The 57671-nt window shown below is 36.3% G+C and carries 44 protein-coding genes (1 of these 44 running past the window's edge); 5 read left to right on the plus strand and 39 right to left on the minus strand.

The window, feature by feature from the left end; all coding sequences use genetic code 11:
- Positions 1–468 precede the first annotated feature (468 nt).
- Positions 469–651, minus strand: coding sequence for a cold-shock protein (locus BM121_RS03570; RefSeq protein ID WP_091481279.1), 183 nt, complete (start codon positions 649–651; stop codon positions 469–471).
- Positions 652–712: 61 nt separating this feature from the next.
- On the minus strand, positions 713–3817 hold the full coding sequence (gene lacZ / locus BM121_RS03575; RefSeq protein ID WP_091481282.1) for a beta-galactosidase, LacZ type: 3105 nt from the start codon (positions 3815–3817) through the stop codon (positions 713–715).
- A gap of 135 nt (positions 3818–3952) precedes the next feature.
- On the opposite strand from lacZ, the gene BM121_RS03580 reads away from it, so the two are divergent.
- Entirely contained in the window at positions 3953–4936 is a 984-nt protein-coding gene (locus BM121_RS03580) for a LacI family DNA-binding transcriptional regulator (protein ID WP_091481285.1), read from the plus strand.
- Between the two features lie 9 nt (positions 4937–4945).
- On the opposite strand, the gene BM121_RS03585 is transcribed toward BM121_RS03580, so the two are convergent.
- The 7 genes from BM121_RS03585 to BM121_RS03605 all read right to left on the minus strand — a co-directional run bounded on the left by BM121_RS03585 (position 4946) and on the right by BM121_RS03605 (position 9867).
- On the minus strand, positions 4946–5722 hold the full coding sequence (locus tag BM121_RS03585) for a sugar phosphate isomerase/epimerase family protein (protein WP_091481288.1): 777 nt from the start codon (positions 5720–5722) through the stop codon (positions 4946–4948).
- A 15-nt stretch (positions 5723–5737) separates the two neighbouring features.
- Positions 5738–6733: a hydroxyacid dehydrogenase gene (locus tag BM121_RS03590; RefSeq protein WP_091481290.1), complete on the minus strand. Its 996-nt coding sequence runs from the start codon at positions 6731–6733 to the stop codon at positions 5738–5740.
- A gap of 445 nt (positions 6734–7178) precedes the next feature.
- Complete coding sequence (locus BM121_RS03595) at positions 7179–7796, minus strand: hypothetical protein (RefSeq protein ID WP_091481293.1); 618 nt, start codon at positions 7794–7796, stop codon at positions 7179–7181.
- A 293-nt stretch (positions 7797–8089) separates the two neighbouring features.
- On the minus strand, positions 8090–9106 hold the full coding sequence (locus BM121_RS03600) for a dienelactone hydrolase family protein (RefSeq protein ID WP_091481295.1): 1017 nt from the start codon (positions 9104–9106) through the stop codon (positions 8090–8092).
- A gap of 167 nt (positions 9107–9273) precedes the next feature.
- A complete protein-coding gene (locus tag BM121_RS21960) occupies positions 9274–9417 on the minus strand; it encodes a hypothetical protein (RefSeq protein ID WP_175495311.1) in 144 nt (47 codons plus the stop codon).
- A complete protein-coding gene (locus BM121_RS21965) occupies positions 9407–9568 on the minus strand; it encodes a hypothetical protein (protein WP_175495312.1) in 162 nt (53 codons plus the stop codon). The genes BM121_RS21960 and BM121_RS21965 overlap by 11 nt, the downstream gene beginning before the upstream one ends.
- An 89-nt stretch (positions 9569–9657) precedes the next feature.
- Positions 9658–9867: a hypothetical protein gene (locus BM121_RS03605; protein ID WP_091481297.1), complete on the minus strand. Its 210-nt coding sequence runs from the start codon at positions 9865–9867 to the stop codon at positions 9658–9660.
- Between the two features lie 162 nt (positions 9868–10029).
- Here BM121_RS03605 and BM121_RS03610 point away from each other — a divergent pair, with 162 nt between their 5' ends.
- Complete coding sequence (locus BM121_RS03610; protein ID WP_091481299.1) at positions 10030–10281, plus strand: YkuS family protein; 252 nt, start codon at positions 10030–10032, stop codon at positions 10279–10281.
- A 159-nt stretch (positions 10282–10440) separates the two neighbouring features.
- Here the strand turns inward: BM121_RS03610 and BM121_RS03615 are convergent, their stop codons facing one another.
- On the minus strand, positions 10441–11325 hold the full coding sequence (locus BM121_RS03615; RefSeq protein ID WP_091481302.1) for an RluA family pseudouridine synthase: 885 nt from the start codon (positions 11323–11325) through the stop codon (positions 10441–10443).
- Positions 11326–11468: 143 nt separating this feature from the next.
- Here BM121_RS03615 and BM121_RS03620 point away from each other — a divergent pair, with 143 nt between their 5' ends.
- Both BM121_RS03620 and BM121_RS03625 read left to right on the plus strand, forming a co-directional pair.
- Entirely contained in the window at positions 11469–12863 is a 1395-nt protein-coding gene (locus BM121_RS03620) for a Na+/H+ antiporter NhaC family protein (RefSeq protein ID WP_091481304.1), read from the plus strand.
- A gap of 68 nt (positions 12864–12931) precedes the next feature.
- Complete coding sequence (locus BM121_RS03625; protein ID WP_091481307.1) at positions 12932–13777, plus strand: alpha/beta hydrolase; 846 nt, start codon at positions 12932–12934, stop codon at positions 13775–13777.
- 199 nt (positions 13778–13976) lie between these two features.
- On the opposite strand, the gene BM121_RS03630 is transcribed toward BM121_RS03625, so the two are convergent.
- The 29 genes from BM121_RS03630 to BM121_RS03770 all read right to left on the minus strand — a co-directional run bounded on the left by BM121_RS03630 (position 13977) and on the right by BM121_RS03770 (position 56564).
- The gene (locus BM121_RS03630; protein ID WP_091481310.1) at positions 13977–14630 is read right to left on the minus strand and encodes an SGNH/GDSL hydrolase family protein; all 654 of its coding nucleotides are present in this window, start codon (positions 14628–14630) and stop codon (positions 13977–13979) included.
- A gap of 368 nt (positions 14631–14998) precedes the next feature.
- Positions 14999–16153, minus strand: coding sequence for a Gfo/Idh/MocA family protein (locus BM121_RS03635; RefSeq protein WP_091481314.1), 1155 nt, complete (start codon positions 16151–16153; stop codon positions 14999–15001).
- Between the two features lie 16 nt (positions 16154–16169).
- Positions 16170–19583 carry a glycoside hydrolase family 2 TIM barrel-domain containing protein gene (locus BM121_RS03640; RefSeq protein ID WP_175495313.1) on the minus strand — a complete coding sequence of 1138 codons (3414 nt, stop codon included), beginning with the start codon at positions 19581–19583 and terminating at the stop codon, positions 16170–16172.
- A 27-nt stretch (positions 19584–19610) separates the two neighbouring features.
- Complete coding sequence (locus BM121_RS03645) at positions 19611–20315, minus strand: YesL family protein (RefSeq protein ID WP_091481317.1); 705 nt, start codon at positions 20313–20315, stop codon at positions 19611–19613.
- A gap of 252 nt (positions 20316–20567) precedes the next feature.
- Positions 20568–22202, minus strand: coding sequence for an ABC transporter substrate-binding protein (locus tag BM121_RS03650; RefSeq protein ID WP_091481319.1), 1635 nt, complete (start codon positions 22200–22202; stop codon positions 20568–20570).
- 100 nt (positions 22203–22302) lie between these two features.
- Positions 22303–23175, minus strand: a complete 873-nt coding sequence (locus BM121_RS03655; RefSeq protein ID WP_091481322.1) for a carbohydrate ABC transporter permease — start codon at positions 23173–23175, stop codon at positions 22303–22305.
- A 13-nt stretch (positions 23176–23188) separates the two neighbouring features.
- Positions 23189–24130: an ABC transporter permease gene (locus tag BM121_RS03660; protein ID WP_091481325.1), complete on the minus strand. Its 942-nt coding sequence runs from the start codon at positions 24128–24130 to the stop codon at positions 23189–23191.
- Positions 24131–24527: 397 nt separating this feature from the next.
- Complete coding sequence (locus tag BM121_RS03665; protein WP_091481327.1) at positions 24528–25547, minus strand: Gfo/Idh/MocA family protein; 1020 nt, start codon at positions 25545–25547, stop codon at positions 24528–24530.
- A gap of 199 nt (positions 25548–25746) precedes the next feature.
- The gene (locus tag BM121_RS03670; protein WP_091481330.1) at positions 25747–27774 is read right to left on the minus strand and encodes a beta-galactosidase; all 2028 of its coding nucleotides are present in this window, start codon (positions 27772–27774) and stop codon (positions 25747–25749) included.
- Positions 27775–27867: 93 nt separating this feature from the next.
- Positions 27868–28698, minus strand: coding sequence for a carbohydrate ABC transporter permease (locus BM121_RS03675; protein ID WP_091481333.1), 831 nt, complete (start codon positions 28696–28698; stop codon positions 27868–27870).
- A 21-nt stretch (positions 28699–28719) separates the two neighbouring features.
- Positions 28720–29664 carry a carbohydrate ABC transporter permease gene (locus BM121_RS03680; protein WP_091481335.1) on the minus strand — a complete coding sequence of 315 codons (945 nt, stop codon included), beginning with the start codon at positions 29662–29664 and terminating at the stop codon, positions 28720–28722.
- Positions 29665–29750: 86 nt separating this feature from the next.
- Positions 29751–31181, minus strand: a complete 1431-nt coding sequence (locus BM121_RS03685; RefSeq protein ID WP_091481338.1) for an ABC transporter substrate-binding protein — start codon at positions 31179–31181, stop codon at positions 29751–29753.
- A 361-nt stretch (positions 31182–31542) separates the two neighbouring features.
- Positions 31543–33231 (minus strand): ABC transporter substrate-binding protein, encoded by a 1689-nt coding sequence (locus BM121_RS03690; protein WP_091481341.1) that lies wholly within the window; start codon positions 33229–33231, stop codon positions 31543–31545.
- Between the two features lie 50 nt (positions 33232–33281).
- A complete protein-coding gene (locus tag BM121_RS03695; protein WP_091481343.1) occupies positions 33282–34166 on the minus strand; it encodes a carbohydrate ABC transporter permease in 885 nt (294 codons plus the stop codon).
- Between the two features lie 21 nt (positions 34167–34187).
- Positions 34188–35222 carry an ABC transporter permease gene (locus BM121_RS03700; RefSeq protein WP_091481346.1) on the minus strand — a complete coding sequence of 345 codons (1035 nt, stop codon included), beginning with the start codon at positions 35220–35222 and terminating at the stop codon, positions 34188–34190.
- Positions 35223–35817: 595 nt separating this feature from the next.
- Positions 35818–37167: a DUF4340 domain-containing protein gene (locus BM121_RS03705; protein ID WP_091481347.1), complete on the minus strand. Its 1350-nt coding sequence runs from the start codon at positions 37165–37167 to the stop codon at positions 35818–35820.
- Positions 37168–37179: 12 nt separating this feature from the next.
- Positions 37180–37845 carry a YesL family protein gene (locus BM121_RS03710; protein WP_091481350.1) on the minus strand — a complete coding sequence of 222 codons (666 nt, stop codon included), beginning with the start codon at positions 37843–37845 and terminating at the stop codon, positions 37180–37182.
- Between the two features lie 12 nt (positions 37846–37857).
- Complete coding sequence (locus BM121_RS03715) at positions 37858–39342, minus strand: response regulator transcription factor (RefSeq protein ID WP_091481353.1); 1485 nt, start codon at positions 39340–39342, stop codon at positions 37858–37860.
- A 4-nt stretch (positions 39343–39346) separates the two neighbouring features.
- Positions 39347–41149, minus strand: coding sequence for a cache domain-containing sensor histidine kinase (locus BM121_RS03720; protein ID WP_091481355.1), 1803 nt, complete (start codon positions 41147–41149; stop codon positions 39347–39349).
- 73 nt (positions 41150–41222) lie between these two features.
- Positions 41223–43472, minus strand: a complete 2250-nt coding sequence (locus tag BM121_RS03725; protein WP_091481358.1) for a glycosyl hydrolase family 95 catalytic domain-containing protein — start codon at positions 43470–43472, stop codon at positions 41223–41225.
- Positions 43473–43478: 6 nt separating this feature from the next.
- Entirely contained in the window at positions 43479–46274 is a 2796-nt protein-coding gene (locus tag BM121_RS03730) for a glycoside hydrolase family 3 protein (protein ID WP_175495314.1), read from the minus strand.
- A gap of 221 nt (positions 46275–46495) precedes the next feature.
- The gene (locus tag BM121_RS03735; RefSeq protein ID WP_245780726.1) at positions 46496–47281 is read right to left on the minus strand and encodes a Nif3-like dinuclear metal center hexameric protein; all 786 of its coding nucleotides are present in this window, start codon (positions 47279–47281) and stop codon (positions 46496–46498) included.
- 197 nt (positions 47282–47478) lie between these two features.
- Positions 47479–48495: an endo-1,4-beta-xylanase gene (locus BM121_RS03740; protein ID WP_091481366.1), complete on the minus strand. Its 1017-nt coding sequence runs from the start codon at positions 48493–48495 to the stop codon at positions 47479–47481.
- 20 nt (positions 48496–48515) lie between these two features.
- Positions 48516–49433, minus strand: coding sequence for a carbohydrate ABC transporter permease (locus BM121_RS03745; protein ID WP_091481368.1), 918 nt, complete (start codon positions 49431–49433; stop codon positions 48516–48518).
- Positions 49434–49445: 12 nt separating this feature from the next.
- Complete coding sequence (locus BM121_RS03750) at positions 49446–50423, minus strand: ABC transporter permease (protein ID WP_245780727.1); 978 nt, start codon at positions 50421–50423, stop codon at positions 49446–49448.
- 187 nt (positions 50424–50610) lie between these two features.
- A complete protein-coding gene (locus tag BM121_RS03755; protein WP_091481371.1) occupies positions 50611–52320 on the minus strand; it encodes an extracellular solute-binding protein in 1710 nt (569 codons plus the stop codon).
- 276 nt (positions 52321–52596) lie between these two features.
- A complete protein-coding gene (locus BM121_RS03760) occupies positions 52597–54357 on the minus strand; it encodes a sensor histidine kinase (RefSeq protein WP_091481373.1) in 1761 nt (586 codons plus the stop codon).
- A gap of 10 nt (positions 54358–54367) precedes the next feature.
- Complete coding sequence (locus BM121_RS03765; protein WP_091481376.1) at positions 54368–55906, minus strand: response regulator transcription factor; 1539 nt, start codon at positions 55904–55906, stop codon at positions 54368–54370.
- Complete coding sequence (locus BM121_RS03770; protein WP_091481378.1) at positions 55899–56564, minus strand: YesL family protein; 666 nt, start codon at positions 56562–56564, stop codon at positions 55899–55901. The genes BM121_RS03765 and BM121_RS03770 overlap by 8 nt, the downstream gene beginning before the upstream one ends.
- Positions 56565–56768: 204 nt before the next feature.
- On the opposite strand from BM121_RS03770, the gene BM121_RS03775 reads away from it, so the two are divergent.
- A protein-coding gene (locus tag BM121_RS03775; protein WP_091481381.1) for a family 8 glycosyl hydrolase crosses the window boundary here: on the plus strand, positions 56769–57671 show its 5' portion. It continues 237 nt past the right edge of the window; 903 of the gene's 1140 nt are visible here — the first part of the coding sequence; the start codon lies at positions 56769–56771; its stop codon lies beyond the right edge, outside the window.

The following is a 57671-nucleotide window of genomic DNA, read 5'->3' on the forward strand; positions in this document are numbered from 1 at the left end:
GCTGTCACCATAGGTGTAGAGCCTATCTTAAAGCGTAGGAAAAATGCGAAGACTCACGGCGCGAGAATGCATGAGCTGAAGATTCATTTTATTTAACAAAATTAGCTGAAGCCATGCCCGCGGAAAGCGAAGCATTTTTCCGGAGCTGTTCCCAGCACTCTATACATTTCAAAACACTCTTTATTTATGTCGCTTCTATAAGACAAAACGCTGTTATACCAAGAATTTTATACTTTCTTTAATTATAAGAAAAGCTCAGGAGCGCCCGATTAAAACAAGAGCGACTTCAGAATCAACTGAGATAAAGGAATCACGGTGAGTTTACGAACCGATGATGACTTTCACCTAAAGACATAAGGACGATTGGTGAAGTCGCCTAGTTTTTGGCGCTTGGAGCTAGACATCTCCGTTTATACTTTCTTACATATAAAAAAAAGCAACTGCTTCTGAAGTAGCAGTTGCTTTTTTTTATTTCATTTCTGGAATTACTCTTACCTCTTGCTTCATTTCTGATTTGCATATTGGACATGCTGGTTCTTTATCAAATGAATAATTCTCACGCATCCAGCCTTGACAATCATCACTTACACAAGACCATACATTAGTCTCGACACTTTGTACTGGTTCTTTCTGGTTATTAAAATAAGCCATACGGCACTCCCTTTCATGGGTTATACCTCTATTATACGCCTATTTGTCCGTAAATACAAAGTTATCCGAAAAAACCTTTCAATGTGAAACGATAACTGTAAGAACGGTTGGCATGCAGACGATATTCTGGATGAACCTGTTGTCCCCAGCTATCATCGCCCCCTACACCCATTTGCCATCCATTCACTCGGACAGAAACTTTGTCTGACTCTGGTAACTTATAGTGATGACTAGCTTCTTCTAATTCAAATGGTGTATGGCTAAGTGCGTTTACTTCTACCGTTGGATCGCCTGTTATCTTCAAACCATTTCCTTGTTCATCGAAAAGCTCTAACCAGCGGACACCACATTTATTTCCACTTTCCTGTGGCTTTAAATAAGGCTCGAGCTGATCTTTTACTTTTCCGTTATGAATAGCTACCTTGCCACTTTTTTGTCGATCCCAATATGTTTCATGAGGGCCCTTCCCATACCATGAGATATTTTCAAAAGTGTCTGTAAGTTCAAAACGCATTCCGACTTCCGGTATATCAGCCAAAGCTTCACCACCTGGCAATAATTGTTGTTCTACTTCAATTGTACCGGTTGGATCAATAGAGTAAGTTAATTTCACCATCGAAATAGTGGAAGTAGGCAACTGATAGCTCGCTTCAACCGCTACTTTCTTTTCAACCTTATTGACCTTGAAATGTATTAATTGTCTTTCAAGACTTGCTTTGCGCCACGCTTGGCTCTTATGATCAACGTTCGCACCACGATCATTATCTGTCATTGCTCGCCAGTAATTAGGAACAAGTGGCTCTTTGATAAACTCGATATTATTTACTTGATAGGAGGATAATAATCCTGATTCCTTTTCAAACGTAACAGAGAATTGCTCACCAGTCATTCGATAGACATTAGCATCTTCTTCCAGATTTACTTCGCCTGGGAATGTTTCTGTATTCGAAGCTGCTGGGACAATAAATTGTTCGAACGCTACTTCATGATCTGCTTCTGCCCAAAATGGTGTCTGATCATAAATTACTTGTAATGTAACAATTTGTTCTTTGGTTGATTGAAATTGCCCGCTTTGATAGGATAATTGTACAATTTGCTCACTGCCAGCATCAGCATCTAGTGGATGAACACCAGACTCTAATACTTCTCCATTCTCTTCGACCGTCCATACTAGTTTAAAATCTTGTAAACTTTGAAAAAGGTTTTTATTAATAACTTTAAATTCACCTGTCTTCATATCGACTGTTTCAAAGTCTATATTACGGTAGCATGCTTTTGTTTCTATCAACTTGGGAGAAACGGTGCCATCGGCAAAGATTAGACCATCTCCGGCAAAGTTACCATCGTGAGGAGATTCACCAAAATCACCGCCATACGCGAGAAATTCCGTACCATCCTTTGTTTTATGTCTTAGTGCTTGATCCTTCCAATCCCAGATAAATCCACCTTGTAAAGAAGGATAATTATCAAATAGCTCTGTATATTTGTGCAGATTACCTGTTGAGTTCCCCATAGAATGACTGTATTCACACAAAATGTACGGCTTTTTATCGCCTGGCTGATTCGCATAAAATTCTAGTTGCTGTGGACTGCGGTACATGGTCGATTCCATATCAGACGCATCATCTGATGGACGGTAATGAAAGACCCCTTCATAATGGACAAGACGAGTCGGATCTGCCTTCTTGAAATAGTCATGCATTTTCAAGAAATTATCGCCACCAAAGGATTCATTTCCAAGTGACCAAATAATGATAGAGGCATGATTTTTATCACGTTCATACATCGATTTACAACGGTCTAAGACATTGGCAGTCCATTCTGGTTTACTTCCTGGCAATGCATCCTCCAATGTTTCCTGACCATAACTCCACGTACCATGTGTTTCAAGGTTTGTTTCATCAATTACATACAAACCATATTGATCACATAAATCATACCACTTCGGATGGTTGGGATAATGCGACGTTCGAACCGCATTAATATTGTATTGCTTCATAAGGACAATATCATCAATCATATCTTGTTCTGTTACAGAACGTCCTCTGTCTGCTGTGAATTCGTGACGATTGACCCCTTTAAAGATAATCCGTTTTCCATTAATATGCATAATATTGTCGATTAGTTCGAATTGACGGAAACCTACTTTGGTTGCAAAAACCTCAAGCACCTCATCATTGTCACCTGTTAATGTAAAAACAAGCGTGTATAAATACGGTTCCTCAGCACTCCATTTTCTAGGATTTGGTATTGTTGTTTTCGTTGTTACTTCCGCTTTTTCTTTATTAGTAATATCAAGATCAACCGACTGTTTTGTAACGACTTCGTTATTATCCGTTAATAATTCTACTTCCAATCTGCTGGCAGAGAATGATTTTTCAGCATAGTTGATTAATTGTGCTTGTACTTCCAATTCTGCATTTTCATACGCTTCATCAAAAGTAGTTCGAACACGATGATCATAAAGGTGAATGTCTGGAAAAGCATATAAGTAAACATCACGAAAAATCCCGCTCATACGCCAAAAATCTTGGTCCTCTAACCAACTTGCATCTGCCCAGCGATATACTTCCACCGCTAATTTATTTTCTCCACTTTGCAAATAGGGAGTCAAATTGAATTCAGCAGGCGTAAACGTGTCTTCACTATAGCCAACAAGTTCTCCATTTAACCAAACATAAAAAGCTGCCTCGACCCCAGCAAAGTGTAGCACAACAGGTTTTTCGTCCCAATTATCAGGTAACATAAAGGTTGTCGCGTATTGTCCAACCGGATTATAATTGGTTGGAGCAAATGGTGCTTCAATGTTCTCGTGTTCAATCCATGGGTACCTTGTATTGGTATATTGAGGATAATCATATCCTTCTAACTGCCAATGAGCCGGCACCTGAATCTTATCCCAAGTTGACACATCATACTCTGTTTCGTAAAAATTCTTCACTTTTTGATCTGGATTTTCCGAAAAGCGAAAATGCCATTTACCATTAAGTTTTTTGTAATAGGTTGACTTCTCTTCCTGTTGTGACAAAGCTTGCTCACGATTTTGATAGGCAATCGCTAAGGCATGCTGCGGCATTCTGTTTACTTGAAATATCTCCGGATTGTTGTTCCACTCCGGGTACCCATTTTGCGGTGGTATGTAGTTTAATTTAAATTTATTTAACATAATAACGCCTCCTCTGTTTTGAAATCGGATACATTCTAGCAAAAATATTGTGTTTTCTTACGTAGTATAATAAAATAATAAGTAAAACTAGTCAAGTTAAATTTTACTTATTTTACTTAAAAGGTAGTGAATGTTATGGCAACCATTAAAGAAATTGCAGAAAAAGCAGATGTTTCCATTGCTACTGTCTCCCGAGTATTAAATTACGATCCGAAGTTATCAGTAGGTGATGAAACGAAAAAAAGAATCTTTGAAATCGCCGAATCCCTGTCTTATCAAAAAAAGACTCCCCGGAAAAAATTAACGAGAAGAATAGCTTTTGTACACTGGGTAACGGAAACAGAGGAACTTACCGATTTATACTATATGGGCATAAGACATGGCATTGAAGAACAAGCAAATCAACATCATTTGCACTTATTAAAATATACGGTTCATGAACTGAATGATATACCGAAAGATATAGATGGAATTCTGGCTGTCGGACGTTTTAGTAAAAAACAAATAGCCCAATTCAAACAGCTAACACAGCATGTAGTTTTGGTCGATTCCGACATTGAACATGACGATTGTGATGCAGTGCTAACAGATTTTAAAACCGTCATCAGGCAAGCAGTAGATCATTTATTAGCTCGTAATATCTCGAAGATTGGATTTATTGGTGGAAAAGAAAGGCTGCAAGGATCAACGGAGCCCACTAATGATATTCGTGAATACTATTTCCGAGAATATGTGAAAGAGAAGGGTTTATTAGATGAACGTCTTATTTTATTAGATCATTTTAACGTTGACAGTGGATATGATTTAATGGATCAGTTTCTGGACAGAACAGGAGCAGATCAGATAGGTTTTATCACTGCCAATGATCCACTGGCTATTGGCGCTCTAAAAGCAGTAAATGAGGCAAAAATTGAAATACCTGAACAGATTAGTTTAATCGGTATTAATGATATCAGTGTTTCGAAATATGTCTTCCCTGCCTTAACCACCATTCGTATTGAAAAAGAACTAATGGGGAAAACAGCAGTAGATTTAATGATGGAACGTTTACGAGATGATCGACAAATTTGCAAGAAAGTCTACATTGATACCACTTTAATAAAACGAGAAACAACCTGATATTCATTATCAGGTTGTTTTATTTGTTACATTATCTTTTAAAATATGCAATGTTTGCGCATCTTTTAGAAATTGTCTTTCGTCATCATCTTTGACAAATTCCATTAATACATATCGGTCACGACCATCTTTCTGGATAGCTTCTAAGTACTGTTGCCATTCCCCTTCACCACTTATTAGCTCCAAGCGATCGGCAAACGAATGCCAATGAAAAATATGAACATTGGTAATCCATTCATTCACTAAATCGATACTCGCTAACCGTTCCTCTACCGACACACCGTTAGAAGGCTGCCAATATAAGAAAAGATTATCGTGATTGATCCTTTCCATCAGCTGTCTGGCACTTTCTTTCGTATCCGTCATCGTATTATCATGATATTCTAAATGGACACTAATTCCTTCATCTGACGCTAAATCTGCTATCCGTTGCGCATCCTCGACAACCTTTTTTAGATAGCACTCATCCGCTTCTTTACTTCCTTTCATCCCTGCCCAGACACGAATTGCTGGTGCTTGTAATTTCTTTGCCGTTTCAAGGATTGTTGTGAAATCATATTCATTTCCGATATGATCTGCTAATCGATAGTAAGACCCGTAGGAACTTACCTCTAACCCACGCGATCTGGTTACTTCCCCAACTTCTTCAGCATGGTCATAATCACCTGGGGGAACATGGACATCTCCTCCCCATTCAATGCCGTCTAACGAAACTTCCATCGCTAAATCTACAATTTGTTCCGGATTTTTATCACGAAATGTTACCGAGCATAATCCTAGTTTCATGTATATTCCCCTTTCTTAGGCCATTGTTTGAAATTGTTCTTTGGATACAGACCATTGAAGTGGCTTTTCATTGATATATCGCTTTAATTCTTCTAACATATAAGCACCCATTCTTCCACACTCTTCTCCTTCGCTTCCTGCTAAGTGTGGTGTTAAAACAACATTAGCCATTTGATATAACTCTGATCCTTGCTCTGGTGGTTCAGGATCTGTTACATCCAATACAGCTGTGATATCCGTTCTGTCTCGTAAAACTGCTATCATTTCTTTTTCCCGCACAATCGCTCCTCTGGCGGTATTGATAAAACTGGCACCTTTTTTCATTAAAGAAAAATGATCAGCCGTAATCATGCCAATTGTTTCCTTCAACAATGGCGTGTGTAGTGAAATAACGTCTGCAGATCGGAATATATCTTCCAATGAACAGATTGTAACACCTAATTGATTTGCTTCTTCCTCTGAAACAAATGGATCGTATGCTAGAATGTCTATATCAAAAGGCTTTAACAATTCTAACGTATGTCTTCCGATGGTACTTAAAGAGAGTAAACCGACAACACTTCGGTAAGCGCCTTTTACTTCAAATGGTTTGGATGGATATTGTTGTGAAGCCTGGATATCGCGAACAAATGACCAGCCATTTTTTAAACAAAATAAGATTTGTGATAAGGTGAATTCCGCCACTGGTCGTCCATTTGCTGTAACCGCTGTAGTAAAAAGGATGCCTCTCTCCCAAGCTGCATCTGTTGCGATTGATTTAATCGAGCCTGCTGCATACAACACAGCTTTCAGATTTGGTGCATGCTCTAGCAATCTCTCATCCAACGTTGGGCAACCCCAGCCAGTTAGTAAAATTTCGACATCTTCAAGGATCGATAGATCGTCCCATAATTGTTCTTTGCTCATAGGTTCAGCTACTATATCTACTGATTCCCCGATCTCTTCTCTGACAAACTGCGGATATACTAAATTAAATGTACTTTGCTCCATTACATAAATCGCTTTTTTCATTGGTTAACACCTTTCTATCTAATAAATTTTTATTTATCTATTTAACTAGAAACGATCAAAACCCATCCATAGAAATCATTCCATAAGTTTTCTTCTTTCGATAATCAGAACACTGTACTTAGCGTAGGCAAGATACTTAGACTCCTACGGGAACAGCGCGAGCCGAAGATCCCGCAAGAAAACGTTCTATGTTTTCTGAGGAAGCTAAGGCCGTGCCCAGTGGCATAGAAGACACTGTGAAAGCTTGGTTGAACAGATGTCGCACTTGTGCCCTCGGGTGAAAGCGCAGTATCTTGCCGGAGCGTTTCCTAGCACTCATCAAAATACAGAATGAAAGAAAGTAAATCACAAAAGAGTTACTTCACTTTTTATGTTTTTTTGTGCATATTATTAATTTTCTTGCTTTCAAATGAGAAATCGACAAGTTTTTCTTGTCGATTCTTAGTTAGGATTCTATTAATGTTTCTAAAAATTGGGTGGTTCTCTCATGATTTTCTGAATTAACTGGTACAATTAAAACCTTGTCCTGGAAAAGTTCGACATCATCAAAAACATCCAACTGATTGCTATCCATCCCATATGAATTTTCCGTTCCAAAATCATATATTTCTACTCCATTTTCTTCTATCAATGACATGTCGACAACCTCTTCTACTTGTAATATGCCTTCCTGTTCCACCATTTGTTCGGCTATTGCTTCATTAGTTACAATGATATCAACCATGTTAGCACCAATATTTGCCCAAAACTTTTGTATATCTGCATATGACATGTCTGAAATAGAACCGCCACCAGACGTAATATTATTTACTGTAACTTTGAAATCATCAAAATATTTCTCATTCATTTGATTGGAGAATTGTTCGGTAATTTCATACGGTATTTCACTGACAACCATGACTTCATAGCTTTCCTCTTTATCCTTAAAAACTGTCGATAAAATAGATATCAGAAATGCTACTCCTAACACAGTCCCAATAATGTGTAATTTATAATATTCCCAAATATAATCTACTGCCTCTTTAAAAGACATCGTTTTCAAAGTTTCCCATAATTTTTTCATCGTGTACTTACTCCCCCTGCTACAAATCTGTCTTTAAGTGCGTGTTCAAAAAGGTGCCAAATTAGAAGCAAGAAGATCGAGACGACGAAGTTTTGAGTAGCGGAACGTATGCTTTTAGATACGTGAGCAACGGAAAAACAAGCCAACAAAGTGATTCGCCGCTTATCATTTGGTGCCTTTTTGAACATCCTCTTTATTCACGAGTATATCACATTCATGAGAAACTGAAATTGCAAACATCGAATTTACACAAAGTTTCCATTAATATACCTACTTTCAACTCCATCATAAAGTTAAGAGATTAGCAACTGATCTTTCAACCAATCATATGATTTTCTTCCACTTATTTCGTGAACTCCCGGGAAAATATCATAAGCAAATTTTTCCGGACGGTTATGATAGTACCTTTCTAATTGTGCAATTGCTTCTTTGACATATTGATTCGGAAATATAGGATCTTTTTCACCTGACTCAATAAACAAGCTTCTCGGTGAGATTAATGATATCCATTCCGGTAATTCTGCGTAATTTAATATACCCGGTATATAATTATCAATACAGTGATGCATCGCCATAATGCTTCCCTTAAAAGTATTCGTAAACCCTGTTAGCACCGTTGCACTTACGCGAAGATCTAATGCTGCAGTATAGGTAGTAATTACTGCTCCTCCGGAAAAGCCCATCATACCAATCCGTGCCTTATTTACATCTGTACATGCTTCCATATAATCTAATAAACGTCGCGCTTCCCAAATTCGTAATCCTGCTAATGTTTTCCCTTCCATTAAAAGGCTCGTTGCCATCGCTTCACAAGAATTAAGGTTTCCTGCTTCCTTATCGCGTGTCAGACGACGCTCCCCAAATCCGATCACTTCTGGCGCAAACACTTTTAAACCACGTTTGACCAGCTCTACGGCAAATTGGTTGTGAATGCCTGGCTCTCCTTGCTCTTCTTCTCCACTTTTGGTCAGTCCAACTGCTTCTTTGACACCATAGCCATGACCGTGAAGTGCTAATACAGAAGGATATGTTTGAAGTTCATTTTTAGGTGTCAGGACATAGATGGGTATGTAGATTAAATCTGTAACTGGTAAAGAAATCAATTCTCTTGTATAGTCATCAAATTCTTTAGTTTCGATTACCTTTGGTTCCATCTCCACTCTTGTTTCATCTAAATAAGAGAAGTCACCTAATAACTCTAATAAACTACTTTTTAAAGTTAGTTTTCGTTCGACTGGGCCTACCGCTTTAAAAGTTTCTTCTAATGCATTGTCATAAAATTGATTAAACAATTGATCTAACTGATTCATTAGTCCAACTCCTCTTAGCTAAATTATGAAAACGTTTTAAAACGTAATTCTATTATATACGATTTTTGTTCTTTTAAAAAATAAAAGATGTCAAAGAAATTATAAATTATTTTAAAAATGGCTAACCTTCCAAAATTGAAAAGTTAACCACTAAAGAATAGTCACGCTTATAATCCACCACAAGTTCTTCCAGTTTGTCTTTTTATAAATGTATCTCTTTCTCCGCCATCAGAAAGTTCTTCTGAGAATTCATGGTCTTTCTTGTTTTTTATCTTGTCGTTTGTATTTTTGGTTTGTCTTTTATCTTTCATCTTGAGTACCTGTATCCATATTTAGATAATCATTCCCTGGTTGTTGAAGCTTCGTTTCATCCCTGTCAGGATGGTGTGTTTCATGATTAATTTCACGTATTTCCTCTTGTTCAATCTCGACTCTTTTTGGTGTTCTTTCCTTCTCTTTCATTTTTATCCCCCTCACACTTCTAGTTTATTTAATTAAGGTGAAATTTTGCTTTGCAATTGCCCCATACCTCTGCTAAGCACAGTCTTTTATTATGAATTATTCCTCACTTGTTCCATTTCTTTATTAGCAAAATACTCGTTTGCTTCTTCTAATTCTTTGTGCGCGTCAACCGAGTCCCCTGCATAGCGCTCAACTGTATCTTCAAGATGTGCCGGATCTATGTCTTTTCTGATCCCCAATTCACCATCTTGATTCGCTGGGATGGGCATTTGAAAACTTTTTTTTCGTTCTCTTTTCATGATGATCACCTCGCTTTTATCTTTTACTTTCCTACTGTTTTCATACAACAGGTATAAAAAAAGATTTGCATTTTGAGGAATAGAACAGGAATTGCAGTTAAAAATATGACTGTATTGGAAGTAAGAATAAAGCAGATGATGATAATTCAAGGAGGTCAAACAATGGCTCGCATTGGAGTAGAAGAGTCCTTAACAGATGTTCAACAACAATTACAAGCAGATGGACATGAAGTCATTACCTTAAGACAAGAAGAAGATGCCAATGGCTGTGATTGCTGTATCATTTCCGGTCAAGATCAGAATGTGATGGGAATGCAAAACACAGCTATTCAAGGTTCTGTTATTAGCGCACAAGGACATAGCGCAAATGATATTAGTCAGGAAGTACAACAAAAATTGCAACAACAGCAGTAATTCTGAACATAAAAATTCAAAAATTACCAAATATTAAAAACTGAATTTGACAACAGAAATCAATTTCGATCAAGCATATTTATCGAGACATCAAAAAACCAGCAGTTCTCTTACACTAAACTGCTGGTTTCTTTTATGGATTCTATAGAATAATTCAAACTACCTCTTCTTCAAAAACACTTTTGGAATATTTGATTTAAAACGCAATAACTCTCCTGTAACTGGATGTTTAAACGCTAATACGATAGCGTGCAAGCCAAGTCTGCCAATTGGATTTATTTTCGATCCATATTTTTTATCACCAACGACTGGATGACCTATGTCAGCCATATGAACTCGAATCTGATTTTTTCTACCGGTTTCTAAGTAAACAGAAAGCAGCGACAGATTGTTGTTGGATTTAATTACCTTATAATGCGTTATTGCCTCTTTTCCATCATTCGGTTTCTCACTTGAAAACATTTTAAACGTTTTGTTTTCTTTAAGCCAAGAAGTGATCGTGTCTTCGTTTTTGGTTAAAACGCCTTCAACTAGAGCTACATAGGAACGCTCTTTCACCATATCCTTCCATCCATGTTGTAAGGTTTGCTTTACTTTTTCACTTTTAGCAAACAACATTACTCCAGATGTATCTCGATCAAGTCGATGTACAACATAAACACGATTCTTTGGATTGATTTTACGAACATAGCTCATCAATTGTTTATAAGCAGTATGTGAGTTTTCCTTTTCGTTAGACACCGATAACAAGCCTGTATCCTTTTCAATAACAATGATCGAATCATCTTCATAAAGAATATTCATTTTTTCAAAAGTGGCTGCTTTTGCTGCTTTGTTTTTTTGAATCGTGACCGTATATCCGGATTCGAGCTTAAAATCATGTTTGGTCACTTCCTCATTATTTACAAAAACCTGACCACGTGTAAGGATTGACTTAACGGAATTACGACTTCGTTGTGGCATGATAGCGAGTAAGAAAGTAAGGAGTTCTGCTGGTTCATCCACCTCATATTTCTCCATGTTGGGGTTCTGACTAAGATTCATTATTTATTATTACCTCCGTTCTATATTTCATTATACCCTTTTTGTCATTGATATGATATATTATGGCTAAAAATCTTGAAGTATACTTTTTCTTCTTTAAAGCAAGCTAATGGCAATAATGTTTCGATAAAGGAGATATCTATATGGAAGGTAGTTGGCTTGCGATTATCCCTTTTGTTGTTGTCATTGTAACTGCAATGGCAACGAAGCAAGTATTTCCAGGATTGACCCTTGGATTAGTCGTTGGAGCTTATATTGTCGAACCATCCTTAATTGGAGGTATTGAACAAGCCACACAATATATAGTTGGTAGCTTAACGGATATCAACAACTTAAAAATCATCATTTTCTTATATATGTTTTCAGGTTTAGTTGGAATTATGAAAGCTTCTGGAGGTATTAAGGGTTTTGTCGAATTAACTTCCAAAAAAATTAACTCAAAAAGGGAAGCACTATTATTAACTTGGACATCGACACTTGGTACATTCAGTGCACCTAGCTTTCGAATTGTAACAGTAGCACCAATTATGAAGGCATTATTACAAAAAATTAACATGACTCGTAAGGAGCTTGCCTTTATGATTGAGACAAGTACTCAACCTGTCATTGTCTTAATTCCCATTGCTACTGCTTTTGTTGGTTATATGGTTTCCGTTATAGAAATGGGATTACAAAATCAAGGAATTGAAGCAGATCCTTATTCATTGTTTATCCGTAGCATTCCATTTAACTTTTTTGCGATATCAATGATTATTATTGGTACGTTATTCGTTATATTTCGCCATTCGAAAGAAGTTGATCAAGATGAACGGGATCCTGAACAAATAAAAGAGGAAGACAACACTGCTGTATCCGATGAAATATCTGCAAAACCGTGGAATCTAATCATCCCTGTCTCGTTAGTCATTATATTGACTTTGTTCCTTACCTGGTGGGACGGAAATCAACAAGGACATGGGTTTTTCCAAGCTTTTATCGAAGCCGATGTCTTACAGGCGATGGTGATGGCGTTATTTATTACTTTAATCATAACGATTTTCATGCAAATCATCCAAAAAAATTCATTAAAAACCACTATTCACGAATTCATTGAAGCTGGAAATAATCTAATGTCCGTTATTCTGTTATTAGCCGTAGTCTGGGCACTATCCTCTGTTACAGAAGACCTTGGTTTTTCAACGTTTGTTACGAATAACGTAGATTGGGTACCAACTATGTTGATTCCTCCTGTTATGTTTTTAATTGGTTCATTTGTGTCCTATTTTATTGGATCCTCCTGGGGAACATGGGGAATCTTGATGCCACTTGGTATTTCTCTAGCACAAGTTGCAGATGCATCTTTACCCTTAGTCATTGGAGCGGTATTTGCCAGCGGATCCTTTGGCTCTATTGCTTCACCGTTAAGTGATAATAATAATACGATTGCTGGATTGTTGAATATTAATGCAGTGCAATACGCACGGTATAAATTAGTTCCCGCCTTAATCGCACTAGGTATTTCCGCTGTTTTATATGGTGTGATGACATATGTTTTATAAAGTGAGACTTTCATCAGTGGAGGCTTACAGACAAATAGCGCCGTGATAATCTAAAGTGGAGGTATATCATGAATTCGAGCAATTTTATCAAATCACAAGATGGTATCAACCTTTTTTATCAAACATGGATTCCTTCCAAACCGAAAGCGGTAATTATTATTGTTCATGGTGCCGGTGAGCATTCCGGTAAATATCAACCTATTAGTGAACAATGTATACAACAAGATATTGCTGTAGTTGCACCTGATTTACGAGGATTTGGCCAATCAGAAGGAGCGCGAGGGCACGTTAATTCATTCCAGGATTATGTAGATGATCTACATCATTTAGTGGCGTTGGTATCTGCCAGATTTGAACACTTCCCCATCTTTTTATTTGGCCACAGCTTAGGCGGTTTAATCGTGATCCGCTACAGCCAAATTTACGCATATGAAACTAAAGGAGTAATTTTATCAGCACCTGCACTGGCATTACGTTTAAAAATCCCTATGATCGGTAAAAAAGTATTAGAACTTTCTTCAAGGTTCTTACCCACATTATCGATTAATCCTATGAAATGGCAGCCAATCATCAGACGAATGCGCCATTTAGCACCATACTTACCGCAGAAAAAAACGTTGAGTTATGATCCTCATATGACTGCTGAGATTACACCTAAATGGCTGGTAGAATTGCTACAAAACGGAATAAATGCTATTACGGATGCTGCTTTATTTCGCTTTCCAGTACTCTGTGTCTATGACAAAAAAGATCCCATTGTACAACCTATTATCATTCAGGATTTTCTGGACAAGTTAGATGTGATGGATAAAAAAAAGTTATCCTATAATGACGGTTTTCATCACCTTTTAAATCCCGATTATCATGAATCAACGATATCAGATATTGTTAAATGGATCGATCATCGTTTGTAAAGAAGTTGAAGTGGAATTGCTTTCTCCCTTTCTGAATTTTGATGAGCGCCGGAATACCACTTCGGCAGAATACTACGCTTTCCGTGGGCACGGCTTCAGCTTCCTCGGAAAGCAAAATCTGAATTTTCATTAGTTCGTAGCTAGCTTTTGTCTGCTTTTTAATCAGCTATCGGAGCAGTCCATATATGGTCGGTTTTTCTTATTTTCTCCAGTCAAATCCAATTTCGTTTAAGAATGTTTTCGCTAACAACGTATGTCCGGTATGATTGGGATGAACACGATCCCACGCAATTGCTGCTGGATAGAGATCCTTTGTAACTGTGTTAAATGCTTCTTGCGTATCAATAAATAAGGTATGATGTTCATCAGCAATTTGCTTGACGACTTTTCCGTATTGATCCATCTTATGACGCATGGCATCGTTCGGATTAGGTTCGATATAATATGGTGTCATTAGCACTAATTGCTTTGCTTTTGATTGAGTTTGCTCGACTAATTCTCGGAAAGTCTTCTCATATTCATCGATATAAACATGACGATCCGGAATAAAAGGGGAATCGAATTGGCGCCAGACATCATTAATGCCAATCATGATGACTAACCAGTCCGGCTTTTGGTCAAAGACATCTTCTTGCCAACGTGCTTTTAAGTCTGTTACATTATTTCCTGATATACCTTTGTTGACCACACGTATTCCTAGCTCAGGATATGTCGATTGTAAGAATGCATCGATGATTGCTACATATCCGGTTCCTAATGCTTGAAATAAGCCTTCTCCCTCTGGTTTCGCTCGATCACAATCCGTTACGGAATCTCCTATGAACAATAATTTTTGGTTTTTTTCTAGCTTCATTTTTTGGTCCTCCTAATAAAATATCCTTGAATTGGTAAAGATATCATACTTATCACGACTTGTTGTAGAAAATTGGGCTTGCTACATGCTAACGAGCAAGGATTATCGAATAACTCTAACACCCCTCGTAAAAGCGCTTTCTAAAATAGCATATTCATATATTAGCATATTAAAGCAGTCAAGCCAATAAAGTCGTTGATTCAAATGATATTGCGTAAGGTTGGAGTAGTGGGCTTATCGACGATTACTCATATAAAAAGCCCTCAGAAAAATTCTCCGAGGGACATCTTTTACTTTAGTAAATTCCATTTCTTACTTGCTCTGATTAATAAAGGGAGGCTTATCCGAAAAATCCTCAAATGATTAATTTATTCGTATTTTCCACCGGTTGTAATTTCAGTATTTGAGAAATTCTCTACGGATGTACCTTTTTCATAGAAATGCTTCGCATTTGCCAAGATTCCTTCTCTTGTGTAAAAAGGACTCTTTTTCGTTAATGGTAATGTCACTGTCCGCTGGTAATTGGCAGATTCATAGATTGCTGTAATCAGTTCTAATGTTTGACGTCCCTGTACTCCATCTACTAAGACTGGTTTGTTTTCAATAATTGCATCGAGTACATTTTCGATTTGTCCGGGATGTCCTTCATGTTCAAGCTCAGGCTGGCTGTCAAAAGTTTCTGTCAATTGCTGTGCTAGGTCAGGATCATCATTTGGAAAACCGTTTTCTTTTGATACGGATGCTTTTACCTTCCATGGCACGGAGACACGGGCTTTCTTACCTTGGAAAATTAATTGTTGCTCTTCCCCGTGGTGAACGACTGAACTTGTGATCTGTGCTAAACTACCGTCCTGATAACGACCAATTGCAACCGATATATCTTCCACTTCGGCATTATCATGGGCCATATTACTTGTTACCGCAGTAATCTCTGATGGCATCCCACGCATCCATTGGAAAATATCAATGTGGTGAACCGCATGGTTTAAAGTACATCCACCACCTTCTTTTTCCCAGGTACCTCGCCACCATAAGTCATAATAACTGTGTCCCCTCCACCAAAAGGAATCGACTTGCGTGTGCAGGATCGGTCCCATTAATTCTGTCTCCAGTACATGCTTCAACTTCATCATTGGGGTAGTAAAACGATTTTGGGCCACAACAGAGAGAATTTTGTTATTCCGTTTTGCGGCATCTACCATCGCATCACACTCTTCCAAAGCAGACGCCATTGGTTTCTCTACTAGTACATGTTTCCCTGCATCCAAACCTTCAATGGCGATATCTGCATGGGTATATGGCGGTGTACAAATGGATATGAGATCAACTTCTTCCTGAGCTATTAAATCCTGATAATGGTTATACACATTTGCATCAAGATTGAAATCCTCTTTCATTTTTTCTGCTTTTTCCGGATAAATATCACATAATGCAACGATCTTACACTTACTTGAAAATTGTAAATAACCTTTGACGTGGGAAGGGCATATTGCTCCTGCACCTATTATCGCTACTTTTTGCATCATAATCCTTCCTTTCTTATTTAAATTGAAACCAGCTAAAGTTAAAATGAGAACCTGGTAAAAAAATGAGCGCTACTTTTTGCACACCTTTGATCTGTTCTAGTTCAAAGCTTTTTTCTTTATAACCATCGGTATGATTGAACTCCAGAATTTCAGCTCTCTCCTCATCTCCATCAAAGAAACGAACATGAATCGAATTTTTATCAATCGGTGAATGACCGTTAATTTCTAACTGAGTAGCACCTTGGTCTCCAAAGTCAAAATTATCGAACTCAAAAGAAACATTATTTCCAATTTCTTCGACTCGGTCTGGTAACTTATTGAATGTGTCACCATAAATTTGATCAGCATCTACCACATAATTTTTTGAAAAGGCACGGTTACGTTTTTTAAAAGAGAATCCTTTTATATGCATCTTTTTATTTGTAACGAAAGAGATCGATGTAACGCCTTTTAGTTTTTGGGAAAGCTTAAATGTTTCCGGTTGGTAAACATTCCATCTTGATTCTTTCTGATAAATGGTATCCGCTAATCGTTTACTGTTCGGATCATCTGGCATTCCTTCCCAAATCTGGAGGTCGTATACTTCACTTGAAAGTGCAAAAATAGGAACGGTAATAACATCTGATCCTTCTTTACCGAAATCAATATTACGGAATCCTACTTGTGTTTCACCATCTCGGCTGGTCGCTATCCCTCGCTCGTTACCGTTTGTCACTTCCCCTTTGCTATCATCATACAAACCCGCAGAAACAAAGGAGAAAGGGTCTTTATATGCAGTGCCTAATCCTTCTGCTTTACATTCTAATTCGGAAATTAAGTTGATGGTGTCTTTTCCATTTTTACTTGTACAACGAACTCTGAAATCACCGTCTCCAAAAGCAGTAACTGTTGCTTCCTTTCCATCCGCTTTAATAGTAGCAATGTTAGACACAATCCCAACGTCATTTACCACGCTCCATTCCACTTCAGTATAATCTGTATTAGTTGGGTAAAGCATGGCACGAACTTTAATTTGTTGCTTTTCTTCGTTTAAGATTTGTCCGCTGTCTGAACTAATTTCGATTTTCCGTACTGGAATTTCTTCTTGTTTTCCCGTTAACACTTTCATTGGCTGGTTATGATCCAATGACTTCCCTTTTTTGTTTGACATTGATGTTTCTTGCGAGAATAGTTGTATGGAAGCTTTCGGTAATTCAGGTGAAGTAACTGTAATCGTGACCGAACCAGCTTCTAATGTAGAACCAATGATCGCCATCAACTTACCGTTAAATAATCGTCTACTTACCCCTTTGTATTGGTCGTAATCCGTACTGTCTCCATTATCCAATCCTAACAATCGACCTGCACCCTGGACATCAACATGCACACGATTGTTGGCGTTTTCGACAGGATTGCCATTTCTGTCATTCATACCAATTTCGATAAAAGTAAGATCTGTTCCATCTGCTTTTATGGTTCTCTGATCAGTCTCCAATTCTATCTCCGCAGGATCTTCAAATGAATATTTTTGATCATGTGCAATCATATGGTTATGCTCATCATAAGCATAGGCTTCTAAGGTTCCTTTTCGATACAATACTTTCCACCACCCGGATATGGTTTCTCCATGCTGATGATCTAATTCCTGGATTCCTAATGAATCACCATTTAAGATTAATTCAACTTTTGGTGCATTAGTTGCTACTCTAACGTCAATCATTTGGCCTTCATTAAAATCCCAATATGGAAAGATATGAACCATTGGTGCTTTCTTATAATCCGTCCATGCCGATTGATAAATAAAATAAGAATCCTTCTTGAAAGTTGCTGTATCAATTTGGCCAAAATAAGCATTCTTGGTATGATATGGAGTCGGTTCCCCAATATAATCAAAACCAGTCCAAATAAATTGCCCTAATGAACATGAAGTATCACGTTCTTTAAGTAATGCCGCTTCTATCGATTTCGCCCCCCAGCTTGTAGCACTATTTCCAAGTGAAGAACAATGCTGATCATCATCTGCTAAAATTGGCTTATCGAATGGAAAGTGATACACGCCTCTACTTTGAACAATGGCCATCGTTTCACTACCGTAAATCACCCAATCAGGGTGCTCTTCATGATGTTTCTCATAATATTTTTCTCCGTAGTTATACCCAACCACCTTGATCATATCAGCACACTTTTGTGCATTTTCCCAAGGCATGTAATTGGAACCAATTGTAACTACTGCATTTTGTTTAGGGTCAAATTGATAAACCGCTTCCATTAAGTCCTGTGTTACTTGTTGTCCACGTTCATCAGCATGAGTATCATAGATTTCATTTCCGATACTCCACATCAAGAGACTAACATGATTTCGATCCCGTTTCACCCATGATTCGATATCTTTGTGATACCAATTCTTAAAAAATCTTGCATAATCATATGAGGTTTTCGATCTTTCCCAGATATCAAATGCTTCCGTAACAACCAGAATTCCCATTTCATCAGCCAGTTCCATCAACTCTTTTGCCGGCATATTATGTGCTGTACGAATTGCATTGACTCCCATATCTTTTAAAATCTGCATTCTTCTTTTTAAAGCATTAACATTAAAAGCTGCTCCTAATGCTCCTAAATCATGGTGTTCATTGACACCATATAATTTCATATGGTCACCATTAAGGAAAAAACCTTCTTTCGGATCAAGTGTTACTTCTTTAAAACCAATATGCTGAGTTTGTGACTCTACTATTTCAGATCTATCTTTTTTCTCTAACGTAGTAGTTAATTTATACAACTGAGGGGAATCGATATTCCATAGATTTGGATTGGCTATCTGTAATGACAATTCACTGGAAGTTTGTCCTTGTTCGATTAGACTGGAAACAGTGGATATCTCCTCTCCCTCTTTTTCAAGTGAATGTGTTAATACTAGTGATTCAGAGGATTGTAGATTAGTGCCACACTCCACTCTCCAATGATCATTATTTTTAAAGGTAGATACATAAATGCCATCCGTTTCGATATAATTACGACTACGCTTCTTCACCCAAACATTTCGATATATACCTGCTCCTGTATACCATCTACTGTTCGGACTTTGATAAGTTACTTTTAGTAATATGTCATTCTTACCTGCAACTAGAAACTTCGTAATATTGTGTTCAAACTTAGAATAGCCGTATTTCCACTCTCCTACGAATTGGTTATTCACATATAACTGAGAGTCCATGTATACACCCTCGAAACATAACAATACATCAGCATGTTCTAGTACGGGCTGATAATTTAACGTTTGTTTATACCAACCGATACTATTTTCGTACAATTTTTTCGTATTATAAATTAGCCAATCATGTGGAATTTCCACTGGTTGAAAATCAAGTTGTTCACTTGTTTTTGTGTCTAAATCGCTTTTGGCAAATAACCAATTATCATTAAATAATTGCGTTTGATTGATCATCTTGATTCCACCGTCACTTTCTTTTTATTAATTATGTATGCTGTTGTCATCATGAACATTTTTGTCTTTCACAAAACTAACTTTCACGTCTTGAATCATCGGTTTTGTATTTAATATGAGTAACCAGGCAACTAAACTGCTAATAAACAAAATAATAAAATCAGAGGTAAAAAACATTAGCACGACTGTTAGGAAAAGAATCCCGATATTTCCTGTTGTTCTTTTAATCCATGTAAAAAAATAAAATAAAGATAATCGATAAATATCTCTTATTCGGAATTTATAATGCGTTGTAATAACTAAAGCATAAAATGCAAAAATGACCATAACAAAAAGAAGCACTAGAAAAATACCACTTAAAATTTGATACCAGACAGTTGGATTTTGATTAAAATATTGAATATCGATAATCAAGATAAATAAAGCTGTTATTATAGGAATCCAGACTTTTAATACATCCCAGAAATTCGTCTTATATGCCTGGACAAATTCTTTGAATGGAGCTACTTCATTTTTTCTTGCCAATACACTTAAACTGTGAAACAAAGCTGCACAAGCGGGACCAGAAGGGATAAATGCAATATAATAAAAGATAGCATTTGAAATACTAGGAATTAACAAAATAAATGCTGAAAATAAAAGAATATTGCTCATAACAAACAAAAGATTAAATATTATTAACCAATATACATAATTAGAAAAACGATAAAACCCACCTTGATTGTAATCCATCAAAAAATCCTTTCTTTCTATCTATTTATCATTTATTTTACTATAAATTCTTTTGATGCGATGATTTAGATATAAAAATCTTATATAACTTTATTCAATTTTCTGATGAAGTAAATGAAACAAGTAGATTTTTAACTTTATCTGTTAAATACAGTATTCTGGTCCTTTACTCATTCTTGACAACCTACATAAGGAAAAGAGATAACACGGAGATATGAATTCCCCGTGTTATTTGTCTTATTCTTGCTTCAACTATTTGTTGTTCTGATATACTTCATTAGCAAGATCGACATATCCTTGTACGTTTTTACCTTCTAATTCTTGAACAAAAGTATCCCATTCGTCCATACTTCTGTCACCCACTATAAATTTCAATGTATTTTGGTTCACAGTATCTTTTAATGGCGTACTTAGTAATGATGCTTGCTCTAATTGCGTTTCATCATATCGAATTGGCGGATCTGGAAGTATAAGTTCTTTTGTTTCTTGCATAGCATTTTGGAACTCAACTTCTTCCTCACTAAACATTGAATGAAGTAACTCAGTTGGCCCACCATAAGAGAAGTTTCCTCCTGAAAAACCATAATCAATTTGAAGGTGGTCTTCCGCATCAGGGTTCATTCCACGGAACTTTATATCCTCGACTAACTGACGTTCGCCGTTTTCTTTTGTAAATGTTTCACCTTCTACACCCCACTTCGCAAATTCCAGACCTTCGTCACTATATAGTAACCAGTCTATAAATTGAAGCATTGCTTCGAAGTTTGGATCATCTTTTGCATTTGCAGAAAACATGATACCGTTTTCTAATTTAGAACCATCCATTAATTGGCCAGCAGGACCACCAGGAACAACAATTTTCTTGATTTCATAGTTGTCTTCACCTAATGTTTCGTTCATCGTTGTACGATATTGTGTTAAAGTTTGACCATTTGTGTTAATAACAAAAGATTCACCACTTGTAAATTTCTCAATCGCCTGATCATCTTCTTGTGTAACACTTTCTGGATCTAATAAACCTTTCTCAAATAAACCATTGAAATATTCTACTAAAGAACGATATTCTTCAGTCGCAGGTGAAAAAATAAACTCATCTGATTCTTCTTCATATTTCAACATGTTACCTAATCCCCAACCAGCTCTTGTATCAAAACCAGTTGCAGCAACGTTAAGCGTACTGTCAAACTTGAAACGGTCAGAGAAAGGATATAAATCTGGATATGCACCTTTCATTTTCTCTAACATTACTTCGACTTCTTCCCAAGTAGTTGGTTCTTCTATTCCAAGTTCTTCTAAAATATCCGTTCTAACAGCTAAACTATAGTCTGGCCATACATTTTCATGAATACCTGGCAACACATAATACTTACCATCACGTTGACGCAAACCTTCCAAGAATGGTTCGATTTCCCAATCTTCTACTTTTTGTTGATAGTGTGGCATCATGTCTACATAATCACTAATCGGCAAAATCGCTCCTGACGACACGAATTGTGTTTCTTCTCCGGGGTAAGTTTTAGGAATAATATAAGGTGCATCTCCACTACTAATTAACAGACTTCTTTTTTCAGTGTAATCACTATTCGGTACAGAAGTAATGTCTAAGGATACATTCGTTTTCTCCTTTAATTTATCAAAGAATAACCAATTCTCATCTAATGGATAGTTTGGATGATCATTAAAAATTGTCGTGAATGTTACTGGCTCTGTAGCTTTAAATGTGTCACCAACACCGTAATCTTCCATTGCTACACCTGAACCAGATTCACTGGATGGATCATCTCCTTCATCATCACTTGAAGATTCAGAATCATTACATGCGGCTAATACTCCGATAATCAACACTAGCATCAATGCTAGCAGCATCTTTTTCCACTGTTTTGTCATTTCACTTCCCCCTTTTCATTTTTAACCATTAATTGGTAATGTTGCATCTTTCAGCCGATAACACTTATTCCGCTTACCACCTCCTAAAAACTAAAGAAGTTTAACCTTTGACTGAACCTAACATAACACCAGACACAAAGTATTTTTGAATATAAGGATAAACCAATAGTATTGGTAAAACTGTTAAAACCATCGTTACAGATTTAATATTAGCTGAGATTTGAACTAAATTATCTGCACTTGTTGCACCAGTTCCAACTGTTGCTTCTGCACCCTTAATCATATTTCTCAGATAAATAGACACTGGAAACAACTCTTTTTCCGAAAAGAAAATGAATGCAGGGAACCATGAATTCCAATGTGTAACAGCGTAAAATAACATCATTGTTGCAAGAATTGGCTTAGATAGTGGTAGTACAATTTTAAAGAGAATTCCAAATGTACTAGATCCATCCATAATTGCCGCTTCCTCTAATTCATCCGGAATGTTTTGGAAGAAAGTTCTCATAATCAACATATTAAAAATACTAATTGCATTTGGAATAACAATAGCCCAAATACTATTTCCAAATCCTAAAGATGTTACAAGCACATAGTTTGGAATTAAACCACCGTTAAAAAACATCGTAAACACAAAGAATAAAGTTAAAAACTTCTTACCTTTTAGCCTCTTATTAGCTAACGGATACGCTATCATTGTTGATAAAATGAGTGATATTAAAGTACCAATCACAGTATAAATCACAGTATTTTTATAGTTAATCCAGAACATATTGTCAGACATAATTACTTTATATGTTTCAATATTAAATCCTTTCGGCCATAAGGTTACTTCACCAGCGTTAATATAGGATTCCGAACTAAAGGATTGTGCAACAATATTTAAAAAAGGAAATAATGTTGCAAAAACAATAAATATTAAAATGGTCACATTAAACACTTTGAAAATTTTATATTTCCATGATTCTTTCATGATTTTTACCTCCCTACCACAAACTGTTATCAGTAATTCTATAAGATAGATAATTCGCACCTAATACGAGTACTAATCCTATTACAGATTCAAACAAACCAATTGCAGTACCGTAACTAAAACTTCCAGATTCAAGACCTACACGGTATACGTAAGTAGCAATTACGTCTCCTGTTTCATATGTTAACGGGTTATAAAGCAATAAGACTTTCTCAAAACCTATTTGAAGGAAATTACCAATATTCAAAATAAGAAGGACGACAATAGTTGGTAAAATTCCCGGTAAAGTAATGTGAATAGTTTGTTTCCATCTATTTGCTCCATCAATTCTAGCTGCCTCATATAGTTCTTCGTTGATACCTGTTAGTGCTGCAAGATAAAGTATTGCTCCCCATCCTAATGATTGCCATAAGTCAACACTTACAAATACAGTTCTAAACCATTCAGGCATTTGCATAAAACTAATTTTTTCGAATCCTAAGTTTGCTATCATACTGTTAATTGGTCCATTTAATGCTAAGAATTCAAATACCATACCTGCTACTACAACCACTGAGAAAAAGTGTGGTAAATAGGAGGCCGTCTGGACAAATCGTTTAAATAATTGATTTTTTAATTCGTTCAGTAATAATGCAAAAATAATTGGAGCCGGAAAGGTGATTACTAATAATAAAAAAGCTAAGATAAATGTATTAGCGAAAACAGTATAAAAGGTAGGATCATTCAGAAACATTTTAAAATACTGCAATCCTACCCATTCTTCCCCCATAATACTTCCACCAGGTATAAATCTTCTAAAAGCGATAATATTACCAAACATTGGACCATATTTAAAAATGATTAAGTAGATAACCGGTAATAAAATCAGTGAATAAAGTTGCCAATCCTTCCTTATACTAGTCCATAATTCATTCTTGGAAATTTTAAGTTCCTTTACCTTTTTAGCTGCTTCCATACTATTTCCCCCTTCTGCATCTATCTCTAATGACAAAACCTTTATATGTAAAATATAAGAGAAAAGACGCTGCTTAATTTCTCCCCAAAAAGAAAAGGCTTACATTAGTACTCTTTTAAAACTCACGTTACAATTATTCCATTCTTCACATCACTCTAGTATTACTAGTATGGCAGATATGACAAAATAATGCGTTAACGCTTTCAATTAACTTTGTTCATCCGTTAAATTTATTATATATCGGCTAACCGTATTTGTCAATATACTAGAATGGTAGTATTTTATTATTTGAGGAATTAAAAATCTACACATAAAAAAACTAACGATAGAACTAGAATAACTAGCGACATCGTTAGCTTGATCCATCCAAAAATATAAAATAAAGCATCGAATTTAATTACAAATAAACTTTTTCCCTTTTTTTCGCACTTTCTACAGCCGCGAAAACCATTTTCATACTATGAATATTATCATGACAATCCGTTTCAGCATGACGGTTTTCTTCCAAAGCTAAGAACATCTCATCTAAACAGCCAGCATGTTGTTCATTTCCAGTCCATTTGTTTGAAATGGTTCTTTTTTCAGTTTCTTTGAAAAAAGCTTTTTGGTCTGGGTTCTTTACTGTTTCGGTCGTTAGGTGATCAAAGCCATCCCATTTAGCCGTTCCTCTTGTTCCAATGATATGCCAATCACCATTCCATGACGTTTGTAATCCTTCTGCTGCCCATGAACCACGGAATGTAAAAACGGAGCCATCTTCCATTTCAAATATACAAATAGCTGAAGCATTGCCGGCATACCATGAACCTTCCGGATTGTATTCATGACAATAAACAGATACAGCGTTACTATTCGAAATATACCTCGCTTGATCGAATGTATGTATTGCCATGTCAACGATTAACGGGTGTTCCATTTGCTCCCGGAAACCGCCAAAATGAGGTCCTAAATAAAAGTCTACATTTAATGTGTGAACTTTCCCTAATTCATTGTTTTCAATGAAATGACGAAGCGACCTTATTTCTTTTAGATAACGACGATTTTGCATAACACTATATGCTTTGCTTGTTCGTTCTGAGATTTGTGTAATCTCCAATCCATCCTGTAAAGATTCCGCCATTGGTTTCTCACCGAATACATTGCATCCAGCTTCAAGTGCTGTCGTGACAATTTGTTTATGAGCAGCTGGAATAGTGACATCAAAGACAAGATTTGCTTCTGTATCTTTAATGGCTGTTGCTAAATCGGTAAATATCGGTACTTGTAGCTTTCGTTGATCAGCCTTCTTCTGAGCTACTTCCTTATTGAGATCGACTAACCCAACAATGTCAGCGTTATCTCGTTGTTCTACATAGTCCAACCAAACATTCGCCATACCTCCACAACCTGCAACTATTATTTGATGTTTTGTTGTCATAGGCACACCCCTTCACACTTCATGATAACGGATTCATTTTGGAGATACTAGTAATTTGACTATAAGTTAGTCTGTTGGAGAGCTAAAGTCTTTACTTCCACAACTTCTTCTGTGTCCAGCTTTCGAATTCCCTTTCAATTGATACATTTCCCTGCCCCTTGACCTCAATCGGACACGGGACAGGATTTTTTGCACTGGTTTATACTGTTAAAATTAAGGTGTCTTTTGCTTTGATATCAGTTTTACCATGGTATGTTTCGCTTGTCAGGGCATTGATCCATTTGGAGTCACCTGTATCAAAGGTTGCTGGTTCGCTGTTGTGATTCATCACGAATAGTATCTTCTCACCGTTCTTCTCGCGAGCGATCACTTCAACCCCCTCTGCAGATGACATCTCCCCTTCTATGTTTTTATCTGCACTTATAGTATCAATCAAGTCTTGAACGAATGCTTGATCAGGACTGGACGCTATATAGTATGCTTCACCATTTCCATAGTTATTTTTCGTTAATACAGGCATTCCTTTGTAAAAGTCAGATCCATATGTTGCGAGAACTTCCGCTTCTTCTGCATGGATCAAATCAAATAAAAGATTACATTTATATTCTCCTGAAAGGGATCCAACAGTATCCTCGATGACAATTTCATTGGAATGGGATGGTTCCAATGCATCAATTTCCTCTGCCCAAATCCCCACTAACTCTCGTAATTCACCTGGATAGCCTCCTAAAGTGACAAGATCATTTTCATCGACAATACCACTGAAGAAAGTTGTCACAAAAGTACCGCCGTCTTTGACAAATTGCTTCAATCGGTCAGCATGTCCTTCCTTCACCATATATAATACAGGGGCAATCACGATATCATACTTGCTTAGATCTTCTTCAACGCTCACAATATCTACCGGAATATTACGTTGATAGAAGGCATCATAATATTTATGCACTTCTTTTACATAATCAAGTGCAATCGAAGGTCCACTTGATAATTGAATCGCCCAACGATTTTCCCAGTCAAAGACAATCGCAACACGAGCATTGACACGACTATCAATAATTTTATTCTCTAATTGGCTTAATTCCTGTCCTAATTCCGCAGACTCACGAAATACACGGGTATGTTCATGACCAACATGTTCGATAACAGCACCATGGTATTTTTCTGTAGCACCTCGTGATCGTCTCAGTTGGAAAAACATCACTGTATCAGCACCATGTGCTACCGCCTGATAACTCCATAAACGCATAACTCCCGGTCGTTTTAATGCATTGTATGGTTGCCAGTTTTGCTGGCTTGGCGTTTGTTCCATCAGCATAAATGGCTGACCACTGCGGAGCCCTCTCATTAAATCATGGGTCATTGCTGTCATACTCATTGGTGTATCAATCGTTGGATAGTTATCCCATGAAACGACATCCATCTCTTTTCCCCATTTGAAATAATCAAGTTCTGGGTACAGCCCCATTAAGTTGGTTGTTACCGGAAGATTTGGTGTATGTTTTTTTAATGCATCTCTTTCCAGTTTGTACACATCCAGTAAACTATCTGACTGGAACCGGCGATAATCAAGTGAAATACCTTGGAAATTGGTGTTTTGTCCGCCTTGCCACTCTTCGCTTAAACCATTGGGTGCAACGATCTCATCCCACTCATAAAAAGTGTGACCCCAAAAACGTGTGTTCCACGCTTTATTTACTTCTTCTAGCGTTCCATACCTTTCTTTCAACCAAACTCGGAAAGCTTTTTGACAGTTTTCGCAATAACAATAACCACCATATTCATTGGAAACATGCCAAATTAACACAGATGGGTTATCTTTGTAGCGCTCTGCCAGTTTGTCAGCGATTCGTTCTGCGTACTTCCGATATGTCGGGCTGTTTGGACAAGAGTTGTGTCTGCCACCAAATTGTCGTTTTTTTCCTTCAAAATCGACTCGACGTACATCTGGATAACGTTTCGCCATCCACGCTGGGTGTGCAGCTGTACTTGTTGCAAGACAGACATATACGCCGTTTTGATATAAACGATCGATCGTTTCATCCAGCCAGGCAAAATCATATGTATTTTCATCAGGCTGATTTAGCGCCCATGAGAATACATTAACGGTAGCCACATCTATGCCTGCTAACTTAAACATTCGCAAGTCTTCCGTAACTGTTTCCTCATCCCATTGTTCTGGATTATAGTCTCCTCCATACCATATTTTAGGTAAGTTTTCGTTGATCATTTCGTTTCCTCCTTTTATTGAATCCTTCTTTTTATTTTTATTACATTGCCCAATGTTTTAGTTCTTCGAAGGTGTTTTTATTTCGATATATATTTATTGCTTTACAGCACCCGCTACACCCTCGATAAAGTATCTTTGCATTAAGATAAAAACTATTAATACTGGTAAAAGCGAAATAGTAGCACCTGCTGCCATACCTGCCCAATCGGTTGAATATTGTCCCACAAAATTTTGCATTCCAACTGCTAATGTTCGTAACTCGGGTTTCGAAATTGTTAAAACGGTCGGAATTAAGAATGAGCTCCATGTCCAAATAAATTGCATGATCACAGTAGTTGCCATAATTGGTTTAGCTAACGGAAGCATAACCTTAAAAAAGGTTTTAACAAAGCCACATCCATCCATAATAGCCGCTTCTTCCATTTCTTTTGGTAGAGTAGCGAAATATGATGTGAATAAAAGAACAAATAGAGTATGCGCTCCCGATGATTCGGCTAAAATAATACCAAACAATGAGTTAGTGAGTCCTAATTGATCCACCAATTCGTAAAGAGGTATTATTGTATACCCTTTAGGAATAAACATTATACCTACTACAATCCCTAAAATCGTTTTTTTACCTGGAAAATCAACTCTACCTAGTGCATACCCGGTTAAAGAACATAAAAACACAACTATTATCACTGTTGCAACAGTCATGATGACTGTATTTAAAAAGTAAGCACTAAAATTTGCGTCGATCCATGCTCTAGAATAATTTTCCCAGTTAAATCCATCTGGTATTGGGTTACCTGAAATCATAAACTCTGTATTCGTTTTCAAAGAACCGAGTATCATCCATATAAATGGAAATATCCATATTAAACCAATAAAGATAAGAATCATATGAATTAATATTTTAATTAGTTTACTTGAAATAATCATTTTCTCATTCTTCTCCTTTCCTTATCTACTTGCTTCTTTTTTTTCTCTTTTTTGGTAATACATTGTTATCAACCCAAAAATACCACTTATTAGTAAGGTGAACATGCCTAACATGACACCTGCAGCTGAAGCATAACCCATTCTAGTAGTAGAACCAGTCATTCCTCCTCCAAATGCATAATTAAACACATATAAATCTAATGTTTCCGTTGTATGATATGGATTACCGTTAGTTAGTGTTTTCACCAAATCAAACGCATTCATTCCGCTTACTACTGAAAGAAGAAGAATTACCAATAATATTGGCTTTAATAACGGAAGGGTTATATGATACAGTGTTTTCCAAAAACCGGCTCCATCCAACTGTGCTGATTCATATAATTCTGCAGGAATAGATTGTAATCCTGATAACCAGTAAATCATGTTTATCCCTAGGTTTTTCCACGTACCCACAACGATAAGCAGTGTCATTGCTAAAGTGGATGTATTTAACCACGGAATTGGTTTTTCAGTCAAACCAACAGACTGGATTAATTGATTAACAGACCCGTCAACACCAAAAATATTTTTCATAACAACACCAATTATAGCAGTTGTAGCTACAACTGGTATAAAATAAATGGTCCTGTAAAACGCTTTACCCTTCATATTATTAGCGTTCAAAATAATGGCCAAAACTAACGATGCTCCTACACCTAATATAGTTGTACCAAACATATAAATAATGGTAGAAACAAGAGCTCCCCAGAAGCGTGATGAGTAAAATAATTCTGTGTAATTCTCAAATCCTACGAAATCTGTTAATGGACTAGCTCCATCCCAGGAATAAAACGAGTAAACATAACTCATGACTATTGGATACAATGATAAAAGTAGGAACACAATTGCCTGGGGTAATATAAATATATATGCCCACATCTGTCTACTTTTAATACTTTTCGATAGATTGCTATTTTTTCTAGCCATACTTTTTCTCCTTTCTTCAAAATAAACAGGACGAGTTTCATAATTAAAATGCTCGTCCTATTTAGTTTTAGCAATGAATAATGTAGTTATTCTGTTGTATAAGTTTCAAACGGTACCCAATCATCAAAAACAAAATCTGATTGATTAACATCTTCAGATTTTTCAACATTCTCATCAAATACCTTTTGAGCTTCTTCTTGGGCTTTTTCAAGCTCAGTAGTCGGATCGCTAACTTCACCTTGTAAGTGTCCTGCTAAAATGGATCCAACACTATAAGATAGTCCTGCTTGGTAATTTTGAATGAAATCAATAGTTTTGTTGTTCTGTTCATAAATACTAGGTGTAGCAATACTATTTTGGGCATTTATTTCATTCAATTTATTATACTGTTCAAAAGGTGGATCACTAACTTCTATATCCATAGGAGGTTCATGAGCACCGGACTTAATAATAACTTCTTCATATCCATGTTCAATAAAATAGTTCAAGAATTTTTGTACTTCATCCCAGTGTTCCGTATTATTCGATACCATTAATCCTTCTTTAGGAACCATGTCACTATAATATGCTCCACCATCTTTTGTAGGCATAGGTGCTACTCCCCATTCTGCAAAACCTGGTCCCTCTTCTTCATTAACCAATACAGATCCAGCCCAATTTCCATCGAAATAAAAGGCAGATTTACCCGCGGCAAAATTTGCTATTGCTGTCGGTTCATCATATTCAACACTTGCAGGAGATAAAACGTTCTCATCCATTAACTGCTTAATATATTCAATCGTTTCAACATTTCCATCATTGAGGAAGTCAGGATTTCCTGTTTTGTAGTTGATTTGACGTGCAACATCAATAGATGGGTGTACATCCGGTGTAATGTTCGTTGCCATTTGATTAATAGTCATATCAGATAACCAAGTAGCTTCAGCTCCCATTATTAGTCCATACACCCCTCCGCCTGATTCATCATATATGTCTTTACCTACTTTAAGTAATTCATCCCATGTACTAGGAATTTGATCTTCTGAGATACCATATTGTTCTAAAACATTTTTATTATAGTACATTAATACAGAACTTTTACCAGAGTTAAGTGGAAGTTGGTAAATATCCTCTCCGATTGTAGTAAAGTTTTCACTCCATACACCTGGATAAAAATCCTCTTTAGCTTCTGGTGTAATTACATCATTCAAATTATGCAACAAATCTTGCTCAACCAAACTTTTCATCGATGTGACATTAGCAGTTACAAAAATATCAGGTAATTCTTCATTTTTAATGGCAGTTTGATATTGTTGATTACCAGAAGCACCTAATGTCTCGATTTCAATGTCTATTTCTGGATTCTCCTCCTCGAATTTTTGAGTAAACGCTTCAAAATCTGTACTCAATTCAGGTAATCTGTTCCAAAAAGTAAGAGTTGTTGTATCCGAATCACTACTTTCATTCGAACTACATGCAGACAGTAAACTCACACTAATTAATAATAGTAACGTCCATTTTGAAAATGATTTAATCATTATTAACCTCCTATTTTCTTTACTTAATTAATTTTATTTACAAAATAAACAATCAGATCTCTAAAATATTAAAGAGTCTTTGATCAACCAGGAAACCGGTTTCCTTTTTGGCTTAGTTCATCGATTGAACTAATTTTATAATATCACTAGATATTTAGTTTTTCAAGTTTTTTTGGTATGTAAATATCAGTAAAAAGCTCATTTCAAGGCATTAACAAAGAAATAGTGCGCCAAAATTACATCAACAAATATCTAGATAGTCATCCATTTTTACTAAATTTATTAAAAACACATTTTCCTATCACATCAATAGATAAAGCCTGATGCCACTTATGTGGTATCAGGCCCATCAGATACGATATTATTTTGTGCCCCAAAGTTCCATAACATCTAATGTTTTTTGAGTCATTAATTCATTCGCTTTTTCAATATCCATTGCTTCCAACTCTTCAATCATGGCATCCCATGATGCGTCAAAGTCTGCTGGATCACCTAAAACAGCTTGTGTAATTCGTTGTTCTGTTAAGTCATCTGCTTTTTGTTGGATGATCTCTAATTCACTTCCAGATTCAATGGTATAATTTGCTGCAGCACCATGATTAGACATACCTAAGTCTTCTTCTGGTGGAAACCAATCAGTCCAGTTTTCCATACCATATTCTGCTACAACTTCTTTTTCGGCCTCATTGAAATTATCAATAATGTTTTGTTCGGAATCAGGTGTTATTGGTTGACCACTTGAATCTACAGCACCATTCCCCCATTGTGGAAATGGATATAAATAATACCCTACACCCGTTTCTTTTGGATAGTCAGCATCCGTATTCTTACGTTCTCGGTCATCTTCTTGTAGCACTCGCTTACCATCTACCACGTCATAATTTTCGCCTTCAATTCCCCAGTTAGTTAAGATTTGTGCTTCCTCAGATGCCATCCAATCCAGGAATTCAAAAGCTTCTTCTTGGTATTCACTAGTAGATGAAATGGAAATACCCCATCCACCAGCAAAACCATAATCTTTTAGACCTTGTGATTTGTACTCCTCATTAATGGTTACCGGTAATGGTGCATATGTTTTCCATTCTTTCCCATCAGCTACAAGTGCTGCATCTGCGTCACCAATATTCCAACTTTGATCAGCAATACTTAATACACGACCAGATGAAAGCTTGGAAATATAGGTATCATATGTGTGTGTAAATGATTCAGGATCTAGTAAACCTTTATCATTCATACCATTTAACCATTTAAAATATTCTTTTAATTCTGGTAATAAGAATTTGTAAGTTGTTTCACCAGTCTCATCATTTATTGCCCATTGCCCATCATCCGGTATCCCTGCTGCAAATCCTGCTGGGTTTCCAACAGTAATTAACCAGCGCCAATCGCTGCCTAATAGGGATAATGGAATTGTTTTTTGGCCATCTATTTCTGGATACTTTTCATAATATTCCGTAATAGCATCTTCAAAATCATCTAATGTACGGATCTCTGGGTAACCTAATTCACGAAGTACATCTAATTGAACTTGGAATGTACCGCTTGTTTCCCAACGAGCTTCTTCAACACCATAAGTACCAACATTATAAATACTTGGATCATCTATAGAATTACGTAATCGATCAAGTTGATCACCATACAATTCTTTTAAGTTGTCACCTTTTTCTTCAATTAGTTCATCTAATTTAATGACACCACCAGCTTCAATTAGCTTTCCAATATCACCTTTTGCAAAAATTAAATCTGGATAGTCTCCACTTGCAATCATTAACGGAATAGATTCGTCATTCCCACCAACGGGATAGTCCATTTCCAATTTGATGCCAGTCTCTTCAGTAATTTTTTGCGCCACGGGATCGTCAAATGACTTTTCTTCCCCATCTGCATTAAAGAATGTCAATGTCAGTGGCTCATCACTTTCATTCTCTTCTGTTGCATCATCATCTTCACTGCTTGTGTCTGTATCAGAATCGTCACTACAAGCCGCTAAGAAAAGTGCTGCAAACATGAATAATAAGGATAATAATAAAATGGATAGCTTTCTCTTCATGTTTTCCCCTCCGTTTTTAATAAATTTGTATATTAATTTTTCATTAATACCTAGCTTTTAACTGCGCCTAACGTGAGCCCAGTTACAAAATATTTTTGCAAGAACGGATACACCATTAAAATAGGTACAGTTGCGATAATTGTAATCGCCATTTTAATCGATTGCGGGTTGGTCTGACCTGCAATTACTTCGGCATTCTGCGATGTAATATCTCCACTTGAAATATTTGCATTGTCTAATATCTTCATTAACTCAAACTGCAATGTTGTTAATGCCTCACTACCTCGGGCATATAAATACGTATCGAACCAGCTGTTCCACTGCATGACTGCTAGAAATAAAGCAATCGTTGCGATAACCGGTAAACATAATGGAATAATAATTTTAGTAAAGATCACAAAATCATTCGCTCCATCCATTTTGGCTGATTCTTCTAATGCAGTAGGCAGGTTATCCATAAATGATCGAATAATGATAACATTGAATGCTGAAATGAGCATCGGCCATATATAAACACCAAAATCATTAATTAATCCTAACTGGCGAATTAACATATATTCCGGAATTAAGCCACCGCTAATAAACATCGTTAATACTAGTAATAAACCTACCAAACCATTAAAAACAAAATCCCTTCTACTTAACACATAAGCAAGCATTGTACTTGCGATAATACCTGCAATGGTTCCCACTATTGTTCTTAAGATCGACATAAAGAAGGCTTGAAGTAGCTTATCGTTACTGCCAAAAATCTCTTGATAATTAGCAAATGTAAAGTCTCGGGGCCATATATGAATTCCACCCTTAGCTGTATCTACTGCATTATTTAAAGAAATCGCTAAGATGTTAAGGAATGGATATAACGTTATTACAATCATGAATAGCATAGAAATAGTCAATATTATATCAAATTTCGTCCATTTTCTTTTTTTCATCAGATAAAGCACTCCTTTCTGCTAGAATACACGTCCTTCACCAATTCGTTTAGCAAAGCCGTTACATATTAGAATGAGAATAACGCTAATAACGGATTTAAAAATCCCAATTGCGGTACCAAATGAATATCGGAACATTCCAATACCATAATCTAATGCATATAAGTCGATAACTAAGGCCTTTTCGGCGACTATATTATTACCTAACAGCATTTGTTTTTCAAAACCAATATTGATTAAGTTACCAATATTTAAAATAAGTAATACAATGATAACCGGACGAATACTTGGCAATGTAATATGCCACATTTGGCGCCATCTACTTGCGCCATCTACTTTTGCTGCTTCATAGAGCTGAGGATCAACACCAGCCATTGCTGCTAAATAAATAATTGCGTTCCATCCTGTCTCTTTCCATACATCTGCAGCTGTTACAACCCCCCAAAACATATCTGGTTGAGCCATAAAGTTAAGCGGTTTGTCTAGAATACCTGTATCCACTAACAAATTGTTGATAATTCCTTCTGGTGAAAGCATGGTGATTACAATATTCGCGACAATTACCCATGATACAAAGTGGGGTAAATAAGATATTGTTTGTGTCCATTTCTTTAAAGTTAAAAACCTAACTTCATTAAGGAGTAAGGCAAAAACAATAGCTGATAATGTACCAAATACCAGTCCTAAGATCCCCATCCCCAAGGTATTCTCTAATGCTCGATAAAACATTGGTTCATTGAAGAGATCTTTAAAATGTTTTAACCCTGCCCATTCTTGATCAAAAATACCTGATTGTGGCTTATAGTCTTGAAAAGCCATCACCCAGCCAGCAACTGGAATGTATTTAAAAATAATTAACCAAATCACAAAAGGAAATGACATTAAGAATAACGCCTTTTGTTTACTCAACCTTTGAAAGAAGCCCTTATTGCCTGGTTTTGGTGCTCGTTTCTTTCCTTTACGCGAAGAAAATCCTGGCTTCACTGGTGTTTGTAAAGGTGAGTTCGACTCAGGAAGATTCGGTTGTGATTCTGCCGCATTGTTGATTCGACTCATTTTTTCTCTCTCCTAACCTGTCAACCCTTTATTGAAAGCGTTTTTTTAAGTTACTTTTATTATATTAGAAACCGTTTTCTTAAAAAACATGACAAACGAGACATAAAAACCGGTAAAAAGGAGAGGTGGATTAGCGTGCCGGTTTCAAAACAAAGAACCCGCTTCATTTCTCGAAACAGGTTCTTTATACACGAATACTCCGAATATAGCTTGGTGAATAGAACACACTACCTTACGAGAAGTTTAGCAGAAATAACTTCTATGAGTGTGCTAAGATTTGTCAGTTATATCAAGATAATATACAAATCTCCCTTGAATCAGATGAGATTTGTCAGTTATATCAAGATAATATACAAATCTTCCTTGAATCAGATGAGATTTGTCAGTTATATCAAGATAATATACAAATCTTCCTTGAATCAGATGAGATTTGTCAGTTATATCAAGATAATGAACAAATCTTCCTTGAATCAGATGAGATTTGTCAGTTATATCAAGATAATGAACAATTCATCCTTGCATGAGCTAAGATTTGTCAGTTATATCAGGATAACCTATAAATCTCCCATATGTGAACTTAGATTAATTAGATACACTATGATTCAGCTTGTATCGTCCACTCTATCGCTTGTTGTAGCTTGTCTTTTTCGATGGTGAAGTCGATTTGGTTGCTGTTGTTTTTGATTATTGCATAGTGTGTATCCGATATTGCTCGGAATTCGATTGTATTCTCAATGGTTTCGTTGTTCTCATCTGTGATCAGATAGCTTATTATTATTTCCGGCTCCTCATCGACTTGTTGCCCATTATATACTTCATCAAAGGTCAGCCCAGCTAATTGTTTGTAATCATCCCGGAAGACTTCAGTCTCCAGTTCTTCTCCTTCACGAAAAACTGTTGTTTCTACCACATCTTCCGCAGTTTCCTCATGTTCCATTGTATAGGTTACCTGATCTTCCGGTGTCTCAATTGATAGTTCGTCTATTACTTCGAGTGAAACAATATGAACAAAATGATCAATCACATCATAGGCCTGATGACTATATGGATCCAATAAATCCGTAGGTATCGTATACACTTCTTCTTTTCCCTCAACCTTAACATAATACTGATTATCTGCCGCCGGATCACCTACTACTAGTTTCTCGTCTTTTTCTCCATTTGAAAATACAATAGAAAAGTCAGAATCCGCGAAGCCATAATCCCCTTCCCCATTAACGGTCTCTACTTGTTCGATTCCATCAACACCAACTACCATTTCCTCTGCGTTGGAAAAAGCTACACTATAAACATTTTGATATGGTTTATGCATATACCAGCCACTTATATGTGCTAATGATTCTTTCTCAGAAAAAGGAGACTCTTTACTCAACTGAATTACTTCTTTTCCATTATCTATCTTCATTTCTGTGACATCTTCTGAAGTGACCGTTAAAATCTTATTATTCAGTAACGCTACACGTTGCAGTGGTATCATTTCAACCGATGAACGATCCACCAAATAAATGGTTTCTTTTTCTTGATGTTCAACATAATATTGTTCACCTTGTTCATGCATTTGACCAACAGCAATTTTTTGTGTCTCACCTTCCTGATCAGTAAACGAAACGACCACTTTCGGAAAATTTAAATTGACATTCTTTTTATCCACTTCGACTGCTTCTCCTGTCATCTCTTCCATCGCTAACAAAAAGCTATCCATTTTGTTCGTGTCTACTTCGTTCTCTGCATCAACAACTTGCCAGCCTTGTTCCGTTTTCGTTAAAGAAGTATTCTCACTTGCCAACACGTCAATATTGGTTATCTGTTCAAATCGCTCAATGAGCTGTGTGGAATCCTCGTCCGTGTCATTTGTGTCTTGATTAGCATTCACCAATAAAAATAACAAAACGGACAGTCCAACAATACTTATGAGCACATATATTAATGTTCTGGTTTTCTTCATATTACATCCCTCTCACTTTTGTGCCAATTCTTGTTCCATCAACTTAAGCGACTTCCTCATATTAAACATGATAAAAAACGCTGCTACACTCATACAAAACCAGACGGTAATGCTAGGAGCAAAATAGTAGATAATCGCGAGCGATACCAATGTCGATATATGAAATAAAGTCGTTTTAAAGAAACGGAATATCGCATATACCGACACAATAAACAGGTTCTTTAATTTCACCTCAAACCTTGTCATAATAGGAAAAGCATAAAGCATGACAAACAGCAGGAAAATTAATAAGATCAAAAAAACCGGAGATAATACTGCAAGATATTGGCTAGCGTAATGCATATCCACAATCAAAATCGACATAATCGTCCACTGTATCAGCCAATATTTTGTCGCAATACCAAAGTTATTCTTATAATACTTCCAGAAATCCTTTGTTGGACTTAGATCACGTTTGCGAATCATTTTTCCCATAGTTGCGTATAATGCAGCAAAGGAAGGTCCTGCCGGCAATAACGCAATATAAAAAAGAATGATATTCTGCACTGACATTTCCACAAAAACAAAAGCTAGTAAAAATAACAAATTTGCCAGCATAAAGTGAATATTGGTGACGAGAAAATAATAAAAATATTGAATAGCTATATATAATGGCCTTTCTGTAACTATTTGTGCCATAGACATTCCCCTTTAAGCGTGTTGTTTCCGATGTTTTTTCTGAAACTCTTTCGGACTAACGCCTACATATTTTTTAAACTTCTTATAGAAATAATCATTATTGGAATAACCCACTTTTTCTGATACTTCATATACTTTCAAATCTTCTTCAACTAAGAAATATTTTGCCTTTTCCATTCTGACAATGTCCAGATAATGATGAAAATAATTGTCTGTTTGCTTCTTGAATTTCTTACCTAAATAAGAGCGGTTGTAATTGAACAAATCAGCTATAACTTTTAAATTTAAATCCTTATAATAAAACCTCTCGACAAACTCAATAATTTTCTCAATCGTATTTTCTGCATTACAAGCAAACCCATTAATTTCAGAAGCGGTTTTGCTTAGTTGATCCTTTAACGAAGACAACAGTTCTTGTAATGTCTGAGACGCACAGATAATACTTGCCATTTCTTCATTTGACGGTATATGAATATCTGTGTTTGCTTTAGATAATATCGTATAAATATCTTTCGTTATTTCAATTAATTCAGCCGTAATTCGTGGTGATTGATATTGTTTTGCCTGATAATATCTTTCGATTTCTTCAAAATAGCTATCTAGTTTATTATCATCTTCAAACTCAATCGAACGACATACTTCCTTCACCCAATCTTGTGCTAAACCAGACTTCTCTGCAATAAGCTTGTTATTAGATAGAATCGTTGTGTTTCCATAACTGAAGTGTAAATCTTGCAATTGTTTAATCTGGTTGACGATTTCTGGTAGTTTTTCAATGGTTGTACCTTCTTCTATAAGTTGAAACTGATGTTGTTTGGCAGCCATTAACCGGCTTGTTGATTGAAAGAACCGATTAATAGAAGCAATATCACTATTTTTAAATAAAAGATACATTACTTGATCCATCCAAAAATATTTATAAAGTCGATCCGTATCTAGCTTGCCCTCCACCCAGCTTTTTTCCGGATTCTCAATAAATGTGACACTAGCTATATGGAAAGTCTCATTCTGATCATGTTTCAACCAGCTATCACTCTTTTTTCTTCCTAGTAAAAATCCCTTCCACTCTTCATACTCTGTCATTGTCTCATACTCGTGTATTTGTGAATGCAGCAAGTTTTCACTTATACACTTTTCTTTAAGCTGTTGTATAAGTGGTATCAATTCCTCCTCATCAATTGGTTTCAACAAATAGGATTCCATCCCCAGACGAATCGATTGCTGTGCATAAGAAAAATTGGAATAACCGGATAATACGACAAATTTACATGGAAAACCTTCACTCTTCGCTTGCTTTACCATATCAATTCCACTTAAGCCTGGCATTCGAATATCAACAAACACGACATCTGGTCTTAATGTTCTTATTTTTTCTAAGCCAACTTTACCATTTTTCGCTGTTCCTACCACTTGATAACCATAATTACCCCACTCAATAATGGAAGTAAGACCCTCTCTGATCAATGGTTCATCATCTATAAACAATACCTTTAACATTCATCTACCCCCTCTCATGCTGATCGTTTTTTATTTTTGGTATTTTAAGAGTCATCGTGGTACCCAATCCTTCAATGCTGTCCATTTCAATCCCATATTTATCTCCGTAATACAGCCTTAGTCGTTGATGTACGTTGTGTAAGCCAATACGATTGCCATCAGAATAGTAATCTTCATCGTTAAGACGCTCTCTGATTTCTATTAAATTAGCTTTTGGCATGCCAGCACCATTATCTTTTACTTCAACCTGAATATATTGATCTTCTTCTTCCATCGTTATCTTAACAAACCCATCTTCTTCCTTTGGCTCTAAACCGTGGATAATTGCATTCTCTACAATGGGCTGAATCAATAAAGGAAAAATATAATAGTCTTCTACTCCATCTTCCACTTCTAATTTATAGCTGAATTTTTCACCGAAACGTAATATCTGAATTTCTAGATAATGATGCATTAGAGCAATTTCTTCCGTAATAGGTACTGGGCGATCTGTTCTTTCTAATGAGGACCGCATCATTTTACTTAACATTTTTACGATTTTTGCAACTTCCGGGTCTTGGTTTAAAATCGCCTTCATCCGAATCATCTCTAATGTATTGTAAAGAAAATGTGGATTAATTTGGCTTGCAAGCATTTTAAAATCCATTTCTTTTTGTTTGCGCTTCCATGTTTCTTCTTTAATTTTATGAATATAGACTTCATCAATGATTTTTTGGACACTCTCGGAAGTGGTTGCTAAATCTCGGTAGACCTCACTGATTTCGTCGCGCCCTTTTATATGCTTGTTAACTTGGAAATTACCTTTTGCGACTTGAAACATCGTTTGTCTTAATTGCTGAATCCGTTTATGGAAACTTCTTATGAAGATACCTATTAAAAAAATCGATACCGTCAAAGCACCAATAATCACTAAAAAACCTCGTACATAGATGGCATTTGGTTCCTTCATTACTTCATCAACGGGAATAACAGAAGATACTTGAAAACTATTATCTAATGATTTATCAGGTTGAAAGTCGTGCACATTTATTTTGACATGCTCTTCTTGAAAATCTGTATCGATAACGTAATTACCCATTTGCTCATCATCTTGAGTAAAAAAAGTGGCTTTTTCTCCAATATATTCACGCTCTGTATTATATACGATTGTTTCTTGATCTAATGTGATAAATGCTTGATATGGTTCTCCCTCTACTACTGATTTCAGCATATCCGGGGAGACATAAATAGCTAATACCCCTAATAAATCATTACTTTGACCATAGACCGCTCTTGTTAATGCTAATAATTCCTGTCCAGTCCAATAATCATCCATGTAAACCCATGATAAACGACCACTTTTGGAGACTGCTTCTTGATACCAATTTTCCTGTTTTACTATTGAGTCCGCATAAATAAAATGTGAATCCGTTATCATATCTTTGTTCATGAAAAATTGAATTGTTTCAATTTCATCATAATATTTCAGGAAATCATCAAACACCGGATAACGATTATAAGCATTGTAAATTTCTAATGTCGACTCATAATCATTTTCCAACAACTCTTTCATATTTTGATTTATATAAACCATATCCGCAATACTTATCACACGATTAAAGATAGTTTGTAATCGCAATTCAAGCTTATCCACATTCGATTCTGCTTCACTTAATGAATGATTCAATACAATATCTCTCGTACTATAGTTCAAATATGCACCAACCAAAAGAATAGGTATCGCTGTGACAATCAGGTAAATGCCTAACAATTTATGCTTTACTTTTAAATAGTCAAATAAAGACATGATTTTTTTCTTTAGAAACATTTGTTATCCCCCCTGTCACAGCACTTATTTATTTATTATCCAGGTTTTCTCTGTTCAGTTCAATACGCTCCTTCTACAAATTTATTACGAATGATACTTGTTTATTTTGCTGTAACGAAATACGCTGATGGTGTTCCTCGACTTCTGGATAAAGTGGAAAATACAGCTTTACCTCTTGATCGATTTGACTTATTATTTGTAGCTCGAGGTGTTTTGCCTCTGTATCCCACTTCAATCTGTTAATGATCATCTGGTTTGGCAGGCGGATACCTGTGATTTCTCCTTTTGGTAGGGAAGACGGAATGGCACCTAACAATGTCAACCTGCCATTACTAAAGTCCGCTAACATTTCATGAACGACTTGTGGTAAAGCCCCATTGCCATCCACATTGAACACATTCTGCTCGTTATAATGGGACATCATTAGGGACGAATAAAAGCAATTATGATCAATCAAAAGACGGAAAATATCTTCAATTAGATCATGTCTATGGAATTGGGTGGCACATAATGCAGAGTGCATTCGGCCATGTGTAGAAGTTGTATCCCCATCTTCATTTAACAACCATGCTTCTAGACGTTTATCAAATGCCGTTCTTGCCGCTTGCCACATCTCTGGGTCTGTTTCATTATTGAACTCCCTGCTTTGAAAAACAGGATACAAGTGAGAAAAATGACGATGATTATAATTTTCTCCTTTTTCCGAAGTTAACCATTCTTTTAAGGCACCATCTTCATTTACCTGATAAGCAGGCATTTTACTTCTCATTTCTCGGCATTTCTTTACCTTTTCTTGCGGATAACCTAAAATTTGATAAGCCTCACTTAAGTTGGTTAATACTTCGTTCGCTACTGCTATATCCTGTGTTGCATTATCGGCCGCTCCATTTTCTGCTGAATAAGAAGGGGTAAAACGATAGGGCCCGTCTGTATCTTCAATCAGAAAGTCCTCGTAAAACAGGACAATATCTTCTAAAAACGGCACAACTTCATGTTGTAAAAACAGCTTATCACCGGTAAAACGGTAATATTGATAATACCAATGTGCTAACCAACCGGCACCACATGTCCATAAATGTAAGGGCCATTCCTGATTCCAATGAACATGCTTACCACAGTTACTGGAGTGGATAGCTGCCATCACACCGCGTGCGCCATAGTATTTCTGTGCATTTTCACGAAAGCCTGGCATTAACTCTTTTATTAAGCCGAAATACCCTTCCAATCCTTCTAATAAATTACTGGATAGGGCAGCCGCAATCGATAGCTCAACATTGGTATCAAAGGTAAAATCCCCGCTCCATGGAGGGTCAAACGTTCCTGTCCAGATTCCTTGTAAATTTGGTGTTAATTCTCCGGCACTGCAAATATACATATAGCGACCAGCATCATACATTTTCTCCAACAAAACAGGTGTGATCTTTCCTTGCTGTTTTGCTTGTTCTACTAATGACCAGATCTGTTGTTGACGTTCTTGATCTGTCGCCAGAGTTAGCTCTACTCGTTCAAACATCTCCTGATGAATAGACACATGTTTAGCAAAAAGAGTAGGATAATCTTCAGAAGAGCTTAACGATTGTTTAATAATCTTGCGCTCTGATTTCTCCTTGTATGGCACAATCTCCATTCGAATCTGGACCGATTTTTCGCTGTTTATTTCAAAACCGACCGCCTTGGAAAGAGGTTTTACACCTTCCGCAATCACGTCAACTAACACATCATATCCAGCTTCACTATAACGATAATCAAAATGAGTATGAATCGTTTGCTGATCCATCATACTCGTTTGGCTCATTTTGGGATCTTGATAGTCTGTTAACTTTATCGTGTAATTACCTGGGCTTAGATAATGGATGATTTGATTACAGTCTTGCGAAACAAAGGTTCTTCTTACATATGACTGTTCGTTTACTTTATAGGAGACGCTAAGCTCCCCTGTCTCGTAATTGATGCTTCGTTTGTAATCCGTATATTTCTGGTGATCGGTTTCAATATGCATATGGAAACCTGGGTGTGATGGATCACTCATCGTTAATCCCTGATAGCCGAGTTCTTTCGCCTTTTGATAATAAAAGGAAATAGCTTTTTCATATCCTTGTTCTCGGATTATCTTTCGCATTTCTTCTAAGTATGGTGCCATATCTGGTAAATCATAACTATTACCTTGTGGTAAATAAAGCCGGCAATGATTGCCGATGACCGTATCATGCACTGGATCACCGAATACCATCACCCCATGACTACCATTACCGCTTACTAAAGCATCTTCCCATTTAGAAGCAGGTTGATCCGTCCAGATCCCGCGTTTAGGTAATTGGTGCAAGAAGACTCATCCTTCCATTAATTGTATTGATTGAATAGACAGCTGCTTGATTTCCAGAATGATATCGCTCGGTTCACTATTCTGTACATGCCAATCTATTATTTGATCTGTCCATTGATTCGCAGCAATTTTTTGCGTAGTGACCGGTGAGTTTTTACGGTCATTTGCATAAACACTTAACTGACCATTCTCACCTTTTACTCTTACTTTCAATTTTGCTTTTGACTGATATTGTACATTTCGAAACAGAATCCAGCCTTGTTGATCAGCTGTCACACAAGGTCTTTCCATTTCCCCTTTAGTTAACGTAATATGCTCATAATCATCATAGTTCTCTGCTGATGTTAGTTGCTCGAGGGAACGTCTAGTGATCACTTCCCCCTTAATCGTTACCGGAGCAGAAGTGAAAACAAATTGCTCACTTGATTGGCCAATATGGAAATGTACCATTCCTTGTTCCAGTACGAACTGATTTGTTCTCACATCAAATACTTTTAATTGATCCGTGTCCATCGATAATGTTATCTGTTTTTCCTGATCAGGTAATAATAAGACTTTTTCAAATGCGACCAATTGTTTATTTGCTCTCGGATAGTAGCCTCCCGTTACATCTGCGTACACCTGGACAACTTCCAATCTGTTAAAATCGCTTTGATTTTTTAAAGTGACTGATATGGATATTTTTTCATTTTCCGAGATCACATTTTTATTGATGTGTACATCCTGATAAGTAACCGTACCGTAACTTAAACCATGGCCAAATGGATACAAAATATTAGCATCGGCATATTGATAGGTACGCTTTCCTTTACGAATATCATAATCTGTTATATCAGGTAATAGATCGGCATCTCGATACCAAGTCATGCTCAATTTGCCAGAAGGATTATTGCCTCCAAATATCGTCGCAGCCAGGCTATGACCAAGTTCTTGCGATCCATGTGAACTATATATTATCGCAGGAATATGATCTTGTTCCCAGTTTATTGCAAAAGGATAGCTTCCAAACACAACTAAAACCATATTCGGATTAGCTTGATAGACTGCTTGAACCAAGCGTTGCTGATAGTCTGCCAGTTTAATATCTTGTCGATCCTCTGTTTCTTTCCCATTAATCATTGGGTGATTTCCTACGCAAACAATGGCAACATCACTTTCTTTCGCACGATCGACAGCTTCTTGTATGCCATTTTCAATAATCTTTTTCTCAAAAAGAGCAGCATCTTTTTCGTTCACCGTCACTTTATTTTGTTCTACTGTTAATGGATAACCGTTCCAGTTGTTTAATGTATATAAATCCTGATCATTAGCTCTAACACTTATTTTTTCACGATTAAACCAGTCAAAAATTTCTTCTTTTGTGGCTGAAAAGGTTGGAGCTTTTTCCATTTGCGTTAAATAATGATTCGTCTTCACACTTTTAAAGACATGCCAGCCATTTCCCCAGTCTTCATCAACTAAAGCAGCATGACTTACATCATCTTGCGTAGCGACCCAATGATTTTCTTCATTCACTCCTAAATGATTGGAAGATAACTTCGGTTTCCAAACAATGCGATCAAACCCATCATGATAGGAAATATCTACATCTGGAAGGTATTCTTTGATACCTGCTAATGGCGTTACCTTATAAGGTGGGTACCCCGTATACCAATCACGGAAAACATCATTAGCTGTTGGCCCAATAACCGCAAGCTTTTCCAGTTTATTTTTACGTAAAGGTAAAAACTCCTGGTCATTTTTTAATAATACGATTGATTCATCAGTTGCTTTCCGAGCAAGCTTACTATGCTCCTCACTACACATTACATCTAAAGGTAAGTTATGGTAGGGATTTTGACTAGGATCCTGATCAAAGTGGCCTAAACGAAAACGTACTTTTAACATCCGACGGATAGCCCGGTCCATATCTTGCGGTTCGATTAATTGTTTATCCAGTGCGTTCTTCGCTGCTTCTTCGACAATTTCTTTACGATCTACGAAACAATCAATTCCTTTTTTCAAAGCGTCTGCCAGTGCATCTTCGAATGTAGCATAATACTGATACTCTTCCACATTTAACGTCAATGCACCGCCATCACTTACAATAAAACCATCCATCTCCCATTCATTGCGGACAATTTCTTCAATTTCATGTATTTGCATGCACGGGATGCCATTGACTCCATTATAGGCAGTCATCATCGATAGCGCATTTGCTTCTTTAAATGCTGGTTCAAATGCTTTTAAATAATATTCTTTTCTATTACGCAAATCCATACTGTTCGATGTATCTTCGCGCCCTTTTTCATGATTATTACCATAAAAATGCTTCGGTGCGGCAACAAGTTTTACATAAAAGGGATCATCACCTTGCATCCCTTTAATCAATTCTTTGGACAGTTGACCAGTTAAATACGGATCTTCTCCATATGCTTCTTCTGTCCGTCCCCAACGAGGATCACGTTCCATATCAATCGTTGGTGCCCATAATGTCAGGCCAGTTTTTTCGTTTTGTAGCTGATAAAAAACTCTTGCTTCATCACCAATAACACTTCCTACTTGATGCATTAAGGGTTTATTCCATGTACTCGAAAGTCCGATCGGCTGTGGAAATACTGTCGCTTTACCGCCATTACGATCGACTACTCCATGAGCCGCTTCCCCTCCAACTGCATAAGCATTGATCCCTAATCGCGGAATCGCACTTTGCTGTGTACTCAGTAGCGATATTTTCTCACTTAACGTTAGCGCTTCCATTAATACCGATAAACGATTTTCTAATGATAAAGATGGTGACTGAATCTTTTCTACTATACTCAAAAACTCACACCTTTCCATAGATTTGGACGTGACTTTAAAGGAAATCGGTTTCCTTTCTCGCCTAATAAAGTTGTGTTAATATTAGAATCATGTTTATTATAAATAAATTAAATTAAAAAAGCAATGGCATTCCATAATTGGAATGCCATTTTGTAATGAAGGGTTGCTTGGTATGAGCAAATACGTGGATTATTTAATAACAAAATTCATTCCATGCCCCCTTAAAATAATTGAAACCGACTTGTCGTTGGTAAAAACGTGACTGGAACAGTTGGAAATCCAAGTTGTAACTGATTGGCTAACCACTTCATCCCAGGGTCTTCACTTTCTGCATGACCGAGTTGAATTATCCCTTTGGAAGAACCTTGCTGGACTGCATCCCAGACAAATTCAGGTGTTTCCCATTCCGGACCTTCACCATAGATGACAAGATCAACCTTTTCTAACAAAGGGATAGTTGTCGCTCCGTTCCCACGGTAACCTACGAGCACAGCTATTTTTTCACACTTCATGTCTTTGTTACCGACAAAGCGCAGATACTCAATGCCTAATTTCTCTTTTAAATGGGAGGCAATCTTCGCAAGTGTTGCATTTGGTATATGAAGTATACTGTAGGCTGGTTGTTGCTCGTTTACATATTGCTGCCAATTTAGTTCTGCTATTAAGCCTTGCGTAATGCCATCCGGTTGGTAACGATGAACTACGTCATGATTGCGATAGATAGCTAGATTGGTTTGTGCAATGATTGATTTCTTTTGTTCTATTAAGTTAGTGTTTTTTTCTAACGTTTGATTAGAATGATGTTGATAAAAAAGGGCTTCATGTGTAATCAATAAATTGGCTTTGATCTCAGCAGTTTTTTGAATAACAGCTATACTGGGCATAAAACTAACAGCTATAGCCTTTACTTCATCTTCTCTGTTTCCATATTTCAATCCGTCAACGGTTGAAGAATCAAGTGTAATATCTTTTTCGATTTGATTCATAACATCCTGGATAGTAATCATCATCTTCTGCTCCTTTCTCTGATAACGGACTTTTAGTTACTAACTCTACTAGAAAATATCCATTAGGTCCTAACTTTACGTATATTTGCTTGTTTCCAGTACTATGCAACCGCTACGGCAGAATACTTCGCTGGTAATAAACAATATACGGATAATATGATTGAAACAAGTTTATACCTGTTAGACTATGGTTACTATCAATAATTAGTAAATATAGAACGGTCACTTTGCAGGATCTTTTGCAACACTTGTTTTGGCTGTTGGTTTTTGTCAAATAAGAATGGCCAATTTTTTCGCCCTTTCACTGGGAAATCATGTAACCATGTATAATCATCTGCCACACCCCAGAATGTTATAGCACCGATATGATCTTTATATTCTTTAAAGACATCAAAGAATTTTAGATAGCGCTCGGTTTGCAATGCTTTCATTTCATCTGTTGGTTCGGTTAGATCTGTCCGCTTGTCATCAAATGCAAACATCGAAACATCCATCTCCGTAATTTGTACTTCCACACCTAAAGATGCATATTTTTCTATTGCCTTACGGATATTATCCAGGGATGGATCATAAATATTCCAATGAGCTTGCATGCCGACTCCATGAACTGGGACATCTTTTTCCTTTAACTGTTTAACTAATTGATAGATTTTATCGCGTTTTGCCGGATTTGATTCATTGTAATCATTGTATAGTAACGTTGCATCGGGATCTTTCAAATGTGCATATTCAAATGCTTTTTCAATAAATGATGCGCCAAGTACTTGATACCATTTGGAGTCACGATAGAATTTGTCTTCTTCGTCTGCAATTACTTCATTCACAACATCCCAGCTGTAAATCTTACCTTTATATCTGCCAACGACCGTATCAATATGTTCCTTCATTCTCTTAAGTAAGGTATCCGCATCTACAAGTCCACCATTCTGTTCAAAAATCCAATCACTCGTTTGATTATGCCATACTAAGGTATGACCTCTCATTGCTTTTTGATGTTCTTCAGCAAACGCTACCATTTTGTCGCTGATTTCAAAATTATATTCATTTTCACTAGGGTGAAGACTTTCAAACTTCATTTCATTTTCTGCTGTTAAACTATTAAAATGTTTTTTTATCACATGCTCTGATGAGCGCATGGTCCGTTGATTAATTGCTGCTCCAATTTTGAAATCTTTCTCAAATTGCTGATAAAAACTTGGTATTTGTTCTGTCATTTAAAAAACTCCTTTTACTTCTATTTTACTGCTCCTAGTGTCATCCCTTTAACAAAGTATCGTTGCAGGAATGGATAAACCATAATGATAGGTAAACTTGCAACAATTGTCATCGTAGCCTGAATCGACTTCGGTGTCACCATATTGGCATTACCATCAGCTGAATTCGCAAAGGCAGATGCCATATCACCACTTGAGGTTGTACTTGAATTTTGCAAGATTTTCATTAACTCATACTGTAAGGTAGTGAGATGTTCTTGACTTGAATTATATAAGAACACATCAAACCACTGATTCCATTGAAAGACAGCAACGAATAGTGCAACAGTTGCTAATACCGGCAATGATAACGGTAAGACAATTTGGAAGAAAATCCGAAAATCTCCTGCACCATCTATTTTTGCTGATTCAAAGATACTATTAGGCAAGCCTTCAATAAATGAACGCATAATGATCAAATTAAATGCACTAATTAATGTTGGTAAAATATAAACCCAAAAAGACCCGATTAATTGTAAATCTCTCATTAATAGGAATGTCGGGATTAACCCACCATTAAAATACATCGTCATGATAAAAATAATCGTAATTGATTTTTTAAAGATAAAATGCGGTTGGGCAATGGCGTAAGCTACCATTGCAGTACAAAATAGACCGACACCCGCACCAATAATCGTTCTCAGTACCGAAATAAAGATAGCCTGATAGATAGCAGCCTTTTCAAATACGTGTGCATAGTTATGCCACGTAAACTCTCTCGGCCATAAATAAATACCGCCTCGGACAGAATCTGCTGCATCGTTTAAGGAAATCGCTATTTGATTTATAAATGGATATAACATCAATATACATAATATGAACATAAAAATGATGTTACCTGTATCAAAGAGAATGTCTTCTCTTGTTCGTATAAAACTCGCTTTTTTACGTCTGAACATATTGTATACCTCCTAGTAAAGTCCACCTTGACCCATTTTCTTAGATAATGAATTGGCTGCAATTAAAAATATAAAGCTGATGACTGTTTTGAACATTCCTGCTGCAGTTGCTAATGAGAAGTTAAACATCGATATACCATATTTAATAACAAACACATCGATATTTTCTGAGTACTCAACGTTTTGACCATTTCCTAGTAAGTATTGCGGTTCAAAACCAGCTTCTAAGATATAACCAATATTCATAATTAAAAGGACAATGATTACAGACTTCATACCAGGAATGGTGATATGCAAGATTCGTTGAATTCGGGATGCACCATCAATTTTCGCTGCTTCATATTGTTCCTGATCAATCATGGAAATCGCAGCCAAATAGATAATCGCATTCCACCCGACATTTTTCCATGTTTCCGCAGCACCTAAGATCCCCCAGAAATATTCTCCGACACCCAACCAAAGGATTTCATCATCAATGAAACCTAATCCCATTAATATATCATTGATGATCCCATCAATCGATAACACAGAGGATACCAACGCTGCGGCTACTACCCATGATAAGAAATGTGGTAAATAACTGATCGTTTGCACCACTCGTTTAAATTTTATGTTGGTTAATTCATTGATTAAAACAGCTAAGGCAATAGCTGTCACAAAACCTAATACAAGGTTGATAAGACTCTGTGCTAATGTATTGCGTAGAACGCCCAAAAAGCGATCATCTGTAAATAAAAACAGGAAATGTTTCAAACCTACCCATTCTTGTTCAGAAAAATTCAGTGCAGGTTTAAAGTTTTGAAAGGCCATTGTCCAACCCCATACAGGCAAATATTTAAAAATAAAAACCCAGATGACAAATGGAACTGTCATCCATAACAAAGCTTGTTGGTCTTTACATTTTTTGATAAATGCTTTAATGCCTTTCTCTTTCTGTTCAGTTGGAAGTGAATTGGTATTTCTATCCATTGTATTTGATTCAATTGGCATAGTTGTTCCCCCCTTACTTGTAGTAAATTCTCTAAATTTTCGGACCATTAGGCAAATCTGTATGATTCGCCTAATGATCAATTCTTTTATTACAAATTAATTCATTCTATAAAAGAATGGTCCGAAAATACAAGACATTTTTTAAAAAGCGGAAGGCTGAAACTGCTACAGCCTTCCTAACCCTTTTTTATTCTGCACTGCCTTCTACTAGTTTAGCTTTATTTTGAACGAATTCGGTAATTACTTTTTCATACGCATCAGATGGTAGATCTGAAAATTCACCTTTATATGCTTCCCATTGAGAATTGAATTCACTAGGGTCAGCAAATATAATTTCAGGAAATTTACGTTTCATCAAGTCATCTAACTGTTGTTCATACAACTGAGCCTCAGATCCTGTTTCAATAGGTGCATCATAGGCAGGATACCAAGGACGTGCATCAGGTTCCGAGAATAATCCTGTAAAAGTTTCAATCCCGTAAGATTCCAAGAACTCTTTATCGCCATCATCATACATTAAGCTAGCCACTTCTTCTTGTTTAGGAGGTTCAACTGCATTCCCGTCTTCATATTCACCATTCATACGTGGCCAGCCCCATTCGAAGTATGTGAAGCCAAATTGATCACGGAATTCTGTTTTAGATGTCTCATCAATTTGTTCTTCTGTACGATAATAACGACCATCATCGTCGACCTCATAAGTTTCTCCTTCAATACCCCATGTAATTAATTTTTGTGTTTCTTCTTTAGCGATATGATCAAGGTATTTTATAATACGTATTTGATCCTCTTCAGGCGTGCCAGCTGTAATACCCATACCAGGTGAAGCAGTAAACCCTATTGGATCAAGATATTGATCTTTCGTATCTTCATCAAATACAATCGGGAACCCCATATAATCGTTATACGGATCATCATCTTCTTCTAATGTATTTAATGCTTGCCCCACTTGCCAACGATAGTCAAAGAACCCTACCACTCTTCCAGAAGTAATTTTTGCCAAGTACTCATCGTAATTTTGAGTAAATGCCTCTTGGTCAAATAAACCTTTATCATTAACTTCATTCAATTTTTTCAACCAACGTTGCGTAGTTTCTTTGTCGCCATAAACTTCTGCTTCACGTGTTTCCATATCGATAATAGACCCACCATCATTTGGATAGCCTGCTAAATGCATCGGTTGGTTGGAAAGTGCGAAAAATCTCCAGTCGTGTGTAAGTGCAGTAAACCCGGTCGTATCAGCACCGTCAATTTGCGGATTTGCAGCTGTATACTCTTCAATAATATTGAAATAATCATCTAGTGTTTTTGGTTCTGGATATCCTAATTCTTTTAGTACATCACGTTTTATCCACCATGCTCCTTGATTCAAGTTTGCTGGTTTTCGGTAACCTTGAGGTGCACCAGATGAAATAACATATATATTCCCATCATCACGTTTCATTAATTCCCAATATGGCTCATACATGTTATATAAATTCGGTGCATGTTCTTTAATCAAATCATTCAATGCAACAAAACCACCTGCATCAATAACTGCATCTGTTGATTGTTCTGCATTTAATAAGGTTGGATATTCACCACTAGCAATCATTGTTCCAATCTTTTGGTTTACATCCCCAACAATGTGTTCGATGTCGAAATTAACTCCTGTTTCTTCTTCAAACATCTTTCCTAGATTAGTCTCTGCTGTATTTATATCTTCTCCAGGACCAGATGCATCAAAGAAATCATAAGTGTAAATCTCTCCATCACTTTCTTCGTTACTGGACTCTTCAGAGCTATCGTCTCCACTATCAGTAGAGCCTGTTTCTTCACTATCGTCGCTACAAGCTGCTAATACTAATAATAGTGCAGCGAGTAAACAGAATAGCCACGCATTTTTTTTCCACCCCATAAACTAATTCCCCTTTCTTTTTCAAAGTTTTCTTTTGCTGCTATTAATTGTAAGCACTTTCATTGTAACTTGTAACATTTTCAATTGTTACCCACCAAAGTTTAGCTGAAACTTTGAAAAATAAACTTTAGATCATTCATTCTGGATAACTTTTTGCAACAGAAAAAGACTATCCACAAGGTTAGCTCGTTTAGAATATACTTGTTTTCAACGGACAACACTGAGCCTATTTGCTAGTGAGGTCAGTTGATATCTCGCATATTCCTATAACTAACCTTATTGAACAGTCCTTACAGTTTGTACATTAACAGGTATTTTAAGATAAACCGTTGTTCCCTGACCTTGTTCTGTTTCAATCTTTAACTCGAAATCATCATGATAATACATTTTTAACCGCTGATACACATTCCTGATACCAATACTCTCACCTACCATTTCATCTTCTTCAAAGGAATCAATCATCTCATTGTATATACCTTTTTCAATACCAGTCCCGTTATCTTCTATTCTACAATGGAGGTGGTTTGTATCAATTTTTATTGTCACGTTGATATTCCCGTTTGTTTTTAATGGTTCAATCCCATGAATACTGGCATTTTCGACAAAAGGTATCATCGTCATATTGGGTATTAGAATATGTTCTGCAGCTTCCGCTAGATGAATACTGTATTGCATCTTGTCAGCAAAGCGATATTGTTGTATCTCTAGAAAGGATTGTATTAATCGGACTTCTTCTTTCACAGTTACAAAGTCTTTATCCCATGTAATTGAGTTTCTTAAAAGCTGTGCCATATTACGAATTATTTCAGCCGTTTCATCCTCTTTTTTCAATAAACTTCTCATTCTAATGGTTTCCAGTACGTTAAATAAAAAGTGTGGATTAATTTGACTTTGAAGTGCTTTTAATTGCGTTTCTTTGTTTTGTATTTGCAAATCTTTTTTTTGAATACGTGCAATGTAGACATCATTGATCAAGTCCTTAATCTTCTTGGACATTCTATTAAATTCGGTTGTTAATACACCTATCTCATCTTTATAAGGTTTTCCTGGTATGAGCTCGAAGTTTTGATCTTTTACTTTTCTCATTTTTTTCACGATTGTATTTAATCGAAAATGAATGTTACCAGCAATGTAAACAATAAATAAGGTCGGGATCACAAAATTCCATAACGCTAAATACAAGATAGACGGAATCGATTTCCTTACTTCTGCTAACAATTGATCTTCCGACATGACACCAACAACTTTCCAATCCGACATATATTGCACCGGATAGGATTCTTCTAATACAGTTGAGCTGTTAGGAATTTGAATAGTTTCAAAGGAAATATATTGGGACTGCCATTGAACATATTGATTCGTGGTATACTCGATGTTATTTTGCTCATTTAATAAATAGATATCTCCTTCAAACGTTTCATTAGCAAACAATTGATGAATAAAACGGTCATTTAAATTAATCATGATAACCTTTTCATTTGATGAACTATCATTTGAATCCAAGGCTCTTACCACGACAAATTGACTTAGATTACCATCTTCTGCCGCAACTTTTGATACAACCGGATACTTTTTTCGTCTATCAAGTGTTGATTGATACCAGTGTGATTCCTTCACTTCTTCATCAATAGCAACTATTCCACCTGCCGTAATGACTGTCGGGTTGTCAGTAAATAGATAAATCGATCGAATCGAAGAATAGACAGGCGTATACTTATTAATATCACGAAAATTATTATTATAAGCTAAGATAAAATCGATGGGTGACTCATAAGTAGTTTCTAATAACTGATAAACAAACGCATCAGAATAAAGAACGGATGCTATCCCGACAGCATCCTCAACTCCTTGCTTAAAACTATTTGCAACTTGGCGTAACGCAAGTTCATTATCATGAATTTTTTGTGTGCGGACATTTTCCGATGTTACATTATAAAAAATCACATTCGTTAATACTATTGGTAAAAATACCGAAAACATATAGATTAATAATAATTTATTGCGAATGCGAATATCATTTAAGTGAATTTTTTTCATGGAAACCCTTCTAACTGATTCGATTCATTAATTTTTTCCGATATTGTGATGGAGTGGTTTTTACAATCTTTTCAAATTGGGTAACAAAATAATCTGGATTATTAAATCCTACATTTTCCGCCACTTCATACACTTTTAAATCGGTAGTCCGAAGCAGTTTCTTGGCTTCATCCATTCTTACTTTTAAGATGTAATCTTTAAAATAAACACCATATGTTTTTTTAAATAATTGTCCCATATACACTGGATTCATATAAAACTTATTCGCAATAGACTTAAGTGTTATCGACTGATCATAATGTGAGTGGATATATTTCTTGATTTGATAAATCGTACCTTTCACATTGTTTTGATTTAATTTAGCCAGAATGTTAGCTGCATCTTTCATAAAGCCTCCCCATAATTCTTCTACCTGCCGGAGACTTAAAGAATATTGATCCCACTCTAACATGTCTTTTAAATTCGTGATTTTCTGTTCATTTCCTTCTGATTCTTTAATAGATTTTAAGATTTTATGATTGAGGCGATTTACCATTGTTCGTAAGGCATCTTTAGCAAAATTCATTTCTTTACATGTCTGTATCATATTATTTAATTGTTTTTCGATGTATTCATGATTATTCTCTTCAATAAATTCCATCATTTTGTCATAATAGCTTTGATCCAGATCGATAAAAAAAACATCTTTTTCGTCTATCAGAGAAGCTGTAATAATAGGCTCATCAAATAAATATTTAAATTGCACACATTTTTTTGCTGTCTTATAAGAAGTGGTTAATTCCTTGATCTTATGAACCGTTTCACCACAGTAAACATGCATATCTAAAGCAGCTTGTCGATACCATTCTTCCAGAAATTGATCTATCGTTTTATGGTTTGCAGTTAAAAATTTGTCATTGATTACTAAACCAAAGCAATTGATGTTGTCTTCAAAACACATAAAATGATTTTGTCCATCCATCTCCAACAATGCGTTTTCTAATTTTTCAAAGTTTAGTTGATAATCCATATTCAATCCGTTTATCTCAATCTTTATAAATGTATAATGCTTTCCATCCAAAAACGGATGATCCCATTCAGTTGACAGGTTACATTCCTTGTCACATAGCAGAAGTTTTTTTATTTCTGATACCGTTTCCATTTTATCTTTCATTTGTTTTGTTTCATATTCATCTTCAATCGCTCCAGATATTTTGCGTAATGTTTGATGGATTTCTTCTTGATCAACAGGCTTCAGAATAAAATCCTTTACTCCATACCGAAGTGCTCGCTGCGCATATTTAAAGTCGTTATAACCACTGATCACAATAAAATAAGGAGAGCGGGATAAAGTTTCCTTCGAATGTTTTATTAAATCCAATCCATCTAATACAGGCATTCGTATATCGGTAAGCACAAGGTCTGGCTGTAGTTCCTTAATCTCAGACAATGCATCTTCTCCATTACCAGCCTCACCACAGACTTTAAAACCGTATGACTCCCAATCTATCAACGTTTTAATTCCTTTACGAACAAAGATATCATCATCGACCAAATAGACTTTATGCATGCTTCTTCTCCCCTTTCACATAATCTTTTTCTAATAAGCTTTGCTGCCTGTTTTCAAAGCTTTCAAAGGAAAATAGCGCTAACCGAGTGACAATATAAAAGGTGAAGCTAACACCAACAACAGGGAGTAGCCCTGGAATAAACCTCCATACATATTGCAGTAAAAACAAAGCAACAAACATTCCGATCGTAACGAGTGGACTGAATAATCCTAATACAATCGCATGCTTCAATGTTTGTCGTATCGATAAATCAAAATGTGCAAAAGTTGGAAAGATATATAATATTGCAATAGTGTAAATAATCCCCATGACGATAAATAAGACCAAAAATAATGATTGGAAGGTTGTTGTATGTTGCATGACCCACTGAAAATCTACAAATAGGATATATCCAACGATTGTCAACAGATAACCAATCATGTTTGATTTGATGAAAGTTTTTTTATATGCTTTAAAAAATATTTTGTTAAAAGCAACTTCATTCTTTTGAACACACCACTCCCTTATTGTAATTACTAATGCCATTGTTGCCGGAAATAAACCGAGAAAAACTACTCCTGCCAATGACATCACTACCCACAACAGATTTAAATACATGATCCACATGAGCCATTCCAAAAAACGATAAAAACCATTAGAATTCACTGTTTTTGTCATAATAATACCCCCCTACCTTGAAAACGCTTTAATTTACAAAGAAAAAAATATACTTTGTTCATTCGATAGACATACTTATTATAGTACAATATATCTTAAAAGAAAAGTGGGTTTTCCATTTATGGTGATTATTTTACCCACTAAACTATTCCATTTTATGGTCGAAATAATCAATTAAGAACATCTGAAGGAGGAGTTTTATTTATGAGTTACGCTACTACATTTACAAACAGGAACTATCGAAACGTACTAAAAGAATATGGTTATGACAAGGAGCAGATTGATCATAAGGTGGTGAATACATGGAAACAATTATTTGATTCCTCTCACCCGGAAACACAAATATATTTTTCTATTGGTGATGACTTAGCATATATGCTTGATACAGGAAATGACGATGTGCGTACAGAAGGTATGTCCTACGGTATGATGATGGCCGTACAAATGAATGACAAAGACATCTTCGACAGGTTATGGAAGTGGTCCATGACTTATATGTATATGGAAGAAGGGGAAAATGCAGGATACTTTGCATGGTCATGTGCACCAGATGGGGCAAAGAATGCTTATGGCCCTGCACCAGATGGAGAAGAATATTTTGCGCTTGCGTTGTTTTTTGCTTCGCATCGCTGGGGAGACGGTTCAGGAATCTATGAATATAGTAAACATGCAAAGGATTTATTACATCATTGCATTCATAAAGGGGAAAACAATGACGGGTATCCAATGTGGAATCCAGATAATAAACTGATAAAGTTTGTTCCTAGTGTAGAATTTTCTGATCCTTCCTATCATTTACCTCACTTTTACGAACTGTTTGCATTATGGAGTTATGAGGAAGATCGTGTTTTTTGGAAGGAAGCAGCCATTGCCAGCAGACAATATATCGCAACATCTGCACATCCTGTAACAGGTTTAGCACCTGAATATGCTTTCTATGATGGGAATCCTAATCATATTCGCGGGTTTGGACATTTTTTCAGTGATTCTTACCGTGTTGCCTGTAACATTGCGTTAGATTATGAATGGTTTAAAGATAATGCTTGTCCAGTTGTTGTCAATGAAAAGATTCAAGCCTTCTTTGCTGATAAAGATCCAGAGGATTAC

Origin of the sequence: Gracilibacillus orientalis (assembly GCF_900114645.1) — a bacterium.
GTDB lineage: Bacteria > Bacillota > Bacilli > Bacillales > Amphibacillaceae > Gracilibacillus > Gracilibacillus orientalis.

Excerpts from the sequence above, each read along its gene's own strand:
- BM121_RS03585 (WP_091481288.1), bottom strand. The coding sequence starts at position 5,722 with ATGAAACTAGGATTATGCTCGGTAACATTTCGTGATAAAAATCCGGAA.
- BM121_RS03695 (WP_091481343.1), bottom strand. The coding sequence starts at position 34,166 with ATGAAAAAAAGAAAATGGACGAAATTTGATATAATATTGACTATTTCT.
- BM121_RS03635 (WP_091481314.1), bottom strand. The coding sequence starts at position 16,153 with ATGCAAAAAGTAGCGATAATAGGTGCAGGAGCAATATGCCCTTCCCAC.
- BM121_RS03685 (WP_091481338.1), bottom strand. The coding sequence starts at position 31,181 with ATGATTAAATCATTTTCAAAATGGACGTTACTATTATTAATTAGTGTG.
- BM121_RS03680 (WP_091481335.1), bottom strand. The coding sequence starts at position 29,664 with ATGGCTAGAAAAAATAGCAATCTATCGAAAAGTATTAAAAGTAGACAG.
- BM121_RS03715 (WP_091481353.1), bottom strand. The coding sequence starts at position 39,342 with ATGTTAAAGGTATTGTTTATAGATGATGAACCATTGATCAGAGAGGGT.
- BM121_RS03610 (WP_091481299.1), top strand. The coding sequence starts at position 10,030 with ATGGCTCGCATTGGAGTAGAAGAGTCCTTAACAGATGTTCAACAACAA.
- BM121_RS03600 (WP_091481295.1), bottom strand. The coding sequence starts at position 9,106 with ATGAATCAGTTAGATCAATTGTTTAATCAATTTTATGACAATGCATTA.
- BM121_RS03665 (WP_091481327.1), bottom strand. The coding sequence starts at position 25,547 with ATGACAACAAAACATCAAATAATAGTTGCAGGTTGTGGAGGTATGGCG.
- BM121_RS03675 (WP_091481333.1), bottom strand. The coding sequence starts at position 28,698 with ATGATTATTTCAAGTAAACTAATTAAAATATTAATTCATATGATTCTT.
- BM121_RS03760 (WP_091481373.1), bottom strand. The coding sequence starts at position 54,357 with ATGAAAAAAATTCACTTAAATGATATTCGCATTCGCAATAAATTATTA.
- BM121_RS03615 (WP_091481302.1), bottom strand. The coding sequence starts at position 11,325 with ATGAATCTTAGTCAGAACCCCAACATGGAGAAATATGAGGTGGATGAA.
- BM121_RS03705 (WP_091481347.1), bottom strand. The coding sequence starts at position 37,167 with ATGAAGAAAACCAGAACATTAATATATGTGCTCATAAGTATTGTTGGA.
- BM121_RS03690 (WP_091481341.1), bottom strand. The coding sequence starts at position 33,231 with ATGAAGAGAAAGCTATCCATTTTATTATTATCCTTATTATTCATGTTT.
- BM121_RS03710 (WP_091481350.1), bottom strand. The coding sequence starts at position 37,845 with ATGGCACAAATAGTTACAGAAAGGCCATTATATATAGCTATTCAATAT.
- BM121_RS03570 (WP_091481279.1), bottom strand. The coding sequence starts at position 651 with ATGGCTTATTTTAATAACCAGAAAGAACCAGTACAAAGTGTCGAGACT.
- BM121_RS03645 (WP_091481317.1), bottom strand. The coding sequence starts at position 20,315 with ATGGATTACAATCAAGGTGGGTTTTATCGTTTTTCTAATTATGTATAT.
- BM121_RS03735 (WP_245780726.1), bottom strand. The coding sequence starts at position 47,281 with ATGATTACTATCCAGGATGTTATGAATCAAATCGAAAAAGATATTACA.
- BM121_RS21965 (WP_175495312.1), bottom strand. The coding sequence starts at position 9,568 with ATGAAAGAGAAGGAAAGAACACCAAAAAGAGTCGAGATTGAACAAGAG.
- BM121_RS03580 (WP_091481285.1), top strand. The coding sequence starts at position 3,953 with ATGGCAACCATTAAAGAAATTGCAGAAAAAGCAGATGTTTCCATTGCT.
- BM121_RS03625 (WP_091481307.1), top strand. The coding sequence starts at position 12,932 with ATGAATTCGAGCAATTTTATCAAATCACAAGATGGTATCAACCTTTTT.
- BM121_RS03770 (WP_091481378.1), bottom strand. The coding sequence starts at position 56,564 with ATGACAAAAACAGTGAATTCTAATGGTTTTTATCGTTTTTTGGAATGG.
- BM121_RS03670 (WP_091481330.1), bottom strand. The coding sequence starts at position 27,774 with ATGATCAACGAAAACTTACCTAAAATATGGTATGGAGGAGACTATAAT.
- BM121_RS03745 (WP_091481368.1), bottom strand. The coding sequence starts at position 49,433 with ATGTTCAGACGTAAAAAAGCGAGTTTTATACGAACAAGAGAAGACATT.
- lacZ (WP_091481282.1), bottom strand. The coding sequence starts at position 3,817 with ATGTTAAATAAATTTAAATTAAACTACATACCACCGCAAAATGGGTAC.
- BM121_RS03700 (WP_091481346.1), bottom strand. The coding sequence starts at position 35,222 with ATGAGTCGAATCAACAATGCGGCAGAATCACAACCGAATCTTCCTGAG.
- BM121_RS03640 (WP_175495313.1), bottom strand. The coding sequence starts at position 19,583 with ATGATCAATCAAACGCAATTATTTAATGATAATTGGTTATTTGCCAAA.
- BM121_RS03620 (WP_091481304.1), top strand. The coding sequence starts at position 11,469 with ATGGAAGGTAGTTGGCTTGCGATTATCCCTTTTGTTGTTGTCATTGTA.
- BM121_RS03590 (WP_091481290.1), bottom strand. The coding sequence starts at position 6,733 with ATGAAAAAAGCGATTTATGTAATGGAGCAAAGTACATTTAATTTAGTA.
- BM121_RS03720 (WP_091481355.1), bottom strand. The coding sequence starts at position 41,149 with ATGTTTCTAAAGAAAAAAATCATGTCTTTATTTGACTATTTAAAAGTA.
- BM121_RS21960 (WP_175495311.1), bottom strand. The coding sequence starts at position 9,417 with ATGAAAGATAAAAGACAAACCAAAAATACAAACGACAAGATAAAAAAC.
- BM121_RS03765 (WP_091481376.1), bottom strand. The coding sequence starts at position 55,906 with ATGCATAAAGTCTATTTGGTCGATGATGATATCTTTGTTCGTAAAGGA.
- BM121_RS03660 (WP_091481325.1), bottom strand. The coding sequence starts at position 24,130 with ATGGAAGCAGCTAAAAAGGTAAAGGAACTTAAAATTTCCAAGAATGAA.
- BM121_RS03750 (WP_245780727.1), bottom strand. The coding sequence starts at position 50,423 with ATGCCAATTGAATCAAATACAATGGATAGAAATACCAATTCACTTCCA.
- BM121_RS03650 (WP_091481319.1), bottom strand. The coding sequence starts at position 22,202 with ATGACAAAACAGTGGAAAAAGATGCTGCTAGCATTGATGCTAGTGTTG.
- BM121_RS03740 (WP_091481366.1), bottom strand. The coding sequence starts at position 48,495 with ATGACAGAACAAATACCAAGTTTTTATCAGCAATTTGAGAAAGATTTC.
- BM121_RS03655 (WP_091481322.1), bottom strand. The coding sequence starts at position 23,175 with ATGAAAGAATCATGGAAATATAAAATTTTCAAAGTGTTTAATGTGACC.
- BM121_RS03595 (WP_091481293.1), bottom strand. The coding sequence starts at position 7,796 with ATGAAAAAATTATGGGAAACTTTGAAAACGATGTCTTTTAAAGAGGCA.
- BM121_RS03755 (WP_091481371.1), bottom strand. The coding sequence starts at position 52,320 with ATGGGGTGGAAAAAAAATGCGTGGCTATTCTGTTTACTCGCTGCACTA.
- BM121_RS03630 (WP_091481310.1), bottom strand. The coding sequence starts at position 14,630 with ATGAAGCTAGAAAAAAACCAAAAATTATTGTTCATAGGAGATTCCGTA.
- BM121_RS03605 (WP_091481297.1), bottom strand. The coding sequence starts at position 9,867 with ATGAAAAGAGAACGAAAAAAAAGTTTTCAAATGCCCATCCCAGCGAAT.